General features: G+C 68.1%; 55 protein-coding genes (2 of these 55 cut by a window edge). 39 read left to right on the plus strand and 16 right to left on the minus strand.

Annotation, left to right across the window (positions count from 1 at the left end; genetic code table 11):
• From rplS to GOPIP_RS18625, 9 genes are all read left to right on the plus strand, one after another.
• On the plus strand, positions 1–53 hold the 3' end of the coding sequence (rplS, locus tag GOPIP_RS18585; protein WP_006371308.1) for a 50S ribosomal protein L19. It extends 289 nt beyond the left edge of the window; 53 of the gene's 342 nt are visible here — the last part of the coding sequence; its start codon lies off the left edge, out of view; its stop codon occupies positions 51–53.
• Positions 54–71: 18 nt separating this feature from the next.
• A complete protein-coding gene (gene lepB / locus GOPIP_RS18590; protein ID WP_006371309.1) occupies positions 72–959 on the plus strand; it encodes a signal peptidase I in 888 nt (295 codons plus the stop codon).
• Between the two features lie 75 nt (positions 960–1,034).
• Complete coding sequence (locus tag GOPIP_RS18595; RefSeq protein WP_006371310.1) at positions 1,035–1,763, plus strand: ribonuclease HII; 729 nt, start codon at positions 1,035–1,037, stop codon at positions 1,761–1,763.
• A complete protein-coding gene (locus GOPIP_RS18600; protein ID WP_006371311.1) occupies positions 1,760–2,071 on the plus strand; it encodes a DUF2469 domain-containing protein in 312 nt (103 codons plus the stop codon). Before GOPIP_RS18595 ends, GOPIP_RS18600 begins: the two co-directional genes overlap by 4 nt.
• A gap of 166 nt (positions 2,072–2,237) precedes the next feature.
• Complete coding sequence (locus GOPIP_RS18605; protein ID WP_026920180.1) at positions 2,238–2,645, plus strand: YraN family protein; 408 nt, start codon at positions 2,238–2,240, stop codon at positions 2,643–2,645.
• A gap of 19 nt (positions 2,646–2,664) precedes the next feature.
• Positions 2,665–4,179, plus strand: coding sequence for a YifB family Mg chelatase-like AAA ATPase (locus GOPIP_RS18610; RefSeq protein WP_014359749.1), 1,515 nt, complete (start codon positions 2,665–2,667; stop codon positions 4,177–4,179).
• Positions 4,176–5,303: a DNA-processing protein DprA gene (gene dprA, locus GOPIP_RS18615; RefSeq protein WP_006371314.1), complete on the plus strand. Its 1,128-nt coding sequence runs from the start codon at positions 4,176–4,178 to the stop codon at positions 5,301–5,303. Before GOPIP_RS18610 ends, dprA begins: the two co-directional genes overlap by 4 nt.
• Before the next feature lie 70 nt (positions 5,304–5,373).
• Complete coding sequence (locus GOPIP_RS18620) at positions 5,374–6,267, plus strand: siderophore-interacting protein (RefSeq protein ID WP_006371315.1); 894 nt, start codon at positions 5,374–5,376, stop codon at positions 6,265–6,267.
• Between the two features lie 101 nt (positions 6,268–6,368).
• A complete protein-coding gene (locus GOPIP_RS18625; RefSeq protein WP_006371316.1) occupies positions 6,369–7,358 on the plus strand; it encodes a tyrosine recombinase XerC in 990 nt (329 codons plus the stop codon).
• A 5-nt stretch (positions 7,359–7,363) separates the two neighbouring features.
• On the opposite strand, the gene GOPIP_RS18630 is transcribed toward GOPIP_RS18625, so the two are convergent.
• Positions 7,364–7,942, minus strand: a complete 579-nt coding sequence (locus GOPIP_RS18630) for a M23 family metallopeptidase (RefSeq protein WP_006371317.1) — start codon at positions 7,940–7,942, stop codon at positions 7,364–7,366.
• A 320-nt stretch (positions 7,943–8,262) separates the two neighbouring features.
• Between GOPIP_RS18630 and rpsB the strand changes: the two genes are divergently transcribed.
• Positions 8,263–9,072 carry a 30S ribosomal protein S2 gene (gene rpsB, locus GOPIP_RS18635; RefSeq protein WP_006371318.1) on the plus strand — a complete coding sequence of 270 codons (810 nt, stop codon included), beginning with the start codon at positions 8,263–8,265 and terminating at the stop codon, positions 9,070–9,072.
• A gap of 64 nt (positions 9,073–9,136) precedes the next feature.
• Positions 9,137–9,961, plus strand: coding sequence for a translation elongation factor Ts (gene tsf, locus GOPIP_RS18640; RefSeq protein ID WP_006371319.1), 825 nt, complete (start codon positions 9,137–9,139; stop codon positions 9,959–9,961).
• 133 nt (positions 9,962–10,094) lie between these two features.
• On the opposite strand, the gene GOPIP_RS18645 is transcribed toward tsf, so the two are convergent.
• Together GOPIP_RS18645 and GOPIP_RS18650 are read right to left on the minus strand one after the other, a co-directional pair.
• Positions 10,095–11,810, minus strand: coding sequence for an MFS transporter (locus GOPIP_RS18645; RefSeq protein WP_006371320.1), 1,716 nt, complete (start codon positions 11,808–11,810; stop codon positions 10,095–10,097).
• An 8-nt stretch (positions 11,811–11,818) separates the two neighbouring features.
• Positions 11,819–13,240 (minus strand): condensation domain-containing protein, encoded by a 1,422-nt coding sequence (locus GOPIP_RS18650; protein WP_006371321.1) that lies wholly within the window; start codon positions 13,238–13,240, stop codon positions 11,819–11,821.
• A gap of 356 nt (positions 13,241–13,596) precedes the next feature.
• On the opposite strand from GOPIP_RS18650, the gene GOPIP_RS18655 reads away from it, so the two are divergent.
• The 5 genes from GOPIP_RS18655 (at position 13,597) to GOPIP_RS18675 (ending at position 18,186) form a co-directional block, all read left to right on the plus strand.
• On the plus strand, positions 13,597–14,625 hold the full coding sequence (locus tag GOPIP_RS18655; protein WP_020171542.1) for an alpha/beta hydrolase: 1,029 nt from the start codon (positions 13,597–13,599) through the stop codon (positions 14,623–14,625).
• Positions 14,592–15,596: a glycosyltransferase family protein gene (locus tag GOPIP_RS18660; protein ID WP_020171541.1), complete on the plus strand. Its 1,005-nt coding sequence runs from the start codon at positions 14,592–14,594 to the stop codon at positions 15,594–15,596. Before GOPIP_RS18655 ends, GOPIP_RS18660 begins: the two co-directional genes overlap by 34 nt.
• Positions 15,597–15,768: 172 nt before the next feature.
• Positions 15,769–16,509: a UMP kinase gene (gene pyrH / locus GOPIP_RS18665; protein WP_006371324.1), complete on the plus strand. Its 741-nt coding sequence runs from the start codon at positions 15,769–15,771 to the stop codon at positions 16,507–16,509.
• Between the two features lie 86 nt (positions 16,510–16,595).
• Positions 16,596–17,153, plus strand: a complete 558-nt coding sequence (gene frr / locus GOPIP_RS18670) for a ribosome recycling factor (protein ID WP_006371325.1) — start codon at positions 16,596–16,598, stop codon at positions 17,151–17,153.
• A gap of 88 nt (positions 17,154–17,241) precedes the next feature.
• The gene (locus tag GOPIP_RS18675; protein ID WP_006371326.1) at positions 17,242–18,186 is read left to right on the plus strand and encodes a phosphatidate cytidylyltransferase; all 945 of its coding nucleotides are present in this window, start codon (positions 17,242–17,244) and stop codon (positions 18,184–18,186) included.
• Between the two features lie 42 nt (positions 18,187–18,228).
• On the opposite strand, the gene GOPIP_RS18680 is transcribed toward GOPIP_RS18675, so the two are convergent.
• Entirely contained in the window at positions 18,229–18,597 is a 369-nt protein-coding gene (locus tag GOPIP_RS18680; protein ID WP_006371327.1) for a LapA family protein, read from the minus strand.
• A 30-nt stretch (positions 18,598–18,627) separates the two neighbouring features.
• On the opposite strand from GOPIP_RS18680, the gene rlmN reads away from it, so the two are divergent.
• Positions 18,628–19,740: a dual-specificity RNA methyltransferase RlmN gene (rlmN, locus tag GOPIP_RS18685; protein WP_020171537.1), complete on the plus strand. Its 1,113-nt coding sequence runs from the start codon at positions 18,628–18,630 to the stop codon at positions 19,738–19,740.
• A gap of 99 nt (positions 19,741–19,839) precedes the next feature.
• Here rlmN and GOPIP_RS18690 read toward each other — a convergent pair whose 3' ends face one another.
• Positions 19,840–20,130 (minus strand): DUF2631 domain-containing protein, encoded by a 291-nt coding sequence (locus GOPIP_RS18690; protein WP_006371329.1) that lies wholly within the window; start codon positions 20,128–20,130, stop codon positions 19,840–19,842.
• A gap of 179 nt (positions 20,131–20,309) precedes the next feature.
• Here GOPIP_RS18690 and puuE point away from each other — a divergent pair, with 179 nt between their 5' ends.
• From puuE to GOPIP_RS18720, 6 genes are all read left to right on the plus strand, one after another.
• Positions 20,310–21,281 carry an allantoinase PuuE gene (gene puuE / locus GOPIP_RS18695; protein ID WP_006371330.1) on the plus strand — a complete coding sequence of 324 codons (972 nt, stop codon included), beginning with the start codon at positions 20,310–20,312 and terminating at the stop codon, positions 21,279–21,281.
• Positions 21,282–21,540: 259 nt separating this feature from the next.
• Positions 21,541–22,713, plus strand: coding sequence for a 1-deoxy-D-xylulose-5-phosphate reductoisomerase (gene dxr / locus GOPIP_RS18700; protein WP_006371331.1), 1,173 nt, complete (start codon positions 21,541–21,543; stop codon positions 22,711–22,713).
• Positions 22,714–22,784: 71 nt separating this feature from the next.
• On the plus strand, positions 22,785–24,017 hold the full coding sequence (locus tag GOPIP_RS18705; RefSeq protein WP_006371332.1) for a M50 family metallopeptidase: 1,233 nt from the start codon (positions 22,785–22,787) through the stop codon (positions 24,015–24,017).
• A gap of 87 nt (positions 24,018–24,104) precedes the next feature.
• Positions 24,105–25,313 carry a flavodoxin-dependent (E)-4-hydroxy-3-methylbut-2-enyl-diphosphate synthase gene (gene ispG / locus GOPIP_RS18710; RefSeq protein WP_006371333.1) on the plus strand — a complete coding sequence of 403 codons (1,209 nt, stop codon included), beginning with the start codon at positions 24,105–24,107 and terminating at the stop codon, positions 25,311–25,313.
• 74 nt (positions 25,314–25,387) lie between these two features.
• Positions 25,388–26,224: a GNAT family N-acetyltransferase gene (locus GOPIP_RS18715; RefSeq protein ID WP_006371334.1), complete on the plus strand. Its 837-nt coding sequence runs from the start codon at positions 25,388–25,390 to the stop codon at positions 26,222–26,224.
• A 144-nt stretch (positions 26,225–26,368) separates the two neighbouring features.
• On the plus strand, positions 26,369–28,201 hold the full coding sequence (locus GOPIP_RS18720; protein WP_006371335.1) for a penicillin-binding transpeptidase domain-containing protein: 1,833 nt from the start codon (positions 26,369–26,371) through the stop codon (positions 28,199–28,201).
• Positions 28,202–28,258: 57 nt separating this feature from the next.
• Here the strand turns inward: GOPIP_RS18720 and GOPIP_RS18725 are convergent, their stop codons facing one another.
• From GOPIP_RS18725 to GOPIP_RS18735, 3 genes are read right to left on the minus strand one after another with little or no spacing between them, the layout of a single operon-like run.
• Positions 28,259–29,053, minus strand: coding sequence for a heme ABC transporter ATP-binding protein (locus GOPIP_RS18725; protein ID WP_006371336.1), 795 nt, complete (start codon positions 29,051–29,053; stop codon positions 28,259–28,261).
• Between the two features lie 2 nt (positions 29,054–29,055).
• Entirely contained in the window at positions 29,056–30,129 is a 1,074-nt protein-coding gene (locus tag GOPIP_RS18730; RefSeq protein ID WP_006371337.1) for a FecCD family ABC transporter permease, read from the minus strand.
• Positions 30,126–31,196, minus strand: a complete 1,071-nt coding sequence (locus GOPIP_RS18735) for a heme/hemin ABC transporter substrate-binding protein (protein WP_006371338.1) — start codon at positions 31,194–31,196, stop codon at positions 30,126–30,128. Before GOPIP_RS18735 ends, GOPIP_RS18730 begins: the two co-directional genes overlap by 4 nt.
• A 143-nt stretch (positions 31,197–31,339) precedes the next feature.
• Here GOPIP_RS18735 and map point away from each other — a divergent pair, with 143 nt between their 5' ends.
• Positions 31,340–32,203, plus strand: a complete 864-nt coding sequence (gene map, locus GOPIP_RS18740; RefSeq protein WP_006371339.1) for a type I methionyl aminopeptidase — start codon at positions 31,340–31,342, stop codon at positions 32,201–32,203.
• Positions 32,204–32,237: 34 nt separating this feature from the next.
• Here map and GOPIP_RS18745 read toward each other — a convergent pair whose 3' ends face one another.
• Positions 32,238–32,957 carry an SDR family oxidoreductase gene (locus GOPIP_RS18745; RefSeq protein ID WP_006371340.1) on the minus strand — a complete coding sequence of 240 codons (720 nt, stop codon included), beginning with the start codon at positions 32,955–32,957 and terminating at the stop codon, positions 32,238–32,240.
• Between the two features lie 147 nt (positions 32,958–33,104).
• On the opposite strand from GOPIP_RS18745, the gene GOPIP_RS18750 reads away from it, so the two are divergent.
• From GOPIP_RS18750 to GOPIP_RS18760, 3 genes are read left to right on the plus strand one after another with little or no spacing between them, the layout of a single operon-like run.
• Positions 33,105–33,455: a winged helix-turn-helix transcriptional regulator gene (locus GOPIP_RS18750; RefSeq protein ID WP_210739354.1), complete on the plus strand. Its 351-nt coding sequence runs from the start codon at positions 33,105–33,107 to the stop codon at positions 33,453–33,455.
• Positions 33,452–35,038 carry a cobyric acid synthase gene (locus GOPIP_RS18755; RefSeq protein ID WP_006371342.1) on the plus strand — a complete coding sequence of 529 codons (1,587 nt, stop codon included), beginning with the start codon at positions 33,452–33,454 and terminating at the stop codon, positions 35,036–35,038. Before GOPIP_RS18750 ends, GOPIP_RS18755 begins: the two co-directional genes overlap by 4 nt.
• Before the next feature lie 37 nt (positions 35,039–35,075).
• A complete protein-coding gene (locus GOPIP_RS18760) occupies positions 35,076–35,900 on the plus strand; it encodes an alpha/beta fold hydrolase (RefSeq protein ID WP_006371343.1) in 825 nt (274 codons plus the stop codon).
• 67 nt (positions 35,901–35,967) lie between these two features.
• Here GOPIP_RS18760 and GOPIP_RS18765 read toward each other — a convergent pair whose 3' ends face one another.
• Together GOPIP_RS18765 and GOPIP_RS18770 are read right to left on the minus strand one after the other, a co-directional pair.
• Positions 35,968–37,389, minus strand: a complete 1,422-nt coding sequence (locus GOPIP_RS18765) for a mycothione reductase (protein WP_006371344.1) — start codon at positions 37,387–37,389, stop codon at positions 35,968–35,970.
• Between the two features lie 7 nt (positions 37,390–37,396).
• Positions 37,397–38,521, minus strand: coding sequence for an alpha/beta hydrolase (locus GOPIP_RS18770; RefSeq protein ID WP_006371345.1), 1,125 nt, complete (start codon positions 38,519–38,521; stop codon positions 37,397–37,399).
• A 152-nt stretch (positions 38,522–38,673) separates the two neighbouring features.
• On the opposite strand from GOPIP_RS18770, the gene mqo reads away from it, so the two are divergent.
• From mqo to GOPIP_RS18800, 6 genes are all read left to right on the plus strand, one after another.
• Positions 38,674–40,197: a malate dehydrogenase (quinone) gene (mqo, locus tag GOPIP_RS18775; RefSeq protein ID WP_006371346.1), complete on the plus strand. Its 1,524-nt coding sequence runs from the start codon at positions 38,674–38,676 to the stop codon at positions 40,195–40,197.
• 36 nt (positions 40,198–40,233) lie between these two features.
• Positions 40,234–40,731, plus strand: a complete 498-nt coding sequence (locus GOPIP_RS18780) for a GNAT family N-acetyltransferase (protein ID WP_006371347.1) — start codon at positions 40,234–40,236, stop codon at positions 40,729–40,731.
• Positions 40,732–40,739: 8 nt separating this feature from the next.
• Positions 40,740–42,806 (plus strand): VWA domain-containing protein, encoded by a 2,067-nt coding sequence (locus GOPIP_RS18785; RefSeq protein ID WP_050955295.1) that lies wholly within the window; start codon positions 40,740–40,742, stop codon positions 42,804–42,806.
• A gap of 108 nt (positions 42,807–42,914) precedes the next feature.
• Positions 42,915–43,532 carry a cob(I)yrinic acid a,c-diamide adenosyltransferase gene (gene cobO / locus GOPIP_RS18790; RefSeq protein WP_006371349.1) on the plus strand — a complete coding sequence of 206 codons (618 nt, stop codon included), beginning with the start codon at positions 42,915–42,917 and terminating at the stop codon, positions 43,530–43,532.
• Positions 43,526–45,082: a cobyrinic acid a,c-diamide synthase CobB gene (locus GOPIP_RS18795; RefSeq protein ID WP_006371350.1), complete on the plus strand. Its 1,557-nt coding sequence runs from the start codon at positions 43,526–43,528 to the stop codon at positions 45,080–45,082. Before cobO ends, GOPIP_RS18795 begins: the two co-directional genes overlap by 7 nt.
• Positions 45,069–46,718 (plus strand): GAF domain-containing sensor histidine kinase, encoded by a 1,650-nt coding sequence (locus tag GOPIP_RS18800; RefSeq protein ID WP_006371351.1) that lies wholly within the window; start codon positions 45,069–45,071, stop codon positions 46,716–46,718. Before GOPIP_RS18795 ends, GOPIP_RS18800 begins: the two co-directional genes overlap by 14 nt.
• Positions 46,719–46,735: 17 nt before the next feature.
• On the opposite strand, the gene GOPIP_RS18805 is transcribed toward GOPIP_RS18800, so the two are convergent.
• Complete coding sequence (locus tag GOPIP_RS18805; RefSeq protein WP_006371352.1) at positions 46,736–47,503, minus strand: response regulator; 768 nt, start codon at positions 47,501–47,503, stop codon at positions 46,736–46,738.
• 141 nt (positions 47,504–47,644) lie between these two features.
• Between GOPIP_RS18805 and GOPIP_RS18810 the strand changes: the two genes are divergently transcribed.
• The 4 genes from GOPIP_RS18810 (at position 47,645) to GOPIP_RS18825 (ending at position 51,939) form a co-directional block, all read left to right on the plus strand.
• Complete coding sequence (locus GOPIP_RS18810; protein WP_006371353.1) at positions 47,645–48,640, plus strand: acyl-ACP desaturase; 996 nt, start codon at positions 47,645–47,647, stop codon at positions 48,638–48,640.
• Positions 48,637–48,960 (plus strand): hypothetical protein, encoded by a 324-nt coding sequence (locus GOPIP_RS18815; protein WP_006371354.1) that lies wholly within the window; start codon positions 48,637–48,639, stop codon positions 48,958–48,960. The genes GOPIP_RS18810 and GOPIP_RS18815 overlap by 4 nt, the downstream gene beginning before the upstream one ends.
• 108 nt (positions 48,961–49,068) lie before the next feature.
• A complete protein-coding gene (gene cobA / locus GOPIP_RS18820; RefSeq protein ID WP_006371355.1) occupies positions 49,069–50,310 on the plus strand; it encodes a uroporphyrinogen-III C-methyltransferase in 1,242 nt (413 codons plus the stop codon).
• 99 nt (positions 50,311–50,409) lie between these two features.
• Positions 50,410–51,939, plus strand: coding sequence for a DHA2 family efflux MFS transporter permease subunit (locus GOPIP_RS18825; protein ID WP_006371356.1), 1,530 nt, complete (start codon positions 50,410–50,412; stop codon positions 51,937–51,939).
• A gap of 9 nt (positions 51,940–51,948) precedes the next feature.
• Here GOPIP_RS18825 and GOPIP_RS18830 read toward each other — a convergent pair whose 3' ends face one another.
• Together GOPIP_RS18830 and yaaA are read right to left on the minus strand one after the other, a co-directional pair.
• Complete coding sequence (locus tag GOPIP_RS18830) at positions 51,949–52,662, minus strand: hypothetical protein (RefSeq protein WP_006371357.1); 714 nt, start codon at positions 52,660–52,662, stop codon at positions 51,949–51,951.
• A 29-nt stretch (positions 52,663–52,691) separates the two neighbouring features.
• Positions 52,692–53,450, minus strand: a complete 759-nt coding sequence (yaaA, locus tag GOPIP_RS18835) for a peroxide stress protein YaaA (protein ID WP_006371358.1) — start codon at positions 53,448–53,450, stop codon at positions 52,692–52,694.
• A gap of 83 nt (positions 53,451–53,533) precedes the next feature.
• Between yaaA and GOPIP_RS18840 the strand changes: the two genes are divergently transcribed.
• Positions 53,534–55,264, plus strand: coding sequence for a proline--tRNA ligase (locus GOPIP_RS18840; protein ID WP_006371359.1), 1,731 nt, complete (start codon positions 53,534–53,536; stop codon positions 55,262–55,264).
• 53 nt (positions 55,265–55,317) lie between these two features.
• Here the strand turns inward: GOPIP_RS18840 and GOPIP_RS18845 are convergent, their stop codons facing one another.
• Together GOPIP_RS18845 and GOPIP_RS18850 are read right to left on the minus strand one after the other, a co-directional pair.
• Positions 55,318–55,749: a ferritin-like domain-containing protein gene (locus GOPIP_RS18845; protein WP_006371360.1), complete on the minus strand. Its 432-nt coding sequence runs from the start codon at positions 55,747–55,749 to the stop codon at positions 55,318–55,320.
• Complete coding sequence (locus GOPIP_RS18850; protein ID WP_210739316.1) at positions 55,746–56,297, minus strand: hypothetical protein; 552 nt, start codon at positions 56,295–56,297, stop codon at positions 55,746–55,748. The genes GOPIP_RS18845 and GOPIP_RS18850 overlap by 4 nt, the downstream gene beginning before the upstream one ends.
• Before the next feature lie 158 nt (positions 56,298–56,455).
• On the opposite strand from GOPIP_RS18850, the gene rimP reads away from it, so the two are divergent.
• Positions 56,456–56,819: the 5' portion of a ribosome maturation factor RimP gene (rimP, locus tag GOPIP_RS18855; RefSeq protein ID WP_006371362.1), read on the plus strand. The gene runs 182 nt beyond the window's last position; the window shows 364 of its 546 coding nt (coding positions 1–364); the start codon lies at positions 56,456–56,458; its stop codon lies off the right edge, out of view.

A 56,819-nucleotide genomic window follows, 5' to 3' on the forward strand; every position in this document is an offset into this window, starting at 1 on the left:
ACTACCTGCGCGATCTGCGCGGCAAGGCGGCCAAGATCAAGGAAAAGCGCTGACGCGTCTACCCTGACGACGTGGCTGACACCTATCGCGACGGCGACGGCGCCGGGGACGACCGCGCCTACGCCGCCGGCGGCACCGATCCCTCCGGCAGCACCGATCCCGCCGACGACGGTCCGCGAGCATCGCGGCCGTGGCGGACCAAGAGCGACAAGCCCGAGAAGAAGAAGGGTTCGCTGCTGCGGGAGACGATCATCATCGTCGCCTGTGTCCTGCTGATCAGCTGGATTCTGCAGACCTTCATCGGTCGTCAGTACGTCATTCCCTCCGAGTCGATGGAGCCCACCCTCATCGGGTGCACCGGGTGCTCCAACGACCGGATCTTCGTGGACAAACTCTCCTACACGTTCGGGGACCCCAAACCCGGCGACGTCGTCGTGTTCAAGGTTCCCGATTCGTGGGGTGAGGACGGCTGGGTGTCACCGCGATCCTCGAACCCGGTGGTACACCATCTGCAGGATGCGTTGTCCTGGTTCGGATTCGCTCCTCCCGACGAGAACGACTACGTCAAACGCATCATTGCTGTCGGGGGGCAGACAGTCGAATGCCGCAACAGCGAGGGCGTCGGTGTGAAGGTCAACGGCAAGGCGCTCAAGGAGCCCTACGTCAACATGGCGCTGCAGCAGCAGAACCTCGCCAACGGCACCGCCACGCCAAGTGCGATCGGTGACGACGGCAAGCTCAACAGCTGCCTGGGCAAGGATTTCGGTCCGATCACCGTGCCCAAGAACAGCGTGTTCGTCATGGGCGACAACCGCACCCGATCCTCGGACTCGCGCTACCACATCACCGCGAGCAGCGACGGCACCGTTCCGGTCGACGACATCCGCGGCAAAACGCAATTCATCATCTACCCGTTCTCCCGGATGGGCGGTGTGGGCTCGGTCGACCCGCAGCAGTGAGCGGCACGCCATGACCATCGATGTACTCGCCTGCGCGGTGTCACCCGCTCCGGCGTCGGCCGGCGAGGTGGCGTGATGAGCCGGTGGCCACCACGATTCCCGGTTCGCCGTGCCGCGGCTCTGCGGACCTACGAGTTCACCCTGCACCGCAGCGGGCTCGGGCCGGTCGCCGGTGTCGACGAGGCCGGGCGCGGCGCATGTGCCGGTCCGCTGGTCGTCGCCGCATGCGTGTTGCGGCCCACCCAACTCGCCTCACTGGCCGAGCTCGACGACTCCAAGAAGCTGACCGAGGCGGCGCGCGAGAAGCTCTATCGTGCGGTCACCCGCTACGCCGAATCGTGGTCGGTGGTGGTCATCGAGGCCGAGGAGATCGACCGCATCGGCATTCACGTCGCGAACATCGAGGGCATGCGCCGCGCGGTCGCCGGGCTCGACGTCGTGCCGGGATATGTACTCTCCGACGGCTTCCCGGTGCCCGGTTTGACGGTACCGTCGCTGCCGGTCATCGGCGGCGACGGTGCGGCCGCATGTATCGCTGCGGCCAGCATCCTGGCGAAGGTGACGCGTGACCGCATCATGGTCGCGATGGACGGCGAGGTGCCCGGCTACTCGTTCGCCGTCCACAAGGGCTACAGCACCGCGTTGCACATGTCCTGTCTGGACCGACTCGGACCTTCTGCGCAACACCGGATGTCCTACCGCAACGTCGCGTCGCGGCGGCTGCTCGCCACCGCGGAGCCCGGTGTCGGCGCGGCCGCGCCCGACGCCGGCGACCACGGTTCCCGCGATAGGCTTACAGGATGAGCGCTGAGGATCTCGAGAAGTATGAAACCGAGATGGAGTTGTCCCTGTATCGCGAGTACAAGGACATCGTCGGCCAGTTCACCTACGTGGTCGAGACCGAGCGCCGTTTCTATCTCGCGAACGCCGTCGAGTTGGTGCCCCGCAACGCCGAGGGCGAGGTCTACTTCGAACTCCGCATGAGCGATGCCTGGGTATGGGACATGTACCGCCCGGCCCGGTTCGTCAAACAGGTGCGTGTGCTCACCTTCAAGGACGTCAACATCGAGGAGCTCGAGAAGCCCGAGTTGCGGCTGCCCGACGAGCCCTGAGCCCGGCTGTGACCACAGTCTGGGAGTCGACGCTTCTCCTGACGTCGCTTCGTGGTGGGTTTTTTCGTACCTGATTTCTCCACAGTTTTCACCGTGTGCACGATGGTGGGGGTGTTGTGGGTCGTGGGGGTCGGTGGTGTGGGTGTGAGGGGCGATCGTTGTCGTCATGACAGCGGAACCTGTGAGAGCCCGGGGTGGTCGTCTGGGGCGGGCGGAGGTGGCCCGGCTCGGTGAGGATCGGGCGGCCGAGTTCGTGACCGAGCTGGGTTGGTCGATCCTGGAACGCAATTGGCGTAATCGTTACGGCGAGTTGGATTTGATCGCCTTTGACGGACGTCGGTTGGTGGTGGTGGAGGTCAAGACGCGGGCGTCGCGGGTCTTCGCCGACCCGGTGGCGGCGGTGACGGCCGACAAGTTGGCGCGGATGCGCAAGTTGACGCGGATGTGGTTGGCGCAGCAGAAGATCTGGTGGCCGGGCATTCGGTTTGATGTCATCTCGGTGCAGTTGGATCGGTCGAATCCGTCGGCGATGGAGCGGGCGGAGGTGCGCCATCATGTCGGTATCACCGAGTGAGGATCTGGTGCCGGCGCGTATGTCGTTGGGGCGCACGCATTCGGTGGGTTTGAATGCGTTCGAGGCCAAGCCGGTCGAGGTGCAGGCCAATGTGGGCCAGGGGCTTCCGTCGTTTGCGATCGGCGGAAACGTCGATGCGTCGTTGCGGGAGGGCCGGGATCGGATTCGGGCGGCGATCAGCAACTCGGGGTTCACGTTTCCTGATCTGAAGGTGACGGTCAATCTGTCGCCGGCGACGATGCCCAAGCGTGGTTCGGCGCATGATCTGGCGATCGCGGTGGCGATTCTGGCTGCGCGTGACCAGGTTTCGCCGGTGAAGTTGTCCTCGACGGTGATGTTGGGGGAGTTGGCGCTCGACGGTGGTATTAGGCCGGTGGCCGGGGTGTTGCCTGCGGTGATCGAGGCGCGGAATGCGGGATTTGCGCGGGCGGTGGTGCCGTTGGCGACGGTGGCCGAGGCGTCGTTGGTGTCGGGGATCGAGGTCGGTGGGGCGCGCACGTTGGGGGAGGTGGTGCGGTGGCTGGCGGGGTCGTTCGTGCTCGACACGGTCGATGAGAATGCGGTGCCGCCGCCGGCGGCCGCGGTTGCCGACATGGTCGACGTGGTGGGCCAGGCGCAGGCGCGGCATGCGCTCGAGATCGCTGCTGCCGGAAGCCATCACGTGTTGATGACGGGGCCGCCCGGGATCGGGAAGACGATGCTGGCGCGGCGGTTGCCGGGAATTCTGCCGCCACTGGACGACGAGGAGTCGCTGGAGGTGACGGCGATCCATTCGATCGCGGGGGTGCTCTCACCGGGGTCGCCGTTGGTCAGTGCGCCTCCGTTCATCGATCCGCATCACACGACGACGACCACCGCGCTGCTCGGTGGCGGTACCGGGATGGCACGGCCGGGGGCGGTGTCGTTGGCCCACCGCGGAGTGCTGTTCCTCGACGAGTGCGCCGAGATGGGCCCGAAAGTCCTCGACTCCCTGCGCCAACCGGTCGAGGAGGGGGTGGTCAAGGTGCCGCGGCGCGACGGGGTGGCCGTCTATCCCGCGCGTTTCCAATTGATCCTGGCCGCCAATCCGTGTCCGTGCGCACCGACCCGGGATGTGCAGTGCATTTGTAGTGCGGTGGTCCGGCGGCGCTATCTCGGCAAACTGTCGGGACCGCTGATGGATCGCGTCGACATCCGGGTGCGGATGGATCCGCCCGGCAACGTCGCGCTGGCCACCGAGACCGGCGAGTCGAGCGCCGACATCCGCGCGCGGGTCACCGCGGCGCGCAGCGCTGCTGCCGAGCGATGGCGCGAATTCGGTTGGCGCACCAATGCCGAGGTACCCGGCCCGGCGTTGCGCAGGCGTTTCCGGCTGCCGCCCAAGGTCGTTCGGCCGGTGGACCTGAGCCTGCGCGAGGGGCGCCTCACCGCGCGCGGCGCAGATCGCGCGCTGCGGCTGGCCTGGACGCTGACCGACCTGGCCGGGGGCACGGTGCCCACCGAAACCGAAGTGGCCCAAGCACTTCTCTACCGCGATCGGGGGAGCTATCGATGACGACGACCGAATCCGAACGACGCGCGTGGGCCTATCTGGCCCGCGTCGCCGAACCGCCGTGTGTGCCGTTGACAGCACTGGTCTCCGAGATCGGCGTCCTCGAGGCCGCGGCGGCCATCGCGCGCGGGCAGGTGCCGCGCGGGCACGAGGCCGTGCTCAAGGCGACGCAGGCGCGTGCCGGCGACGACCGCTCGGAGTCGGACCTGGCGGTCGCCGAGAAATGTGGTGCGCGGCTGGTGACCCCCGACGACGACGAATGGCCGGGGTTTTCGCTGCTGGCACTGGCGAACGCCGACACCGGTGAGCGCGGTGGGATGCCGCTGGCGCTGTGGGCGCGCGGCCCGGCCCGGCTGGACGATCTGGCGGCGGCCTCGATCGCCCTCGTGGGATCGCGTGCCGCCTCGTCGTACGGCGAGCACGTCACCGGCCTGCTCGCGGAGGAACTCGTCGACCACGGGTGGGGCATCGTCTCCGGTGCCGCGTTCGGGATCGACGGGGTCGCCCATCGCACGGCGCTCGCCAGTGGCGGAGCGACGATGGCGGTCCTGGCATGCGGTATCGACCGCGACTATCCCGCTGCGCACTCCCGTCTGCTCGCCGAGATCGCCGAGCGCGGTGTCATCGTCTCCGAGTACCCGCCGCACACCACCGCGGCGCGCCACCGATTCCTCACCCGCAACCGTCTCGTCGCCGCCCTGTCGAACGCCGTGGTGGTGGTCGAGGCGGGCGCCCGCTCCGGTGCGGTGAGCACCGCCGCGTGGGCGGTGAAACTCGGGCGACCGCTCGGTGCGGTGCCGGGGCCGGTCACCTCGGCGACGTCGGTCGGCTGTCACGAGCTGATTGCCGACGGACGCGCCGCACTCGTGGCCGATGGCGCCGCCGTGCGGACGATGGCGGCCCCCGACGGCGGGGGAGTCGCCGACCGGGGAACGCCCCGCAGCACCGATGGACTCACGCCGATTCAACAGCGCGTCCACGATGCGCTGCCGGGTCGCGGCGCAGTCACGGTCGAGGAGGTGGTGTTCTCGGCCGGCGTCGAGATCGGCGAGGTCCGGGCGGCACTTGCCGTGTTGGAACTCGGTGGTCTGGTGGCCATGGAGGGCAGCGGATGGCGCCTGGCCTGACGCCTTCACCCGGACCCGCAGGTTAGGTTGACCTAACCCGGCGTACTGTGGTTCGGGTGAAGGAGGTCCCATGGCCAAGCGAGTGAACACGATGACGGTCCTGCGGCGTGAACAGATCACCCCGCACATGGTGCGACTGTTTCTCGGGGGCGACGGATTCGACGACTTCGTGCCCGCCGTCGGCAGGGACGGACGTGCCGAAACGGACATGTACGTCAAGCTGATCTTCATGCCCGAGGGGGTGGAGTTCCCCGACGACTTCGACCCACGGGCATCGAGATCGCTTCCGCCCGAACAACAACCGACGCTGCGCACCTATACGGTGCGTAAGGTCGACGCCGAGCGTCGAGAACTGCTCATCGACTTCGTCGTGCATGGCGACGAGGGGCTCGCCGGGCCCTGGGCGGCGAGTGTCGAACCTGGTACCACCGTGCACTTCCTCGGCCCGGGTAGCGGATATCACCCCGATCCGGCCGCACCGTGGCACCTGCTCGCCTGCGACGAGGCAGGTCTGCCCGCCGTCGCCGCGGCCCTCGAGGCACTGCCCCCCGATGCCGTGGCCAAGGTCTTCATCGAGGTTGCCGGCCCCGACGACGAACTCGAGTTGAGCGCACCCGCCGGCGCCGAGATCACCTGGCTGCATCGCGGTGGCGGGGCAGGCGAGGTCGGCGAGGACAAGGCCGGCGACAACGCACCGCTCGTCGCTGCGGTCCGGGAGGCAGCCTGGCTCGAGGGAGAGCCGCAGGTGTTCATCCACGGTGAGGCGCAGGCCGTCATGCACAACCTGCGCGCCTACGTCCGCAAGGAGCGCGGGGTGGGTGCGGCCAACGCATCGATCTCCGGGTACTGGCGCCGCGGCCGTACCGAGGAGGGATTCCGGCAGTGGAAGGCCGAACTCCGCGAGACCGAGGAAGGCGCCGAGAAGCCAGGGCTCGGACAACGGGTGCGCAACCTCGTTCGTTGAGGCCACCTCGACCCGTCACGATCGGGTCCGGGCTGTACCGATCCGGCAACGACACGGCGTGTGTGGTTGCCGGATCGGCGGTCGAGCGATGTGCTCACCGCATGACCGATGCAGACCGGGCCGACCGGGCCGACCGGCCGGGCTCCGTCGACGGCGTGGGCGCCGACGTCGGACGCGGATCCACGGTGCTGGCCGACTTCGCCGAGTATCTGCGATTCGAGAAGGGACACAGCGAGCACACGATCCGCGCCTACTCCGGTGACGTTCGCGGACTCATCAGTTTCGCCGGAGCACGTGGCGCGGCGATCTCGGCGATCGATCTCGGCCTGCTGCGCGCGTGGCTGGCCGAACACACGCGCCGCGGCGCCGCCCGCACCACCGTTGCCCGCCAGGTGTCCTCGGCGAAGACCTTCTGCGCGTGGGCCGTTCGCGAAGGTCTACTCGCGAGTGATCCGTCGACGCGGCTGCAGGCGCCCCGGGCGCATCGCACCCTGCCTGCAGTGCTGACCGCCGAGCAAGCCGCTGCCGCGGTGTCCGCCGTGTCGCCGGCACACACGGGCGATTCCACCGCCGAGGACGACGTCGGCCCGATCGCCCTCCGCGACCGGGTCATCCTGGAGTTGTTGTACGGCAGTGGGATCCGCGTCGGCGAGCTGTGCGGACTCGATCTCGACGACGTCGACACCGGTCGCCGGGTCCTGCGGGTGATCGGCAAGGGCGACAAGCAGCGGACCGTTCCGTTCGGGGCACCCGCCGACCACGCCCTACAGGCCTGGCTGTCCCACGGTCGCCCCCGCCTGGCCACCGACGGCTCCGGCGCTGCGCTGTTGCTCGGGGCGAGGGGTGGACGCCTGAACCAGCGCACGGCCCGGACGGTGGTGGCCACGGCTGTGGCCGCGATCGACGGACCGCGCATGGGACCGCACGGACTGCGCCACAGCGCCGCAACGCATCTGCTCGAGGGTGGCGCCGACCTGCGGGTGGTGCAGGAGCTGCTGGGCCACTCCTCGCTCGCCACCACCCAGCTCTACACCCATGTCAGCGTCGAACGCCTGCGCGCAGCTCATCAGCAGGCCCACCCCCGCGCGTGAATCACTCACGGTGACACCGGACCGTCGACCGGTTTCAGTCGCACCCGCACCGCGCCGAGGAGGGCCAGCGGGTTGAGATAGTCCGCCGCGCGGCCGCTCCCACGCCGTGCTCCCCAATGCAGGCACGCCGCCGCCGTGCATCCGGGGTGGCCCGCCTCGATCGTCCCGATCGCCTGTCCACGACGCACCCGGACACCCCGACCCACGCCGGCGCGCACCGGCTCGTAAGTGGTGATCACCCCGTCGTCGTGCTCGATCGACACCGTCGGTTTGCCCGCCACGATCCCGGCGAAGCGGACGATCCCGTCACCCGCGGCCAGGACCGCGGTGCCGGAGGTGGTGGCGAGGTCGATTCCACGGTGCCCCGGCTGCCAGCGCCGGGTCGGTTCGTCGAACCCGCGGACCACCGTCGGCCGGGGCGACAGCGGCACCGAGTATCGCGAACCCGGTGGCGCGCTGACATTCGCCGCGGAGGACGGCTGCGCGCCGACGAATGCGGGTACCGCCAGCAGCAACGACACCACGACGACGAGTTCTGCCACGCCGATGACAAGGGCGCGCCGAAGGCGCAGGGGAATGGTCATGACAGATCAGACGCAGCGCACCGACGATCGGCTCCCTTTGTGTCGAACGAATTCCGCGGCCGCAGGTCGTCGGCCGCGATCCACCGAGCTGTGCAGGGCAGATTTTGGAGCTGTGCAGGGCATACGCGTAGACTGATCGGGCACCTCGCCGACGGCGGGGTGACTTCGCGCGCTCGTCACCAGATCGCCTCCCGTCGTGGAGGAGGTCGACAACCCTCCGCGTGGGCGGTCCCGGTACCTCCGGGTTCCGCGCGGACACGGGCGCCAGGGTTCGGACCACCCGGTACCGAACATCAACCGACACAAAGGAATGAGACCTCATGGCTGTCGTGACCATGAAGCAGCTGCTGGACAGCGGCGCACACTTCGGGCATCAGACCCGCCGTTGGAACCCGAAGATGAAGCGATTCATCTTCACCGACCGCAACGGCATCTACATCATCGACCTGCAGCAGACGCTGACCTACATCGACAAGGCCTACGAATTCGTCAAGGAGACCGTCGCCCACGGTGGCACCATCCTGTTCGTCGGCACCAAGAAGCAGGCGCAGGAGTCGATCGCCGGAGAGGCGACCCGCGTCGGCATGCCGTACGTGAACCAGCGCTGGCTCGGTGGCATGCTCACCAACTTCCAGACCGTCCACAAGCGTCTGCAGCGTCTCAAGGAACTCGAGACCATGGAGCAGACCGGTGGCTTCGAGGGTCGCACCAAGAAAGAAATCCTGATGCTGACCCGCGAGAAGAACAAGCTCGAGCGGACCCTCGGTGGTATCCGCGATATGGCCAAGGTGCCATCCGCCATTTGGGTGGTGGACACCAACAAGGAGCACATTGCTGTCGGTGAGGCACGCAAGCTCAACATCCCGGTCATCGCGATCCTCGACACCAACTGCGACCCCGACGTCGTCGACTACCCGATCCCGGGCAACGACGACGCCATCCGCAGCGCCGCGCTGCTCACCCGCGTCATCGCCTCGGCGGTTGCCGAGGGCGTGCAGGCCCGCGCCGGTGCGGCGTCGGACGACTCCAAGCCGGAGGCCGGCAGCGGCGAACCCCTCGCCGAGTGGGAGCAGGAACTGCTCACCCAGGCCACCGCGCCCGCCGAGGGCGACGCCACCCCGGCGTCCTGACCCCCGGCGTACCCACGGGACGCGCCGAGTAACCGATCACTCTCTCTAAGGAGGCTCGCCAACGATGGCGAACTACACCGCAGCCGATGTGAAGCGTCTCCGCGAGCTCACCGGCTCTGGAATGCTGGACTGCAAGAAGGCGCTCGAGAACAACGACGGCGACTTCGACAAGGCCGTCGAGGAACTGCGCATCAAGGGCGCCAAGGACGTCGGCAAGCGCGCCGAGCGGTCCACCGCCGAGGGTCTCGTCGCCGCCAAGGACGGCGCGATGATCGAGCTCAACTCCGAGACCGACTTCGTCGCCAAGAACGCCGAGTTCCAGCAACTCGCCGACCAGGTGCTCGATGCCGCGCTGGCCGCCAAGACCAGTGACGTCGAGGAGCTCAAGGCAGCCAAGCTCGGTGACGGAACCGTCGCCGACGCCGTGCAGGCACTCTCGGCCAAGATCGGCGAGAAGCTCGAACTGCGTCGCGTCGTGTTCTACGACGGTCCCGTCGCGATCTACCTGCACAAGCGTGCGTCGGATCTGCCGCCGGCCGTCGGCGTGCTGGTGTCGTACACCGGTGAGGGCGACGCCGCAGCCGAGGCCGCGCGCAACGCCGCGCAGCAGGTTGCCGCGCTCAAGGCCCGTTACGCCAGCGAGGACGAGGTCCCCGAGGACGTCAAGGCCGACGAGCGTCGTATCGCCGAGGAGACCGCCAAGGCCGAGGGCAAGCCCGAACAGGCTCTGCCGAAGATCGTCGAGGGTCGGCTCAAGGGCTTCCTCAAGGACGCGGTCCTGGTGAACCAGCCGTTCGTCAAGGACTCGAAGAAGACCGTCAAGGACGTTCTCGACGAGGCCGGCGCGACCGTCAAGGGCTTCACCCGCTTCGAGGTCGGCCAGGCCTGACCGACCCGTCACGAGGCCATCCGAGAGGGCCCCGATCCACCACGGTGGGTCGGGGCCCTCTCGCGTGTCGCGCCGCTCAGTAGTGCCGGTGGTTCATAACGGCCTGTGGTTTTCGGTCACCGCGGGACCGTGGTCATCGTGTGGTCCGGCTCCGGTGCAGTCCGAGGCACAACCCGGCCACGACGACGGCAGCGGCGGCCAACACCCACAGCGTGGAGCGGAACGCGCCGACGAAGGTCCGTGCGGCCACCTCGCGGCTCGCGGCATGGATCTGCGGGCCGGTCTGGGCGGCGAGCCGGCCGGCGAGCCCGGGCCGGTCGCCGTGCGTCGCGCACCCGGGAGCGGGGCGATCGGGATGCGGCGAGGTCAGCTGGGCGGAGGCGCACCGCGTGAAGCGGTCGACGACGAGGCCGCGGAACACCGGGTCGATCGAGGTCGTCTCGAGTGAGGCGGCGAGGTTCGAGCCGGCGGCCGGGACGGCCGTTGCCGACTGGCTCGCGACCTGGCCGAAGAAGAAGATCGTGACCACCGCCAGGCCGATGGACGCGCCGATCTGCTGGACGGTCGGTACGCATCCCGATGCCGAGCCGACCGTCTCGGGTGCGGTGTCGGCCAGGATGGTGGTCTGCAGCGGAGCGACGAACAAGCCGGTGCCCGCGCCCCCGATCAGCAGCGGGGCGATCACCGCCGGTACGGACAGGGTTGCGCTGTCCGGCGCGAGCATCACCGCGAGCCAGCCGAAGCCGATGGCCACCACCATCGCACCACAGCTCAACACCGTTGGTGCGCCCAGATGTTCGGCGAGCGCACCCGAGGACACCGAGCCCACGATTGCGCCGATCGCGAACGGCAGAGCCAGCATCCCGGTGCGCAGCGGCGAGTACCCCAAACCGAATTGGGTCGACACCGACACGGTGAAGAAGAATCCCGCGAACACGCTGAAGAACAGCAACGACAGCAGGAGGCCGACGGTGAATCGGCGCGCCGCGAACAGATCGGTGCGCAGCAGCGGGCGGCCACCCGTACGGGTCAGTCGCCGCTCGTGAAAGGCGAAGGCGATCAACAGGACTGCCGAGCCGGCCAGCATTGCCCACAGCTGCGGTGGCCACCCCTGCTCGCGTCCGACGGCGAGCGGGTAGAGCAGACCGAACAGTCCAGTACTCGACAGGACAACCCCGACGACGTCGGGTCGGCCGCGCACACCGTCGCGCATCTGGGGGAGGCGTCCGGCAGCCAGCAGACATCCGACGATGCCGATCGGTACGTTGACGAAGAAGATCGTGCGCCAGCCCCACCCGGCGATGTCGGCACTGATCAGCACGCCGCCGATGACCGGGCCCAGCATCGCGGCCACCCCCGCGACCGCGCCATAGATGCCGAAGATCCGCGGATGCAGCGGCTTGGCGAACAATGCGGTGATCAACGCCAGGGTCTGTGCCGACATCAGCGCCGCGCTGACCCCCTGTACGCCGCGGAACACGATGAGCTCGGTCGGGGTACGGGCGACGCCGCACAGTACCGATGTCACGGTGAAGGCGATCAGTGCCGACACGAACAACCGTCGCCGCCCGTACCGACCGCCCAGCGTCGCCGCGGTCAACAACGTGCACGCGAACGCGAGCGTGTACACGCTCAGGACGAACAACTGCTGGGCCGTCGAGGCGCCGAGCTCGACGGTCAGATCCGGCAGGGCGATGTTGACGATCGTGGTGTCGAGCATCTGCATGAACACCCCGAGCAGGGCACCGGCGAGGGCCAACCACGAGCTGCGCGGCGGCACCGGGGCGGGCGCGTCACACGCGGAACTGTTCTGTGAAGCTGGGTGATTCGCGTGCTCGGTACCGGTCATCGGTCGGATCAGGTGAGCGCGAGCACCGTCGGACGGTAGTCACCGGAGCGGGCGATGGTGGCCATGATCGTGCGCAGCGCGTCGGTGTATCGCGGGAGCGCCGCATGCGCCTCGTCGGTGTCGGGGAACAGCAAGGTCATCGACGTCTGGTCGCGGAATCGGTTGATCCACATGAACACCTCCTCGCTGCTGCCCCGATTGCCGTACAGACAACCGTTGATGGCGTCGAAAACGTCCACGCCGGGGAGTTTGCGCACGTCGACGTAGGACACCATCGGTACCGACCATCCGGGTGCCACGTCGATCCCGTCGTCGGGCTCGACCAACTCGAGTACCCGATGCAACGACACATCGGTGAGTTCCTTACCCGCGGCATAACTCTCGGCTGCCGGGCCGACGATCGAGGTGAACGTCGCGTCGGCACCGACGGTGATCGGCACCGGGATCAGGCTGGTGAACCAGCCGACCGAATTCAGTGCCGGACCCGGCGCACGGGTGCTCTTCGGTGTCATACCGAGATACTCTGTGCACCCGCTGAATTCGTAGCTCGCCAGGGCGGCCACCGCCATCAGCCCCGCGGTCATGTTGGAATCATGTGCGCGACAGACGTCCTCGAAACGCTGCGCGTCGTCCTCGGAAAAGACCGACATCGTCAGGAGTGCGCTGCGCGTGTGATCCTCGCTCTCGCCACCGAGCGGTAACGGGAATCCGGGCAGCACACCGCCATTGGCCTGGAGGAGTTCCACCCAACGACATACCTGTGGTGCCTGCCGCGTCAGGGCGGCCGAGACGGTGCGCTCATGGTCGCAGTACTCGATGTAGCTGCCCACCTCGGGTAGTCCGGTGTCGAGTCCGAACGCCTCGTTCATGTACAGGGTGATCAGTTCGGTGCACGTGAGTGCCTGCGAGATGCCATCGGTATCAAGGTGATCGATGGCACCGTACAGGGTGAAGCCACCTTCCCATTCGATGGCTCCGAAGGTGAAGCAGTCCCACGAGAACGGCCCCGGTGTCTCGTTCTGGATGTGTTCACGAATCGCTGAGGCCGAGTCCATGTCCCCGTGTGTCGTGGGGGTCATCGAGATGATCGCCGGGTCGACGACGTGGCGTGCGATGGAGCCGTCGGGCTCCTCGGAGAACCAACAACGAAAGGTGTCATGACGACGCAAGAAGGCGTCGATGGTACGGGTCAGTGCATCGGCATCGAGTGGTGAGTGGAAGTCGAAGGCCTGTAGGCACAATCGGGAGAAGCGGAAGCCTGCGGACTGATTACGTTGTGCGGCACGAAGGTAGGCCTCCTGCTGATGCGACGGCGGGACCGGATGGATGGGGGCGCCGGCGGCGGCGGTCACCGCGGTCTGCGACATCGTCCAGCTCGTCAGCCGACCGATGCGGGGCTCCCATTCGTCGATGAGGCCGAAACTGACCACGACAACCTCGATTCTCGAGAAGTAGATTTCGTGCGGCGCACGCAATAGCCCGTATCGGGCGGCTTGTCGAAAAGTGCTGCAGGACACACACGTTGTGGGGTGACAGTACAGCCGTCCCACGACGTTGGCAACCAGTGACAGTTGAGTAATCCGACCAAACCGACTGTAGAACAGTGCATTTGATCGCAGTTGGTCAGATGACTCAGTTGGTTTTCGGGCAAGCTGTGGACAAGTGTTCACACCATCGGGCAGACTTCCGAGCGTCGACTCACCAGGTCGGCACCAGTCTTCGACGCCCGCGTTCTCTGGTTCCGTGTTCTCCGGTTCAGCGGGACCCCGTCACCGGAGGAATCACCATGCCGTCGCCCTTGCCCCGCACCCGCGCACTCGATCGGCCTCGGGTGAAATCGACTGTGGTCGTGCTGTTCTTGGTTCTCGCAGCTGTCATCGTGTCGACCGTCGGAACCGCACGTGCGGATCCGGGCGGCGCGAGCATCGTCTACCGCCGCGACATCGCGCCCCGAGAGATTGCGGTGGGTGTGTACTCGCCGGCCATGCGACGCACCATCGACGTCCGGATGATCCCCGCGCGCAGTGCACACGCGCCGACGCTGTACCTGCTCAATGGTGCCGCCGGAGGCGACGGCGGCAGCAGTTGGTTCGATCAAACCGACATCCGCAGCTTCTTCGCCGACGACGACGTCAACGTGGTGGTGCCGATGGGAGGTGCGGCGAGCTACTTCACCGATTGGCGTCGCGACGATCCGGTCCTCGGCCGCCAGAAATGGGCCACCTTCCTGACATCCGAACTGCCCACCGTCATCGACCGCGACCTCGGCGGCGACGGACGCAACGCCATCGCAGGGATCTCGATGGCCGGGACGTCGGTGTTCCAGCTGGCTCTGCGCGCCCCGAACCTGTATCGGGCGCTGGGCTCGTTCAGTGGGTGCGCGCAGACGAGCGATCCTGCGGGGCAGGCCGCGGTGCGCATGGTCGTCGAGGGCAGGGGCCACGGCGACACCGTCAACATGTGGGGCCCTCCCACCGACCCCGAATGGCGGGCCAACGACCCCTACGTCCACGCCGACCGATTCCGCGGCAAGTCGATCTACATCTCCAACGGATCGGGTACACCCGGCCGCTACGACACGCTCAACGGGCCGGGTATCGACGGCGATGCGACCAAGCTGTCCGAGCAATTGGCCGTCGGCGCGGTCATCGAGACGGCCACCGATGCCTGCACCCACAACCTGCAGCGGCGGATGACGCAGCTGGGTGTCGCGGCGACGTTCCACTTCTATCAGGGCGGCACGCACGCCTGGCCCTACTGGCAGGACGAATTGCACCGCGCATGGCCGCAATTCGCGCAGGCGCTCGCGAGGTGACGATCGCGACCGGTCAGAACGCCGCGACCTGGTGGGAATCGAACACCTGGCATCTCGCTCGGCCCGACGGGACCCAACCTCTCGGGGATCGCCGCCTTGACGAACTCGTCGCAGCCAAGGCCGGCCGATCCATCTCCGTGGTGGTGCCCGTGGTCGCCGATGGGGCGGCGGCGGTGGACGTGGTGCTCGGCGCATTCGCGTCGGCCTGCCGGTCCCTGGTCGATGAGGTGGTGGTGACCACCGACGGCGCCGGCGACGCACAGGCGTGCGAGGCACGCGGCGTCCGCGTGGTCCCCACGACGTCGGCGCTGCCGGGGCTCGCGACTCTGCCGGGCCGGGGCGAGGTGCTGTGGCGCTCGGTGGCCGCGTCCACCGGTGACTTCGTCGTGGTCCTTGACGGCGCGCGACCGGAGCCCGCCGACGTGGCGCGACTCATCGAACCCCTGCTGACCGTCGACGAGTTGCGACTGGTCAAGGGCTACCGCCACAGTCATGTCGCCGATGACGCCGACCTGGTCGGCGGCGGTCGGGTCACCGAGTTGATGGTCCGTCAGCTGATCGCAGCGCTGCGACCCGAGTTGTCCGGGGTGATCGAGCCCCTCGCCGGTGGGTTCGCCGCCGGCCGGGACTTGCTGACGTCGATTCCGTTCGCACCCGGCGACGGCGTCGACATCGGGATTCTGCTCGACACACTCCATCGCGACGGGATCGACGCCATCGGTCAGGTGGAGCTCGCGTCACGACCTCCCCATGAGCCACGATCTCCCCATGAGCATGGACTGCATGAGGTCGGCGTCATGTCACGACAGATCGTCGCGACATTTCTCCGGCGTGTCGGGATCGACGATTCAGCGGCTCCGTTGACGCAGTTCGTTCCCGACGGGCAGGGTGGTTTCGATCCGGTCCGCAACTATCCGGTGATGCAGGATCGGCCGCCGCTGTGCGGGATCGACGTCACCGAGCGCTGCTGAGGTGTCCGCCCGGACCGTCATCGTGCCTGTTCGGCGGCGGTGTGACGGGGGTTCTGCTCGGCCGATCGAGGCGCTCGGGCGCACCTTCTCGTTGCCCGTCGGTGGCGCCGCGCTCCGATTCGGACGGACGGGACCATAAGATGGTGAGTCGAACCGACGAGTGAGGATGTTGATGAGCGAAACCCCCGACACCCGACAGTCCGAACGCACCGGCTTCGGCCGCGTGCTCCTCAAGCTCGGTGGCGAAATGTTCGGCGGGGGAGAGGTCGGTCTCGATCCCGACGTCGTAGCCACGGTCGCCGACCAGATCGCCGAGGTCGTCGAGTCCGGTGCACAGGTGGCCGTGGTCATCGGTGGCGGCAACTTCTTCCGCGGCGCCGAACTCCAACAACGCGGCCTCGACCGGGCGCGCTCGGACTACATGGGCATGCTCGGAACTGTCATGAATTGTCTTGCGTTGCAGGACTTCCTGGAAAAGCGGGGAATCACGACGCGGGTGCAGACCGCCATCACGATGGGGCAGGTGGCCGAGCCGTACCTCCCGTTGCGTGCGCAGCGGCATCTCGAGAAGGGCCGGGTGGTCATCTTCGGCGCCGGCATGGGTATGCCCTACTTCTCCACCGACACCACCGCCGCGCAGCGTGCGCTGGAGATCAAGGCCGAGGTCGTGTTGATGGCCAAAGCCGTCGACGGCGTCTACAGTGCCGATCCCCGCATCGATCCCGATGCCACGCTGTTCCGCGAGATCACCCACCGCGAGGTCCTCGACCGGGAACTGAAGGTGGCCGACGCGACCGCCTTCAGCCTCTGCATGGACAACAAGATGCCGATGTTGGTGTTCAATCTGCTGGAACGCGGGAACATCGCGCGTGCCATCGCCGGAGAACGCATCGGCACGCTGGTGAGGACCTGACCGGCGGCGAGGCGACTCACCACCGATCCCGACGAACCGGCGAGCCGAATCCAGCCCGACCCGCCACGACGAAACAGGAACACACAATGATCGACGACACGCTGCTCGACGCCGAGGAAAAGATGGAGAAGGCGGTGAACGTCGCGCGTGAGGACATGGGTTCGATCCGTACCGGTCGGGCCAACCCGGCGATGTTCAACAAGGTGGTCATCGAGTACTACGGCGCCATGACACCGATCACCCAGGTCGCCAGTATCAACACCCCGGAACCCCGGCTGGTGGTGATCAAGCCCTACGAGGCGTCGACCCTGCGCGACATCGAGACCGCCATCCGCAACTCCGATCTCGGAGTGAACCCGACCAACGACGGGACCCTGATCCGCGTGGCCGTGCCGCAGCTGACCGAGGAGCGTCGCAAGGACCTCGTCAAGCAGGCCAAGGGCAAGGGAGAGGACGCGAAGGTCTCCATCCGCAACGTCCGCCGTAAGGCGGTCGAAGAACTCAAACGCATCCAGAAGGACGGCGAGGCCGGTGAGGACGACGTGGTCCGCGCCGAGAAGGATCTCGACAAGACCACCGCCGGTTACGTGGCACAGGTCGACGAACTCGTCAAACACAAGGAATCCGAGCTTCTCGAGGTGTGAGTGACGCCCGCGGTGTGAGTATCACCGAGGACGACGACCGAGATGAGGCAAGACGGACGAGTCGAGACGACAGGCGGAAACGACAACGATGTCACACGAATCGTCGGGGACCGGCGGCACACCCGGCGACCCCGAGTCGCCCGACTCCGCCACGTCCGGCCCCGCCACACCTGATACCGCACCCCCCGGCGAGCCCGACGCTGCCGCGCCGCGGAAGTCGCGCGCCGGCCGTGACCTCCCGGCCGCGATCGGGGTCGGGTTGACCCTCGGCGTCAGCATCATCCTGATTCTGCTGTTCGCGCCGTGGGTCTGGTACATCGTCGTGTCGGTGGCGTTCGCGATCGCCACCTGGGAGGTCACCAAACGACTGCGCAGCGGCGGCCACGATGTGGCGTTCTGGCCGCTGCTCGTCGGCGGTCAGGCGATCATCTGGTGTAGCTGGCCGTGGGGGACAACCGGGGTCCTGGTGGCGTTCGTGGCCACGGTACTCGTCATCATGGTGTGGAAGCTGTTGGCGCAGGGCATCACTCGTGCGCCCGAGAACTATCTGCGCAACCTGTCCGCGTCGGTGTTCGTGCTCGCCTGGCTTCCGCTGCTGGCTTCGTTCGGTGTGCTGATGGTGCATCAGGATCACGGGGCCGCGCGCGTGGCGACCCTGATGATCGTCGTCGTGTGTTCCGACGTCGGCGGCTACGCGGCCGGTGTGCTGTTCGGCAAACACCCGATGGCGCCGGCCATCAGCCCCAAGAAATCATGGGAAGGTCTGGCGGGCTCGCTGGTGGTGGGTACCGCGGGTGCGGTGTGCACCACGATGTTCCTGCTCGACACCCAGTGGTGGGTCGGCGTGATCCTCGGACCGGTCCTCGTGGTGTGCGCGACGCTGGGTGATCTCGTCGAATCACAGGTCAAGCGGGACCTCGATATCAAGGACATGGGGACCCTGCTGCCCGGTCACGGCGGCATCATGGACCGACTCGACTCGCTGTTGCCGTCGGCGTTCATCGTCTGGGCGGTGCTGACCGCGCTGCTGTGAATGGGCTACCGCCGCCTCGACGGCGCGCCCGCCACAACCCCGTCAGTTGGCCTTTCGGGCCTTCTTCAGGGCGCGGTTCAGCTGGAAGGTGCGGGCACCGCCGATCATCGCGGTGATCAGGGCGCCGGCGATCGCGGCGATCAGCAGACTGACGCCGACCGGCAGGTTGACCTTCGCGAACAAGAAGTTGATCTGCTGGGAACCCAGATTCGCGAGGATGAAGATCAACAGCAGGATGGTGATGATCGCGCCGACGACCCAGCCGATGAAGGTGGCGCGGGTGCGTGTGTGTTTGACGTCGTCGATCGCGGTTTGGGCGGCGACGTGGGAGTCATCGAGCGGCGCCGGATTGCGGGCGCGGGTCGACGAGTCGGTGGCCGGGCGCTCGGAGGACGAATCCGGTGTGCTCATGCACCCATCATGACATGCGACAATGGGAACATGACGTCTTTGCCGCTCGTGTTCGACGCGCCCAAACGCGGACGTCCGCCGACACACTTCGCCGACCTCGATCAGGCGGCCAGGGTCGCCGCGGTCGGCGATCTCGGGCTTCCGAGGTTCCGCGCCGACCAGCTCGCACGCCAGTACTACGGGCGGCTCACCGCCGACGTCGAGGAGATGACCGATCTTCCGGCCGGGGCACGTGACAAGGTCGGTGCCGCGTTGTTCCCGCAGTTGCTCACCCCGGTGCGCCACATCTCCTGCGACGACGGCAGCACCCGCAAGACGCTGTGGCGTCTGCACGACGGGACGCTGCTGGAGAGCGTCCTGATGCGCTACACCGACCGCAATACGCTGTGCATCTCCAGCCAGGCCGGGTGCGGGATGGCGTGCCCGTTCTGTGCGACCGGGCAGGGTGGCCTCGACCGCAACCTGTCGACCGGGGAGATCGTCGACCAGGTGCGCGCGGCCGCGCGGGCATTGCGTGACGGCGAATTCGGCGATGCCGGGCGCCTGTCGAACGTCGTGTTCATGGGAATGGGCGAGCCACTCGCCAACTACAAGCGGGTGGTCTCGGCAGTCCGGCAGATCACCTCGCCGGCGCCCGAGGGTCTGGGGATCTCGGCGCGTTCGGTGACGGTCTCCACCGTCGGTCTGGCGCCGTCGATCCGGAGACTGGCCGACGAAAATCTCTCGGTCACGCTCGCGGTCTCCCTGCACACCCCCGACGACGAATTGCGCGACACGCTGGTCCCGGTGAACAACCGCTGGTCGGTTGCCGAGGTGCTCGACGCGGCGCGGTACTACGCCGGTTCCACCGGGCGGCGTGTCTCCATCGAGTACGCACTGATCCGCGACGTCAACGACCAGCCGTGGCGCGCGGACATGCTCGGCCAGAAGCTGCATCGGGCACTCGGGTCCCTGGTCCATGTGAATCTCATCCCGCTCAATCCCACGCCGGGTTCCGAGTGGGATGCGAGCCCGAAAGACGTTGAGCGGGAGTTCGTCCGGCGTGTCCGGGCCCAGGGTGTGTCGTGCACGGTCCGCGACACCCGTGGCCAGGAGATCGCCGCGGCGTGCGGGCAACTCGCCGCCGAGGAGACCGACGGCTGAGCCGCCGACCACCGGACCCCACACGACAGCGCCCACACAACAGCGCACCCCGGCGAAAAGTAATCGCCGGGGTGCGTGTGGGTTTCACAGATCGTGCGGTCAACTCCACTTTTTCTTCGTGAGCATGCCGCGCAGCAGGAAGGCGGCGACGATGACGCCGAACGCGGCCAGCCAGATGTCCTCGACGTGCCCGACGTGGTTTCCGTAGAACATCGCGAACAGCAACACGACCACCACCCAGCCCGCAATGTAGAACGTGCGGGTCGCCACGCCGTGCCAGCCGAAACGCGCCGATGGCGCGTCGGCGGGCTCGCGCACCCACCCGGTGTCGATCTCGTCGCTGTGCTCCACGTCGGTGCTTGCCGCGTGCTCCACGTCGGTGCCTGCCACGTTGACTCCTCGCTGCGCACGTCAGAAGTGGTCTCTGACGATCGGTAGTAGTACTTCCAGAAGAGCATAGCGGGCACGGTGGCGCCGTGTCTCACTCCCCATGCCGCGTCTCGCGTGGCGTCGAAAGGCGGGGTATCGCCCGACGGGACGACGTCGGAGATCGGTGCAAGAATGCGCCCATGCATCCGCCGACCCGATCCCTTGCCGACTATCGCTCCGAGGACTACCCCCGCGACATGGTGGGTTACGGTGCCACACCGCCGGATCCGCAGTGGCCCTCGAACGCGAAGATCGCGGTGCAGTTCGTGCTGAACTACGAGGAGGGCAGCGAGAACAACGTCCTCGAAAACGACCGCGGGAGCGAGACATTCCTGTCGGAGATGATCGGCGCGCAGTCATTCCCGAACCGCCACATGAGCATGGAATCGCTCTACGAGTACGGCTCCCGTGCCGGGGTGTGGCGAGTGCTGCGGGCCTTCGAGCGTCGCGGTTGGCCGTTGACGATCTTCGCGGTGGCGCAGGCGATGGCGCGTAACCCGGAGGTGGTGGCGGCCTTCCTCGAACGCGGTGACGAGATCGCCTGCCACGGGTACCGGTGGCTGAGCTATCAGATGGTCGACGAGCACGTCGAACGCGAACACATGCGCGCTGCCGTGGAGCTGCTTACCGAGATCACCGGGTCCCGTCCGCTGGGTTGGTACACCGGCCGCGATTCGCCGAACACGCGGTCGCTCGTCGTGGAGCAGGGCGGTTTCGTCTACGACTCGGACAGTTACGCCGATGATCTGCCCTATTGGGTCAAGGTCGGCCGGACCACCGACGGAATTCGCACCGAGGTCGATCACCTCGTGGTGCCCTACACGCTCGACACCAATGACATGCGCTTCGCGTCGCCGGGTGGATTCCCTTCCGGTGAACAGTTTTTTGCGCATCTGCGAGATGCGTTCGACGTGCTCTACCGCGAGGGTGAACAGGGTTCGCCGAAGATGCTCTCGGTGGGATTGCACTGTCGTCTGGTGGGCCGGCCGGCGCGGGTGGCGGCGCTCGAGCGCTTTCTCGATCACGTCGCGGCCCACGATGACGTGTGGGTCGCACGGCGGATCGACATCGCCGAGCACTGGCGCGCTGTGAACCCGGCGCCGGGAGCGTAGCGAGCGGGCCGAGTGGGACCGGCGCCGGGAGCGTAGCGAGCGGGCCGAAGTGAACCCGGCGCCGGGAGCGTAGCGAGCGGGCCGAGTGGGACCGGCGCCGGGAGCGTAGCGAGCGGGCCGAAGTGAACCCGGCGCCGGGAGCGTAGCGAGCGGGCCGAATTTGAACCGGCGCCGGGAGCGTAGCGAGCGGGCCGAATTTGAACAGGCGCCGGGAGCGTAGCGAGCGGTGGCGGTTTGCCGTGGTGCGCGGTGGGCGACAATGGTCGTCGTGACGACACGTGTGCTGATTCTCGGTTCGACCGGTTCGATCGGGGTGCAGGCCCTCGAGGTGATCTCCGAGCATCCGGAGTTGTTCTCGGTGGTCGGCGTCGGTGCCGGGGGCGGCAACCCGGACTTGTTGGGCCGGCAGGCCCGCGAGTTCGGTGTGCCTGCGCACCGGGTGGCCGTCGCGGATGCGGCGGTGGCCGAGAAACTCGTGGCCGAGTTGGGCGATGGGGTCCTGGGCGGTCCGGACGCGATGTGTCGGCTGATCGAGTCGGTCGAGGCCGACGTGGTGCTGAATGCCGTCGTCGGTTCGATCGGTTTGCGGCCGAGTCTGGCGGCGTTGCGGTCGGGTGCGCGACTGGCCTTGGCGAACAAGGAGTCGTTGGTGGCCGGGGGAGCGCTGGTGCTGGCGGCTGCGGCACCGGGGCAGATCGTGCCGGTCGATTCGGAGCATTCGGCGATCGCGCAGTGTTTGCGTGGCGGTAGCGCCGACGAGGTCGACCGGCTCGTGCTGACGGCGTCGGGCGGTCCGTTCCGGGGGTTCACCGCCGATCAGCTCGAGAATGTGACGCCCGAACAGGCGGGACGTCATCCGACGTGGTCGATGGGCCCGATGATCACGCTGAATTCGGCGACCCTGGTGAACAAGGCGCTCGAGGTGATCGAGGCGCATCTGCTCTTCGACGTGCCCTACGACCGCATCGATGTCACGGTGCACCCGCAGTCGATCGTGCACTCGATGGTCACCTTCGTCGACGGTGCGACGATCGCCAAGGCGTCACCGCCGTCGATGAAGCTGCCGATCGCACTGGCGTTGGGCTGGCCGCATCGGGTGCCCGGATCGTCGACGGCATGTGATTTCTCGACGGCGTCGTCGTGGACGTTCGAGCCGGTCGACAACGTGGTGTTCCCGGCGATCGACCTGGCCCGCCGGGCGGGGACCGCAGGCGGCAGCCTGACCGCGGTGTACAACGCCGCGAACGAGGCTGCCGCGGAGGGATTCTTCGACGGCCGCATCGCCTTTCCGCGGATCGTGGAGATCATCGGTCGTGTGCTCGACGATGCAGATCAGTGGCGTAAAACCCCGGGTACTGTGGAGGAGATCTTCAGCGCTGATGGGTGGGCACGGGCCCGCGCCGCAGAGTTGGTGGCCACGATGCAGCGGTGAGGACGCGCCGTGGGGTTAAGTGCCGTGGGGTGAAGTAGCGGTAGGCGTGAGGAAACGGAGAGTCGAGAGAAGTGGTATTCGCGATCGGCGTCGTGCTGTTCGCCTTGTCGTTGTTGGCCTCGATCGCCTGGCACGAGTGCGGGCACATGTGGGCGGCACAGGCGACGGGGATGAAGGTTCGGCGCTACTTCGTCGGCTTCGGTCCGACGCTGTGGTCGACGCGACGGGGTGAGACCGAGTACGGCGTGAAGGCGTTGCCGTTCGGTGGCTTCTGCGACATCGCCGGCATGACCCCGCATGAGGAGCTGACCGCCGATGAGCTGGGTCGGGCGATGTACCGGCAGAAGGCATGGAAGCGTCTGGTGGTGCTGTTCGCAGGCCCGGCTCAGAACTTCATCCTCGGCTTCGTGCTGATCATCGTGGCCGGTCTGATCTGGGGACTGCCCGACCTGTCGCCGCCCGCGGTCGGCACCACGGTGGACAAGGTGAGTTGTCTCACCTCGACGGTCACCGTCGACGCCGACGGCAACGTGGCGGAGCCGCGCTGCACCGGTTCGGGGCCGGCCGGTGCGGCCGGAATCCGCCCCGGCGACAAGATCATCGCGGTCGACGGGGTCGCCGGAACCACCGCGAGTGCGATCACCCCGCTCATCCAGAAGAGCAACGGTCCGGTGCAGTTGCTCGTCGAGCGCGACGGCAGCCGGGTGACCCTGACGATGACCCCGCAGCCGGTGACCACCACCGTCACCGACAAGTCGGGCAAGGTGACCTCGCAGACGGTCAACAAGGTCGGAATCCAGTTCCAGCAGCCGCCGCTGTGGAAGCACTACAACCCGGTGACGATCCTGCCCGGTGCGGCGGTCTTCACCGCCGAACTCGCGCATCAGACCTGGGATGCGCTGCTGTCGATGCCGACCAAGGTCCACAATCTGTGGATCGCGGTGACCGGTGGTGTGCGCTCGGCGGACACCCCGGTGAGCGTGTACGGCGCCACCGTCCTGGGCGGGCAGGCGGCCGAACGCGGACTGTGGGACACCTTCCTTCTGCTGCTGATCAGCATCAACTTCTTCCTGGGCCTGTTCAATCTCGTACCGCTACTACCCTTGGATGGTGGACACATGGCCATCGTCTGGTACGAGAAGGGACGTGACACGGTGCGTCGATGGTTCGGCCGGGCTCCCGGCGGACCGATCGACTACTACAAGTTGCTTCCCCTGACCTACGCCGTGGTGGTGGTCATGGCCGCGTTCATGGTGCTGACCCTCACCGCCGACATCGTGAACCCGATCACGATCCCGAATTGATGGCCGCCACCAGCCCCGGCTCGACCGGCCCGCGCCCAGCCCTCGCGAGTTCCCGCTCGCGCACACCGAACTCCTCAGGAGAACGAGATGTCCGCATCTGACCCGACTCCGGCCGGCTCGACGGTCACCGACCCGATCTCGATCGGGCTCGGCATGCCCGCCGCACCGCCACCGGTGCTCGCACCGCGACGCAAGACCCGCCAGATCCAGGTCGGATCGGTCGGCGTCGGCAGCGATCACCCCATCTCGGTGCAGTCGATGACCACCACCAAGACCCACGACATCAATGCGACCCTGCAGCAGATCGCGCAGTTGACCGCGTCGGGCTGCGACATCGTGCGCGTGGCGTGCCCGCGCAACGAGGACGCCGAGGCGCTGCCGATCATCGCGAAGAAGTCGAAGATCCCGGTGATCGCCGACATCCACTTCCAACCGAAGTACATCTTCGCCGCGATCGACGCCGGCTGTGCGGCGGTCCGGGTCAATCCGGGCAACATCAAGGAGTTCGACGGCCGGGTCAAGGAGGTCGCGAAGGCCGCCGGTGACGCCGGCATCCCGATCCGGATCGGCGTCAACGCGGGATCGCTCGACAAGCGGATCATGAGCAAGTACGGCAAGGCCACCCCGGAGGCGCTGGTCGAGTCGGCGTTGTGGGAGGCGGGCCTGTTCGAGGAACACGGCTTCGGCGACATCAAGATCTCGGTGAAGCACAACGATCCGGTGGTCATGGTCGAGGCCTACCGGCAGCTCGCCGCCCAGTGCGACTACCCGTTGCATCTCGGGGTGACCGAGGCCGGGCCGGCGTTCCAGGGCACCATCAAGTCGTCGGTCGCGTTCGGTGCGCTGCTCTCCCAGGGCATCGGTGACACGATCCGCGTGTCGCTCTCGGCGCCGCCGGCCGAGGAGGTCAAGGTCGGCGACCAGATCCTGCAGTCACTGAACCTGCGGCCCCGCAAGCTCGAGATCGTCTCGTGTCCGTCGTGCGGACGCGCCCAGGTCGACGTGTACAAGCTCGCCGACGCGGTGACCGCCGGGCTCGAGGGCATGGAGGTACCGCTGCGGGTGGCGGTGATGGGATGTGTCGTCAACGGTCCCGGCGAGGCGCGTGAGGCCGATCTCGGTGTCGCCTCGGGCAACGGCAAGGGACAGATCTTCGTCAAGGGTGAGGTCATCAAGACCGTGCCGGAGGCCGAGATCGTCGAGACCTTGATCGAGGAAGCGCTGCGAATTGCGGGCGAATCGGGAGAAACTGGAGAAGGCGCGCCCGCGGGGCCGCCTGTCGTGACCGTGTCCTGAGTTCCTCACGCGTGGTGAACTGATATCGGGCTACGCTCACACCGCAGGATCACATGGGACGAAGGAGCAGCGCGGTGCTGAAGCTGCTGGGCGACAAGCCGCTCGGGGCGCGGGATGCACCCGCGGTGGGTCGTGTCCTCAACTCGGACCCGGTCCCGATGTGCATGGTCGCCGCACGGTTCGAGTCCCACGGAATCGAGCCGCGGATGCTGGGCGGGGAGATGTGGACCGCGGGCCGGCCCGAGACCTCCTTGTGTTTCTCGGGCGCCAACCTGATCCCGTTGCGTGGCACGGCCGCCGACATGGAGTACTTCGCCGACCGCGCGGCGGCGGGCGCCCGGGTGTGCTCCTCCATCGTCGGTGACGCCGACCTGGCCCTGACCCTGTGGGACCGTATCGGGGCCACCTGGGGCCCGGCGCGCGAGGTCCGACCGGTACAACCGCTGATGGCGCTGCACGGCGCGCCCCACGTCGAACCCGACCCGCACGTGCGATTGGTCACCCACGACGATCTCGAGGCGTACCTGCCCGCGGCCGTCGACATGTTCATCGGTGAGGTCGGTGTCGATCCATGTGCCGGGGACGGCGGCCGGTCGTATCGGCGCAGGCTGGCGTCGCTGATCGCCGCACGTCGGGTGTTCGCCCGATTCGAGCACGGCGAGGTCGTGTTCAAGGCCGAGATCGGGTCGATGTCGCGGGCGGTCGGGCAGATCCAGGGAGTGTGGGTCGACCCACGCATGCGGGGGCGCGGCTACGGCGGCGCCGGAACGGCGGCCGTGGCCACCGCGATCACCGCACTCGGACGCATTCCCAGCCTGTACGTCAACAGCTTCAATCTGCCGGCCCAGGCCGCCTACCGCCGAATCGGTTTCACCCAGGTCGGGACCTTCGCGACGATTCTCATCGACTGACGTCGTACCCCCGGGTCTCGCCATCCGACAACCGGCCGGCGTCGGCGGGTAGCGCCGCTTGCCGCCACCGTGGTGGAACACCACGGCGATCATGCCGCGTGGCAACCGTATTCGATGTCGTGCGGGTCCTAGTATCGGCACTCGATGGACTTTCCGACGCGTCGCGCCGCCGGTGTGGTGGCTGTGCTGATCAGTGCCGTGCTCGCGCTGTGCGCGGTGAGCGCATGCTCGTCCGACGACGACGGTCCCCGACAGGCCGTCCAGGCGTTTCTCGATGCCTACGCGCACGGTGACGCCGCGAAAGCGGCGGCGCTGACCGACAATCCGCAGGCGGCGCAGACCGCACTGCAGTCGGCGTGGACCGGGTTGTCGGCCGAATCGATGTCGGGCACCACCGGCAAGGCCTCGATCGACCAGGACACCGCCGACATCGACGTGAACTATTCCTGGCAGCTCGGGCGCGGCCGGCAGTGGGGCTACCCGGGCACCGTCAAGGCGATCCGCTCCGATGCCAGCGGATGGCAGGTGCGCTGGACGACCACCGACATCCACCCCAATCTCGGTGGCGATCAACGTCTCTCGTTGCGCATCACCGAGGCGCCGCGGGCAACGGTCAACGAGGCCGACGGGTCGGAGGTGATGGACAACGGCACCGTGATCGGCATCAACTTCGATGCCAAGGCGGCCACCGCCGCCGGGACCTCGGTCGGTGATGCCGTCACCCAATTGGTGAGTGTCCTCGCGCCGTTCGCGCCGAATCTCGATCCACAACGGATCGCCGAGGAGTCGACGTCGTCGGGACAGCAGTATCCGATCACCCGGCTCTCCGAGGCCGACTTCAACCGGCTGCGCGATCAACTCGCGATCCCGGGTGTGGTGTACAACGAGCAGTCCGAACTCGTCCCCACCGATCCGACCTTCGCGCCGGTACTGCTCAATGGTGTGCGCGGCGTGGTCGACGACGAGGTCGTCGGCCGGGCCGGCTGGCGCGTGGTCACCGTGAACCCCAATGGTCTCGACGCCGACGTCCTCGCCGACCATGCGCCCGAGCCGGCGGCGGCGGTGCCGCTGAGCCTGTCGCGGCAGGTGCAGAACGCCGCGCAGCGAGCGGTGAACGCCACCAACACCTTTCAGATCGCGATGGTGGTCATCCAACCCTCCACCGGGCGGATCCTCGCGGTCGCGCAGAACCCGGCCGCCGACACCCAGGGCCCGATCGCAACCACCGGCCTCTACCCGCCGGGGTCGACGTTCAAGATGGTGACGTCGTCGGCGGCGTTCAATGCGTCGATGGTGCATCCGGATTCGATCGTCGGGTGCCCGGGCGAGATCACCATCGGTCCACGCACCATCCCCAACTACGATCAGTTCGCGCTCGGTTCGGTCACCCTGCAGCGCGCGTTCGCGCAGTCCTGCAACACCACCTTCGCGAAACTGGCCAGTGAGATGGGGCCCTCGGATCTGGCGCACGCCGCGGCGGCCATGGGGATCGGCCGCACCTTCGACATCCCCGGTCTGGCGACCTCGACCGGATCGGTGCCGATCGAGAACGATCTGGTCGCCCGCACAGAGGATGGCTTCGGGCAGGGCAAGGACCTGGTCAGTCCGTTCAGCATGGCGCTCGTCGCCGCGACCGTGGCCAACAACGGGAAGATGCCCGTGCCGCAACTCATCCTGGATCGCCCGACGACGGTCGGCGGCCCGTCGGCGACGCTGAACCCCGACGTCGTCGGACAGCTGCGGCCGATGATGCGCGAGGTGGTGCTCACCGGTACCGGCACCGCCATCGCCGGGCAGGGCGAGGTCTACGGCAAGACCGGTGAGGCCGAGTTCGACGGCGGCTCGCACGCCTGGTTCGCCGGTTATCGCGGAGATCTGGCCTTCGCGACGCTCGTTGTGCGAGGCGGGGATTCGAACAACGCGGTCGGTGTCACCCGTGACTTCTTCTCTTTCCTGCCGCCCGGCTTCGGGGTGTGATCCTCGGTCGTTGGTGGCCGGCGATCCGGAGTGCCCGACGATCGGGCCTGTCGGCTGCTACCGCCGCAACGGCATCACGATGAGCCTGCCGTCCCGCTCGAAGATGTCGACCGGGTGATCGTAGGTCTCCGAGAGCAATTCGCTCGTCATCACCTCTCGGGTCGGGCCGAATGCGAGGAGTCGGCCGTCCTTCATCAACGCGACACGGTCGGCGTAGGCCGCGGCCAGGGTGAGATCGTGTACCACCAGCAGGATCGCGGCCCCGGAATCGCGGTGCTCGCACAGGATCTGCAGGACCTGCTCCTGGTGGCGGATGTCGAGGGCGGCGGTCGGCTCGTCGAGCATCATCACCGGCGTGTTCTGCGCCAACGCCCGCGCCAGTGACACCCGGGCCTGTTGGCCGCCGGAGAGCTGCGGAAAGGGTTGGTGGACAAGTGAATCGAGGTCACAGCGGGTGATCGCGTCGGCGATGAGCTCCGGTGAGCGGGCAGCGTGCGGGGTTCGTAACCACGGGTACCGTCCCATCTCCACGACCTCGCCGACGGTGAACGGGGTGTCGACACGATTGTGTTGGGTGACCATCGACCGGCGTCGCGCCAGATCACGGTGGGAAGTGTGTGCGACATCGTGTCCGTCGATGATCGCCGTGCCGTGCTGTGGGGTCCGCACCCCGGACAACGCCGACAGCAGAGTCGATTTGCCGCAACCGTTGGGACCGACGAGAGCCACCAACTCACCGGCAGTCACCTCCAGGGACACGTGGTCGACGACGTCGCGACCGCCGAGCGTCACCACGATGTTCTCGGCCCGGATGCCCGAATGGCGTTGCGATCCCTCACGTGGCTGCGGCACCGTCACCACCCCGCTCCGGCGTGGCGACTGCGACGCAGCAGGATGAAGAACGCCGGTCCGCCGACCAGCGAGGTGAACACCCCGAGGGGGAGATCGGCACCGCCGAGAACGGTTCGTGAGGCGAGGTCGGCCGCGGCCAGGACGAGCGCACCACCGATGACGCTGGCCGGCAACAGGATCGCGTGCCGCGGGCCGACGATGAGACGCATCACGTGCGGCACGACGAGCCCGACGAACATCACGATGCCGGTGAAGGCGACGGCCGCCGCGGTGAGGATCGCGACCAGCACGACCACCTGCCGGCGGACGGTCTCGACGTTGACGCCCAGTGAGGCCGCCTGGATCTCACCGAGGGCCAGCAGGTCGAGCTTGTGCACCAGCAGCATGGCCGCGGCGACACCGGCGACCACCAGCGGCAGCGTCACCCACACGGCGTTCCAGTTCGCGCCCGCGAGCGAGCCCAACTGCCAGAACACGATCTGTTCGCGGGCCGCCGTGGTCGCGATGAACGTCAGATACGAGATGATCCCGAGGGCGAAGGCGTTGATCGCGATGCCGGTGAGCACCAGCATGATCGCCGACGAGGAGCCATCCCGCAGCGAGAGCACGTAGACCGCGGCGGTGGTGATCAGCGCCGCGACGAACGCCGCACCGGCCAGCGCCCACCCGTTGATGCCGACCCCGCCGATGACGATCATCAGGCACGCACCCACGGCGGCACCCGAGGAGACGCCGATGACACCGGGCTCGGCGAGCGGGTTCGCGAGCACCCCCTGCAGCAGGCAGCCGCCGGCGCCGAGGGCGGCGCCGACGATCAGCCCCAATACGATTCGCGGGAACCGCACCACCCACAGCGCGTGCTCACCCTGCGGATGGGTGGGCATCGTGCCGATGTCGAGGCCGAAATGGTGTGCGAGACTGCCGAGTACCTGGGCGGGCGGCACCGGGATCTGGCCGATGGCCGCCGAGGTGATCGCTACGGCGATCGTCGCGACCACCAGGACGACGAGCACGAGCGGGGCCGAGACCCGCCCGGACGTACCGGGGGGCGAGCGTCGGGTGGTCGGGGCCCTCATGTGTAGATCGCGTGACCGAGCGCGCCGATGACCTTGCCGACGTCCGGTCCGAACGACAGAACCTCGGTTTCGTCCATCTGCACCACTCGTCGGGCACGTCCGGCGTTCGTGTCGGAGACACCGGGCAGCGCGAGCACCCCGTCGAGACCGCCGACGGAATCGGCGCCCTGCGTCATCACCAGGATCACGTCGGGATTCGCGCGCAGCAGCGCCTCGGCGGTCACGGCGGTGAACTCGGCGGTGAGGCCTGCGGCGGTACCCGCATCGGTGCCGCCGAGAGCGGCGACGAGATCGTCGGCACCGGAGTTCGGTCCGGCCAACAGCACCAGGTGCGGTCCGCGGATGTAGAGGAAGGCGATCTTCGGGTCGCCGGTTGGGTGCGGGAGCGTGGCCTTGGCCGCGGTGATCTCCGATTCCGTGCGCTTGACGAGCTGTTCGCCGGCCGGCTTCACGCCGAGGGCGGCCGCCACCGACCGGATGAGATCGGCGGTGGTGGCGATGGTGCGGGTCGAGCTGAACGTCACCACCGGGATCTGCGACGCACGGATCGCGTCGACCGCCTGCGGTGGTGTGGTGGCGGCGTCGACGAGGACGACGGTCGGGTTCAGCGCCAGCACCGATTCGGAGTTGAGCTGGTGACCATTGCCGGTGACCACCGGGAGCTTGGCCGCCGACGGGAAGGTCGTCGACTGATCACGCCCCACCACGCGGCTGCCCAGGCCGAGGGCGAACACGATGTTGCCGAGTGTGCCATTGCGGTCGACGGCGATGATGCGACTGGTGTCGGTGACCGTCACCTTGCCGCCGCCGTCGGAATCGACGGTCACCGGCAGGGTGGTCGTGGGAGAGGTGGTCACCGGCGTCACATCCGAGCCCGGCAGCGTCGCGGTCTGCGGGCCACTGCGCAGATGCGAGTCGGCGGTTTGGGAGGACGAGGACTGGTCCATCGGCGCGGTACTGCACGCCCCGACAAGCAGTCCGACGACCGCGAACACCGCGAGCACCAGGATCACTGTCGTGTTCGTCCGGTCCTGGTGCCGGTGGGGAATGAGATGCTGCTGCCGCACCGATGTCTCCGTTCTCCGGTGGTCGCGCCGCTCGTCACTCGAGCCCGCGCCATTGCCCAGGCTCACCTTAGTCGCGGGCGCGCGGGTGCCGGCGGACCCCGTGGTCAGGGGGTGCTCGGGGTCGGCGTCCTATGGTGGAAGCCATGACTGTGCGTGCCCCACTGCGTCCCGGCAAGCTCTCGCCGATCCGGACCGTTCCCGACTCCATCGAACGTCCGGAGTACGTGTGGAAGCCGAAGGTCAACGAGGGGCACGAACCCTGGGTGCAGACCCCAGAGGTCATCGAGAAGGTGCGCGTGGCGAGCAAGATCGCGGCCAACGCGCTCGCCGAGGCCGGTAAGGCCGTCGCGCCGGGCGTCACCACCGACGAACTCGACCGCATCGCCCACGAGTACATGATCGATCACGGCGCCTATCCATCGACCTTGGGCTACAAGGACTTTCCCAAGTCGTGCTGCACCTCGTTGAACGAGGTGATCTGCCACGGCATCCCCGACTCCACCGTCATCGCCGACGGCGACATCGTCAACATCGACGTCACCGCCTACATCGACGGCGCGCACGGCGACACCAACGCCACCTTCCTCGCCGGAGACGTCTCACAGGAGGCACGCGACCTCGTCGAACGCACCCGCATCGCCACCGAACGCGCCATCAAGGCGGTCAAACCCGGACGCGAACTCAACGTCATCGGTCGCGTCATCGAGGCGTACGCGAATCGCTTCGGCTACACCGTCGTTCGCGATTTCACCGGTCACGGCATCGGCGAGACCTTCCACAACGGGCTCGTCGTGCTGCACTACGACCAGCCGAACGTCGACACCATCCTCGAACCCGGCATGGTGTTCACGATCGAGCCGATGATCAACCTCGGCGGGCTGCCGTGGGAGATGTGGGACGACGGCTGGACGGTGGTCACCGTCGACAAGAAGTGGACCGCCCAGTTCGAGCACACCCTCGTCGTCACCGAGGATGGCGCGGAGATCCTCACCATCCCCGACAACTGATCCACCCGCTCTCCGCCCGAGGCACGGGGACGCGTCACACGCTGCGGGCACCGCCCTCGACGTGGATGGTCTCGCCCGAGACGAAACCCGCGGTGAGCAGCCATTGTGCGGCGTCGACGATGTCGTCCACGGTTCCCACCCGCCGCGCCGGGATGCCTTCGGCGACACCGGAGAAGAACGCGTCACGATCGGCCTCGGGCATGCCGTCCCAGGTGCCGGAGTCGACGATGCCCGGCGAGATCGCGTTGACCCGCACCGGTGCGAGTTCGGCAGCGAGATGACTGACGGCGAATGCGACAGCGCCGTTGGTGATCCCCATCACCGTGTATTCCGGTGCCGGCTTCCACGCCGCGACACCGGAGAACAGCGTGATCGAGCCGGTCGCGGGCATTCTCGGCCCGAAGTGTTTGGCCACCAGCAGCGGGCCGATCACCTTGGCCTCGAAGGCGGTCACCGTCGCGTCGTGGTCGAGATCGCGGACCGCCACGTTGTGATGAGCGGCGGCGGTCGACACGATGTGATCGACGGCGCCCAGTTCTGCCGCGGCAGCAGCGATGGACGCCTCGTCGGTGACATCGATCGCCACTGCCCGGCCGTTGTCGAGGTCGGTGGCCGCCGACTGCGCCGCGGTGAGATCGCGGGCCCCGATGACCACCGAGGCCCCTGCGGCGTCGGCTCGCCGGGCGATCGCGAGTCCGAGGTGCTTGGCACCGCCGATGACGAGAACAGTGGTACCGGACAGGGATTGGTTCATCACATACTCCTTGGACGTGGGTAGGCTGGACGGGATTCACGGTATGGATTTGATACCGGTATCTTCAACGAAACCGCCGACGACCAGCGCGATCCCCGGCGGTGTCCCGAGGAGAAGGGGGCGTGGGTGTCCAAGGCCTACAACGTGATGGCCCCGACCTGCCCGAGCCGGGTGGTCTTGCACCGGATCGGCGCGCGCTGGACGGTCTTCGTGGTCACCGCACTCGCCGACGGTCCGATGCGATTCAGTGCGCTCAAGGCGCATATCGCGGGGATCACTCCCAAGGTGCTCACCGAAACCCTGCGTGCGCTGGAGTTCGACGGACTCGTCGCACGCACCGATCACGGCGGTCAGCCGCCGCGCGTGGAGTACTCGCTGACCGAGCTCGGCCGCTCGCTGCTGGTCCCGTTGGCCGCGGTGCGTGCGTGGGCCGAAGAACACGTCCCCGAGGTCGAGGCGGCCAACGCCCGGGCGGCGGCGCCGGAAGGACCGCGATGACCGGGGTGCCGGGGATGAGTGGGCTGGCAGGGGCCGTGCTGATCGGCGGCACCAGCTCGGATGCGGGTAAGAGCCTGCTCGTGGCGGGTCTGTGTCGGGCGCTGGCACGCCAGGGTGTGCGGGTCGCGCCGTTCAAGGCCCAGAACATGTCGAACAACTCGGTGGTCACCCTCGACGGGGGCGAGATCGGTCGGGCGCAGGCACTGCAGGCCTACGCCTGCGGGTTGGAGCCGTCGACGCGGTTCAACCCGGTCCTGCTCAAACCCGGGGGGGATCGCCGGTCGCACGTCATCGTGCGTGGCCGGCCCGCCGGTGACGTCGGCGCCGCCGACTACTTCACCCGGCGTACCCGGCTACTCGAAGTGGTGACCGACGAATTGCGGTCCCTCCGCGAAGAATTCGACGTCGTCATCTGCGAGGGGGCGGGGTCGGTCGCCGAGATCAACCTGCGCGACACCGACATCGCGAACATGGGCTTGGCGCAGGCCGCCGACCTCCCGGTGTTGCTGGTCACCGACATCGACCGCGGCGGATCGCTGGCGCACCTGTTCGGCACGACCGCGATCCTCGGCGCCGACGACCAGTCGCGGATCGCCGGGTATGTGATCAACAAGTTCCGTGGGGATCCGGCGATCCTCGCGCCCGGCGTCGAGCAGGTGAAACAGATCACCGGACGCCCGACGCTGGGTGTGCTGCCCTTCGATCCGGACCTGTGGATCGACGCCGAGGACTCGCTGGCGAGCCCGGTCGGCCGACGGGTCGGTCCGCCCGGGACAGCCCCGGTGAGCGCCGTCGAGGGCGCTCTCGGGTCGCGCCTGCGGGTCGCGGCGATCCGCTTGCCGCGCATCTCCAATTCCACCGACGTCGAGGCGCTGGCCTGTGAACCGGGCGTCGAGGTGACCTGGGTCGACGACGCGGCATCGGTCGCCGACGCCGATTTGGCCGTCCTCCCGGGAACCCGGGCGACGCTCGCCGACCTGGCCTGGCTGCGCTCGCGGGGCATCGATGCCGCGCTGATCGCCCGGGCCGCCGCCGACCGCCCGACGCTCGCCATCTGCGGTGGATTCCAGATGCTCGCGCATCGCATCGTCGATGGGATCGAATCCACCTCGGATCCTTCGGCGGTCGACGGTCTGCAGATCTTCGACATCGACGTCACCTTCGGTACCGAGAAGGTGGTGCGGCGGGTGTCCGGATCGGTGGCCGGGCACCGAATCGAGGGCTATGAGATTCATCACGGGCGGGTGGTGCGCTCGGCAGAGACAGGGTGGCTCGTCGACGACGTCGACGGTCCGGAGGGAGCGCGACGCGGCGCGACGTACGGCACTCACTGGCACGGACTGCTGGCCTCCGACGGGTTCCGCCGGGATTTCCTCCGCGAGGTGGCGGCGAGGTCGGGGGTACCCGATTTCACACCCGCCGCCGATATCAGCGTCGATGCGATACGCAGGGCCCAGGTCGACCGGATCGCCGATCTGGTGTCGGCTCATCTGGACCTCGACGAGCTCGTCGAGATCGTGCGGTGCGGCGCCGACCCGGGACTGCCGACGATCAGACACTCCCTCCAACAGAGGACGCGTTGAGCCACGCGCGACGTGGGCGATCACCTAGGCTGAGCCGGTGGAGACTGAACAGCGCACGGTGGACGTCGGCGAGTTGACCTTCGACGTCACCGTGGGAGGACCCGACCGGGGGCCGTGGGTGCTGCTGCTGCACGGATTCCCGGTGAACGGACAGTGTTACGACGCTGTCGTGCCCCGCCTGCACGAGGCGGGTTTGCGGACGATCGTGCCGAATCAGCGCGGCTACAGCCCCGGGGCGCGTCCGAGCGAGGTCGCCGCCTACCGCATCGATCACCTCGTCGCCGACGCCATCGGAATCCTCGACGCGATGAACGTGCACTACGCACTGCTCGTCGGCCACGACTGGGGCGGGCTGGTCGCCTGGCATCTGGCATCGCGCTATCCCGACCGCTTCACCGGTTTCGTCGCGGTCTCCACCGGTCATCCCTCGGCCACCCGGGACTCCCTGGCAAGCAGTGACCAGCGTGAGAGATCCTCCTACATCAAGGATTTCATCGCCGACGGTGCCGAGGAGAAACTCCTGGCCCGTGGCGGCGTGCTGCTGCGTCGCGCCGGGGTGACCGCCGAGGAACTCGAACCGCTCAAGGAACCGGGAGCGCTGACCGCCGGACTCAATTGGTACCGCGCGAACTTCACCGGCGACATCGCCAAGACCATGTCGTGCGGGCCGGTCGAGATCCCGACGACCATGGTCTGGAGCGACGGCGATCCGGTTCTGGGTCGTGAGCAGGCCGAGCGCAGCGGACGATATGCCTACTCCGACTTCAGATTCTGCGTCCTGCCGGGCATCGACCACTGGATTCCGCAGAAGGCGCCGGCCGAACTCGCCAGCGAGATCAGCCTGCGCTCGGCGGTGTTCTGAGGTCCGGGCACCGGTCGGTGCCCGGCCGCCGGTTGGTCACGAGCGCCGGTTGGTCACGAGCGCCGCTTCACCAGTCGAGGTCGAGGCCGAGCAGTGCGTTCTCCAGGACCTCGGGCATCGCCGGATGAATCCAGTACTGGCCGCGCGCCATCTCGGCTGCACCCAGCCCGAAGGACATCGCCTGGATCACCGGCTGGATCACCGTGGGGGCCTGCGGGCCGATGATGTGGGCGCCCAACAGTTTTCCGGTACCCCGTTCGGCGATCAGTTTGCAGAACCCGGTGGTGTCCTCCATCGCCCAGCCGTAGGCCACGTCGCCGTAGGCCTGGACCTTGACGGTCACGTCCCAGCCGGCCTCGCGGGCCTGTGCCTCGGTGAGTCCGACCGCGGCGATCTGCGGGTGGGTGAATACCGCGGCGGGCACGTAGCGGTGATCGAAGGACACCAGATCACTTGCCTGCCAACCCTTCAGGAGATTGGCCTGCACGACGCGTTCTTCGTGGTTGGCGACGTGCTTGAGTTGATAGGGCGAGCTCACGTCGCCCAACGCCCAGACCTTCGCCGCGTCGGTGCGGCCGTGCTCGTCGACGACGACGCGGCCGTCGTCGGACAACTCGAGTCCGATCGTCGCAAGTCCCAACCGATCTCCGTTGGGCTCGCGGCCCACGGCCACCAGCAACACGTCGGCGTCCAGGGACGGGCCGTCGGCGGTGTGCACCCGCACGCCGCCGTCGGGTAGGTTCTCCGCGCCGGTGATGGCGGTGTCGAGGTGCACATCCCAACGGTCCCCGGCGATTTCGGTGAATCGCTCGGAGACCGAAGCGTCGAGTTTGCGCAGCAGCCGTGGTCCACGCGCAACGATCGTCACGTCGGTGCCCAATGCCCCGAAGACATGGGCGAACTCGGCGGCGATATAGCCGCTGCCCAGGATGATCATGCGCCGAGGCAACTCTTCGAGGCGCATGACGTCGTTGTTGGTGAAGTAGCGCACCCCGGAGGCGGCGATGACGTCGGGAATCGTCGCTCGCGACCCGGCGGCGATGACCACCTCGTCGGCGAGTACCACCGCGTCGTCGGTCACCAGACGGTAGCGGCCGGCGTCGTCGCGGCCGTCGAACTCGACGTGCGCGTCGTGGACCGTGATGTTGTCGCAGTCCTCCACGCGATAACGCTTGCCGCCCTGGGAGATCGGATCGATCCGCCCGAACACCCGCGAGACGATCGCGGGCCAGTCGACCCCGGCGACGCGCGAGTCGACGCCGTACTTGCCGCCATGCGCGGCGATCTCGGCGACCTCGGAGGAGTAGACGAACATCTTGGTCGGGATGCATCCGACGTTCAGGCAAGTGCCCCCGTAGACGCCCTCCTCGAAAATGGCGATGCTCCGGTCGGCGAATCGCTCGTCGGGCAACGAGTTCCCGCTGCCCGACCCGATGATCGCGAGATCGACATGCGCGGTGGTGATGGAGTCGGTGGTGGTGTCGGGCACGCGCCGGTCACCGTCCTTTCGTGGTCGTGGCAACGTTGAGTGTCCTCGCGAGCCAGGTGTCGACCTCCCGGTAGGCCTGCTCGCGCGAGTGGGCGACCGACAGGAAGACGTCGTGTCGGGCGTCGGTGATGGGGATGGTCGTCACCCGGTTGCCCAGTGATCCGCTCCATGCGGCGATCTGGGTGACGTCGAGGACGGCGTCGGCGGCATCGATCGCCGTCGAGTAGCTACGACTGAAATGCGTTTTGTCCGAACGTAGGACGAGCGCCGGTACGCCGACGTCGATGCCGTGGTGCAGCCGGCGCTGCGCGGTGCGTACCGCGTTGAGGAAACCGAAGGTGACCGGGAAGCCGCCCATGGGCTTGCGCTCGAGGTCGTAACTCCACTCACCGTTGGCACTGTCGTGCAGGCTCTCGCCGTACGCGGCCGAGAGTTCTTGCGGAATCACGGTTTTCGGCCGGACGGCGGCGACGGCCTTGATCAGCATGCTCACCGGATATGTGCGCAGTAGTGCCTCGCCCTGCAGATCCAGCCACGGGCTGTTCAACATCAGTCCGGCGATGCGACGGTGGCGCGCTGAGTCGTTGCGCCGCAATCGATCCAGCCACATCGCGGCGATCAGTCCGCCGGTGGAATGCGCGCCGACGATGATCGGTGTGTCGGCGCCGAGCTCGGCGACGATGAGGTCGATCGCCGCATTGAGTTCCTCGTCGTAGACCCGCAGATCGGTGGCGTAGTGCGGTGTGTGGTGCGACTCGAGCGACCGGCCGCACTTGCGCAGATCGATCGCATGGAACGCATAACCGAGGTTGGCGAAGTGGTCGGCGAGCGGCTCGTGGAAGAAGTAGTCGGTGAACCCGTGGATGTAGAGCACCGCGCCGTGCTCGGCGTGGCGCTCGGCAGCAGGGCGTCGCACGAGCGTCGCGGTGATCGGATCCTCGTCGTCGGGATCGGGCCTCAGCGCGATGGTCGCCACCTCGTACCGGTCGAGGAACCGGTCGGGCTGCCACTCGGGGGCTTCGGTGGTGGTGGACTTCGGCGGGGTGGACCTGGGTGGGGCCGACTTCTGGGGAGTGGACTGCGGTGCGGTGAGCTGATCGGCGCTGTCGGTGCGGGCGCGGGAAGACGTCACGAATCCACTCTAGGCCGCTGGTGGGAGGTGCTCGTCGATGTCGCCCAGCCCACAGTTGCGCGGAGTGCTTGTGGCGGGGCGTCACCGATGGGGGACAATGGCTGTCACGAGAGAGGGCGAGGGTCGTCCCGGCTGCGTGAATTGGGGTCCAGGTGTCTCAAACGGTGATCAAGACGGATGTGGCGTTGGTGGGCGCGGGCATCATGAGTGCGACGCTCGGCGCACTGTTGCGCCAGCTCGAACCCAGTTGGTCGATCAGTCTGTTCGAGCGGCTCGACGCCGCTGCCGCGGAGAGCAGCGACCCGTGGAACAACGCGGGCACCGGCCACTCGGCGCTGTGCGAGTTGAACTACACCCCCAAGACCGCCGACGGCGATGTCAACATCGACAAGGCGCTCAACATCAACGAGCAGTTCCAGGTCTCCCGCCAGTTCTGGTCGCACGCCGTCGACAATGGCATCCTCACCTCGCCCGACGAGTTCATCAATCCCATCCCGCATGTGAGCTTCGCCCATGGCCAGGCCGGTGTGGACTACCTGCGCAAGCGTCACGAGCGGCTCTCGAGCCAGGTGCTGTTCGAGGGAATGGAGTTCATCGACGACCCCAGCGAATTCACCAAACGGCTGCCGCTGATGTCCATCGGGCGCGATTTCTCCGATCCGGTCGCACTCAACTGGTTCACCGACGGCACCGACGTCGACTTCGGCGCGCTGACCCAGCAGTTGCTGAACTTCGTGAGTCAGGGCGGGGACATCCACTTCGGGCACGCGGTGACCAACCTCGACAAGCAGTCCGACGGCAGCTGGATCGTCAAGCTCAAGAACCGCCGCACCGGCGAGAAGTGGTCGGTGCATGCGAAGTTCGTGTTCGTCGGGGCCGGCGGCGGGGCGCTGCACCTGCTGCAGAAGTCGGGGATCGCCGAGGCCAAGGGATTCGGCGGCTTCCCGGTCTCGGGTGAGTTCTTCCGGTGCACCAACCCGGATCTCATCGACCAGCACCAGGCCAAGGTGTACGGCCAGGCGGCGGTCGGTGCACCCCCGATGTCGGTGCCGCACCTCGACACCCGCGTCATCAACCACAAGAAGGGGCTGTTGTTCGGCCCGTACGCGGGATGGTCGCCCAAGTTCCTCAAGAGCGGCAAGATCACCGATCTGCCCGCGTCGGTCAAGCCGGGCAACCTGATCCCGATGATGTCCATCGCGCCCAAGGAGTTCGGGCTGCTCAAGTACCTGATCAGCGAACTGGCTGCGAGCCCGGCCGATCGGGTCAAGACGCTGCAGGAGTTCGTCCCGCGCGCGCTCGGATCGGACTGGGAGCTGATCACCGCCGGTCAGCGCGTCCAGGTGATCCGCAAGACGGGTGCGGGAGGCTCGCTGGAGTTCGGCACGGCCGTTGTCGCCGCCGGTGACGGCACGATCGCGGGTCTGCTCGGTGCGTCGCCCGGTGCGTCGACCGCGGTGCCCGCGATGCTCAACGTCCTCGAGCAGTGCTTCCCGACCGAGTACCGGTCGTGGACACCGAAGCTCACCGAGATGATCCCGTCGTTCGGCCAGAAGCTCTCCGACAACCGTGACCTGTTCCGGCAGGTGTGGGACTGGACCAGCGCGAGCCTGCAACTGTCCGGCAACGCACCGCTGATCACCGGCGACGACCCGGTGGCCACCACTGCGGGGTGACCGACCCCACGGCGGTCTGAGATAGTTGGCGACATCATGACGTCATCGAGCCCGCGTACCTACCGCCTGCAGTCCCGATCGGCCGCCGACCTCGACGCCGCCACGCTCTACCGCATCCTGAGATTGCGGGTCGACGTGTTCGTGGTCGAGCAGGCATGCCCGTATCCGGAACTCGACGGCCGTGACCTCGAGCCGTCGACACGCCACTTCTGGTGTGTCCCCGATGATGAGGCGAGCGCCGACACGGTGGCCGCGACGCTGCGGCTGATGCAGGACGGGTCCGACGCCGACGGTCGGCCCGAGTTCCGGATCGGCCGGGTGTGCACCGAGCGATCCCATCGGGGGGAAGGACTGGCCGCACGCCTGTTGTCGGTGGCCCTCGAGGAGGTCGGCGATCACGTGTGCCGCATCGAGGCCCAGACCTATCTGGCGCAGATGTACGCGGCGTTCGGCTTCCGCGCCGACAGCGACGAGTACCTCGAGGACGGCATCCCGCACGTGTCGATGATCCGGGTCACCGGGAGCAATCGGTGAGTGCGGAGATGGTGAGCCCGGAGTCCCTCGTCGCCGCCGATCCGTCGTCCGGTCCGGTGATCCGCTACCCCTTCACCGCGGTGGTGGGGCAGGAGCGGCTCAAACTGGCACTCATCCTCAGTGCCGTCTCGCCGGGCATCGGGGGTGTGCTGATCCGCGGGGAGAAGGGCACCGCGAAATCCACCATCGTGCGCGGACTCGGACCCCTGATCGGCGAGGGACGGGCCGATTCGGCGGTTCGGGTCGTCGAGTTGCCGATCGGGGCCACCGAGGACAGGGTGATCGGGTCGCTGGATCTGACGCGGGTGCTGCGCGACGGCCAGGCCGAGTTCACGCCAGGGCTGCTCGCACGTGCCGACGGCGGTGTGCTCTACATCGACGAGGTCAACCTGCTTGCCGATCATCTCGTCGACGTGTTGCTCGACGCGGCTGCGAGTGGTCGGGTCACGATCGAGCGCGACGGCGTCTCGCACACCCAGTCCGCCGACTTCGTCCTCGTGGGCACGATGAACCCCGAGGAGGGCGAACTCCGTCCGCAGTTGCTGGACCGGTTCGGACTTGCGGTCGACGTGAGCGCGGGTCGTGATGTGGACGAGCGGGTCGAGATCGTTCGTCGGCGGATGGCGTTCGACGCCGACCCCACTGCATTCGCGGCCGCCTATTCCGATGCCGAAGGCGAACTGGCACAACAGATCTCCCACGCCCGACGCCTGGTCGACGACGTGGAGCTGCCGACCGCACAGCTGCGGCGGATCGCCGGCATCTGTGCGCACCTGCAGGTCGACGGACTACGCGGCGACATCGTGGTTGCGCGCACGGCAACGGCCCACGCCGCGTTGCGCGGCGCATCCGAGGTCGACGCCGAGGATGTCCGTGTGGCGGTCGAACTCGCACTCCCGCACCGGCGTCGGCGTAACCCGTTCGACGAGTCGGGCCTGGGCGATCAGGAGCTCGCCGACGCACTCGCGGCCGGTGACGAAGCGGCAGGCCCCGACGAGCCCCCGGAACCCCCGGATGGGGGTGGGTTGGACGGGGCCGGGCCGAATGCCGATGGACCGGACGGGTCGACACCCGACCCCGGCGAATCATCTGCGCCGAGTGACGATTCGGCACCCGGTGATTCGGGGCCCGACGCTTCGGCGGCCGGTGATTCGGGGCCCGACGGTTCCGCCCCCGGCGAGCCTGAATCCGACGCCTCGGGTCCGCCCGCCCCGGGGCCGCGGCCGGGCGGTGTCTTCGGAGCGCCGACCGACTCGACGACCACGCCGCGCATGCGCAGACTCACCGTCGACGGGATCGGCGACGGCGAGCCGGGCCGGCGCTCGGCGGCCCGTAGCCGCCGCGGATACACCGTCGCCGCAACGGAATTCGGTGCCGAGACGCCGGTCCACCTGTTCGGCACGGTCCTGAGTGCCGCCGGGCGGGGGGCCGAGGAGGACGGACGTGTGCGAGTGCGTCGAGAGGACCTGCGCGGTGCCCATCGGATCGGGCAGGAGAGCAACCTCGTCGTCTTCGTCGTCGACCTCAGTGGGTCGATGACCGCTCGCCGCAGGCTCGGCGTGGTCAGCGAGTTGTGTGTGGATCTGCTGCGCGACTCCTACACCCGACGGGATCGGGTGGCGGTGATCGTCGCCCGCGGTGCCCGCGCCGAACTGGTCGTCCCACCGACCAAGTCGGTCGACATCGCCGTGCGCCGTTTGTCGTCGGTCCGGACCGGAGGACGCACCCCGCTGGCCGAGGGTTTGCTGGCCGCCGAGGACCTGATCGCCCGAGGCCGTCACATCGAACCCCAGCGCCGTCCGCTGCTCGTGGTCCTGACCGACGGGCGTGCCACCGCCGGGCCGGACGCCGCGGCACGCGCGCGTGCCGCGGCCGCGTCGATCGGACGGCGGGGGATCGACGGTGTCGTCGTCGACTGCGAGCAGGGAATGGTGCGACTGGGCCTGGCCGCCGATCTCGCCGCCCACCTGCGCGCCGATCTGATCCCGATGGACGAGCTGGGTGTGGCGGCCCTCGGCCGATCGGTGCGCCCGAACACGGCATCGGCGGCGCGGATCGGTCCGCCCGCCGCCTGACGCCCGCCGCCTGACCGCCCGCCGCCTGACCGCACGGCCACATCGCCGCGCCGGACGTGACACCCTGGACGGACAACCGGATTCGATCGGCGAACAAGGAGAAAGCACGTGCCGCAAGGCGTCCCCACCGCGATACCCGACGACGGGCTCACCACCCGGCAGCGACGGAACATGCCGGTCCTGGCCGTGCACACCGGCGATGGCAAGGGCAAGTCGACGGCGGCATTCGGGATGGCGATGCGCGCATGGAATGCCGGCATGCGGGTGGCGGTGTTCCAGTTCGTCAAGAGTGCCAAATGGAGGGTCGGCGAGGAGTCGGCGCTGACCGCGCTCGGCGACATCCATGAGTCCACCGGGCAGGGCGGGCCCGTCGAGTGGCATAAGATGGGCCAGGGGTGGTCGTGGCTGCGCGCCAACACCGACGCCGCCGACGATCACGCCGAGGCCGCCCGCGCGGGGTGGGCGGAGATCGCACGCCGACTCGCCGCCGCCGAACACGACTTCTACGTCCTCGACGAGTTCACCTACCCGTTGCACTGGGGGTGGATCGACACCGACGACGTCGTGACGGCGCTGAGGGAGCGGCCCGGCCGCCAGCACGTCGTGATCACCGGCCGCCGCGCGCCACAAGCGCTCATCGACTCCGCCGACCTGGTCACCGAGATGCACAAGATCGCCCACCCCATGGATGCCGGACGCAAGGGGCAGAAGGGCATCGAATGGTGACCGGTCCATCCTCGATCCCCACCGTGGTGATCGCCGCGCCCGCCTCGGGTAGCGGCAAGACCACGGTGACCACCGGCCTGATCGGGGCGCTGCGGGCCGCCGGGCACCGCGTCGCGCCGTTCAAGGTCGGCCCCGACTACATCGACCCCGGCTACCATGCCGTGGCCGCCGGCCGAACCGGACGCAACCTCGACCCAAACCTCGTCGGCGCCGACCTCATCGCACCGCTGTTCTCCTGGGGTACCCGGGGTGCCGACATCGCCGTCGTCGAGGGGGTGATGGGCCTGTTCGACGGCCGCATCACCGGCATCGGTGCCGACGGAACCCACGACCCCGACGGTGGTGACCGTGTCGGGGGTGATCCCGATGGCGCCGACCCGAACGGCATCGGCTCCACCGCGCATGTCGCCGCACTGATCGGCGCCCCGATCATCCTGGTGGTCGACGCCGCCGGACACAGCCAGTCGCTGGCCGCACTGTTACACGGCTTCCTCGGCTTCTCGCCGACAGCCCGGATTGCCGGGGTCATCCTCAATCGGGTCGGCTCTCCCCGGCACGAGGCGGTGCTCCGCCAGGCGTGTCGTCGCGTGGGACTTCCGGTCTTCGGTGTGCTGCACCGTGATCCGAGCCTCACGGTGCCCTCACGGCATCTCGGCCTCATCCCGGCCGCCGAACGCAGCGCCGACGCGGTCGCCGCGGTGGCGGCGATGACCGCGACCGTGTCGGCGGGTCTGGACGTTCCCGCGATCGTCGCCGCCGCACGTACCCGCACCGCACAGTCGGCGCCGGCGTGGTCACCCGACGACACGCTCGCCGAGGTCCGCGGCCCCACCGATCCGCCCGCGGCCAAGCCGATCATCGCGGTCGCCGCCGGTGCGGCATTCACCTTCGGCTACGCCGAACACGCGGAGATGCTGCGGGCCGCAGGCGCCGAGACCATCGACATCGACCCACTGATCGACCGGCTCCCCGACGGAACCGCCGGCGTCGTCCTCGGCGGTGGATTCCCCGAGGAACACGCCGCAGAGTTGTCGTCGAACGCACCTCTGCGCGAGGACATCAATGAGCTCGCCCGGTCCGGTGCGCCGATCCACGCCGAATGCGCCGGACTGCTCTATCTGTGTCGCGAACTCGATGGACATCCGATGGCCGGGGTGATCGACGGTGTCGGGCGGTTCGGTCCGCGCCTGACCCTCGGCTACCGTGACGCTGTCGCCGTCGCCGACTCGGTGTTGTACCCGGCGGGCAGTCGGGTGACCGGCCACGAGTTCCATCGATCGACTGTCGAACTCGTTGCGGCACAACCTGCCTGGGCGTGGCGTGACGGCACGGCGCGGCCGGCCACCGACGGCATCGGGGCGGGTTCGGTCCACGCGTCGTATCTACACGTGCATCCGGTGGCGGTGCCGCGCGCGATCCTCCGGTTCGTTCGGGCCGCCGAACGTCGCGCAACACAGCGGGTCTCGCCGAACACACCTGCGGGAATCCGGCCCCGTGAGCCGCACATCGCGACCCGACGACGAGAGGAGAGCAGCCATGCCGGCCCATGAGGTGACCAAGGCCCTCGACGCACTCGCGTCGCACGGCGTCGACAACCCCGACATCCTGCGGGATCTGCTCGAGGCGGTGCTCCTCGTCGGGCAGGGGCTCGAACTCGACCATGCGCTGCAACGGATCGTCGAGGTCGCCGTGGGCGTGGTCGACGCCCAATACGGTGCCCTCGGTGTCCGGGGCCCCGACGGCGGCCTCAGCGAGTTCGTCTGGACCGGGATCACGCCGCAACAACGGGCGCTGATGGGGGCGTTGCCGGTCGGCCGCGGCGTGCTCGGGGTGCTGATGGACGATCCGCACGTGCTGCGAGTCCCCGACCTCGCCAAACACCCTGCGTCGGTGGGATTCCCGCCGCACCATCCGCCGATGACCACCTTCCTCGGCGCCCCGGTGATCATCCGCGGGTCCATCTACGGTCGGATCTATCTGACCGAGAAACGAGGCGGCGCAGGGTTCTCCGAACTCGACGAGACACTCGTCGCGGTCCTCGCGGTGGCAGCCGGGATCGCCGTCGACAACGCGCAACTGTTCGAGCGCGCCCGCACCCGACACCGGTGGATGCAGATCCTGGTGCGACGCGGATCCGAGCCGCTCGCCGGAATCGCGTTGTCGGACACCCTGTCCCGGATGTGCTCGGATGTGCGTGAACTCGTCGGTGCCGTCGACGTGTACCTGATCACCGACGAGGAAGGCGAACTGGCGGTGGAGGGCGCCACCCGCACCGGACTCGATCCGAGCGTGCTGAAGGTGCCGTCCTCGTCGGAGATGACGGTGCTACCCGCCGACGAGGTGGGCCCGGACCTGGCCGCCCGGGGTGCTCGATGGGTGACGCTGCAGCCGTTGCACCGGGCCTCGGGGACCTTCGGGTGGGTGGTCATCACCTCCGAACGCAAGCCGTTCTGGGAGGAAGAGGAGATCTCGGGTCTCGCCGGTGTCGCCGAGATCGTCTCCCTGGCCGTCGTGTACGCCGAACAGCAGCAGATGGCACGCGACCTCGAGGTTCTCGAAGACCGCCACCGGATCGCACGCGACCTCCACGATCACGTCATCCAGCGGCTCTTCGCCATCGGCATGTCCGTGCAGACCCTGCAGGCAGCCCGGGAGAACGGGGCCTGCTCCGTCGACGACTCGGTCAGCAACCGCCTCGAGCAGGTGATGACCGACCTCGACCGGACCATCGCGCAGATCCGCACGTCGATCTTCGACCTGCAGACCGTCTCCGGTCACCACGACACCTCGACGCTGCGCCGGCGCGTACTCGACATCGTCTCCGAGTTGTCGGCCCATGCGCCGATCGCCCCGAGTGTGCAATTCGTCGGACCGGTCGACACCGTCGTGCCCGACACGCTTGGTCCGCACATCGACGCGGTGCTACGTGAGGGATTGTCGAATGCGTTGCGGCACTCCGGCGCCGAACACATCTCGGTGTCGGTCAGCGCCGACGACGTCCTGCGCGTGGAGATCAGCGACGACGGTGTGGGCATCGACAAGTCGGTCACCTATCGCGGACTGGCCAATCTCACCCGTCGCGCCGAGGAATGTGACGGGACCTTCGACATCGACACCCGGGGCGGAACCTCCCACGGCCACGGTGGCACGACACTGACCTGGTCGGTGCCGCTGACCCCGGCCTGAGGCGGCTGCGGGCCGCCTCAGGCCTTGCCGTCGCGGATCTTGGTGGCCATCACCGCGACCTGGGTGCGGCGCTGCATGTCGAGCTTGGCCAGGATGCGCGAGACGTAGTTCTTGATCGTCTTCTCCGCGAGGAACATCTTCTGCGCGATCTGCCGGTTGGTCAGGCCGTCGCCGATCAGATTGAAGACCTCGCGTTCCTGATGGGTCAACTCCGCGAGCGGGTCGGCCTGCGACTTGCCGTCCCGGAGCTTGGCCAGCAGGGCGGCGGTGCTGCGGTCGTCGAGCAGCGACCCGCCGCGACCGACGGTGCGAACCGCGGCCACCAGGTTGCGGCCGAGGATCTGTTTGAGAACGAAACCCGATGCGCCGGCGAGCACTGCCGCGAGCAACGCGTCGTCGTCGGCGTAGCTCGTCAGCATCAGACAGCGCACCGACGGATCGACTGCGCGCACATCACGACAGAGCTCCACCCCGTTGCCGTCGGGCAGCCGGACGTCGAGGACGGCGACGTCGGGTCGGGCGGCGAGGATGCCGACCCGCGCCTCGGCGACCGTCGCCGCCTCACCGACCACCTCGATGTCCTCGGCGGTGCCGAGGAGATCGCGCAGTCCGCGCCGGACGAGCTCGTGGTCGTCGACGAGGAACACCCGCACGGGGTGTTCGGGACCGGCCTCGGATGGCTCCGCGGCGGTCGGGGTCTGGGGTGTCGGCGTCGGTGTCGGTGTCGGTGGCGCGGCCGGCGGTGCGGCGGGGGTGGCCTGGGATGGGCGCGGGTCTGTGGCCATGACTCGAAATTACCGCACCCGACGCCGCAGAACGCGACGTCGGTCCCCACTCATCCGGGACCTTCGGCTCACGTGGGACTGGTGAGGTTTCGCAAGAGTGGAACCCACGGGTACGCAAATCGCCAACTTAGGAGCTGCGAAGTGACAACCCTGATCGGATCCGCGAGCGACACCGGGATGACCGGGTCGGACCTGCTGCGCGAACTGCTGCCGGTCTGTGAGGCAGAGGTCGAGCGTCATATGAAGATGACCAAGGACTGGCATCCGCACGACTACGTGCCGTGGGACGACGGTCGCAACTTCGCCGCCCTCGGCGGCCTCGACTGGGACCCCGAACAGTCCAAGCTGTCCGAGGTGGCCAAGGCCGCGATGATCACCAACCTGCTCACCGAGGACAACCTGCCGTCCTATCACCGGGTGATCGCCGAGAACTTCACCCTCGACGATGCGTGGGGTTTCTGGGTGGGGCGTTGGACCGCCGAGGAGATGCGGCATTCAACGGTGATGCGTGACTATCTCGTCGTCACGCGCGGCGTGGATCCCGTGGAACTCGAAGAGACCCGCATGCAGCACATGACGCACGGATTCAATCCGCTGCCCGAGGACGACGGTCAGCGCGACCACAGCTTCGACATGCTCTTCGCGGTCAGCTACGTCAGCTTCCAGGAACTCGCGACCCGGGTGAGCCATCGCAACACCGGCAAGGCCTGCGGTGACCCGATCGCCGATCGCATGCTGGCGCGCGTGGCCGCCGACGAGAACCTGCACATGCTCTTCTACCGCAACATCGTCGCCGGCGCGCTCGACCTCGTCCCCGATCAGGCGATGTGTGCGATCTACGGCATCGTGTCGAACTTCCAGATGCCCGGCGCCACCATGCCGAACTTCCGACGCAACGCCGTCCTGATCGCCAAGGGCGGTATCTACGATCTCCCGCAACACCTTTCGGAGGTGGTGATGCCGGTGCTGCGCAAGTGGCGCATCTTTGAGCGCGACGACTTCGGCCCACTCGGCCAGATGTATCGCGACAAGCTCGCCGACTATCTCCAGGAGATGAACGTCAAGGTCGAGAAGTTCGAGCGCGCCCGCGAACGAGCGCTCGAACGCGAGGAGCGCAAGGCCAGGGCCGGCGCATGACGGTGATCGACAACCCGCGGAACCTGTTGGCCGACACCGGCGATGGCTGCGGACAGTGTTGCGGCTCGTGCGACTCGGCGCCGTCGGCGCCCGACGTACCCGACGGCTTCGAGGCGGCCATCGCGATGGCCGAGGCCGCCGCGAGCCACAATCCGACGTGGTGGAACGAGATCCGGGCCCATGCCGCCGATCCGGCGGCGGGGGAGTACTGCAGTTCGGTGTTGCTCGGAGCGCTGCTCGAGGCGTCGGCGCACCGACTCGGTGTGCCGGCCGCCGATGTGTGGGCACACATTCGTCGAACCGGCGAACTTCCCCTGTGACCGATCCCACCGGGTGATCGGCGAGTCCGACGGCGCCGGGCGAGTACTTCTCGCGCACGGAGCGGTCTGAGCGCTGCCGATCGCCGCGCAGTCGGTACGGTTCTTCTCATGTCAGCCGCCGCGCACCCCGGATCGGGCCATCCGCACTATCTGTCGGGCCTGGACCTGATGGGCCGCAAGGTCGTCGTGGTCGGCGGGGGATCGGTCGCCCAGCGACGCCTACCGAATCTGGTGGCGGCGGGCGCGCAGGTGCACGTGGTGGCTCTCGAGCCGACACCCGCCGTCGAATCCTTCGGTGGCATCACCCTGCACCATCGCGCCTATGCCGACGGTGACCTCGACGGCGCCTGGTATGCGATGGCCTGCACCGATGACCCCGACGTGAACGCCGCAGTGGTCGCCGAGGCGGAGCGTCGGCACACGTTCTGCGTGCGCGCCGACGACGCCCGGTTCGGCACCGCGGTGACCCCGGCTTCCGGGCGGCACCGGGACATCCAGTTCGGGGTTCTCGCCGGCGGCGACCACAAGTTGTCGGCGGCACTGCGAGCGGCGATCAGTACGGCGCTGGCCGACGGTGATCTCCGGGTCGAGGAGCCACCGCACCCGCCCGGTGTGGCACTGGTCGGTGGCGGGCCCGGCGACCCCGACCTCATCACGGTCCGCGGACTGCGGTTGTTGATGGCCGCCGACGTCGTGGTCGCCGATCGACTCGCACCGCCGGAACTGCTTGCGGCACTGGGGCCGCAGGTCGAGATCATCGACGCCGCGAAGGTCCCGTACGGACGGGCGATGAAGCAGGAAGCCATCAACGACGTCCTCATCGCCAAGGCCAAGGAGGGCAAGTTCGTCGTCCGGTTCAAAGGTGGCGATCCCTACGTCTACGGTCGCGGCTTCGAGGAATTGCAGGCGTGTGTGGCCGCAGGTGTCCCGGTGACGGTGGTCCCGGGCATCGCGAGTCCCATCTCGGTGCCGTCGGCCGCGGGTATCCCGGTCACCCATCGCGGTGTGACGCACGAGGTGGTCATCGTGTCGGGGCATGTGGCACCCGATCACCCCGACTCGCTGACCGATTGGTCGGCGCTGGCACGACTGCGCGGCACGCTCGTGCTGATGATGGCGGTGGAGCGGGTGGAGAAATTCGCGCAGGCGCTGCTGTCCGGTGGACGTCCCGCCGACACCCCGGTTGCGATGATCGAGAACGGTTCGCTGCCCACCCAACGCGTGCTCCGCACCGATCTCGCGCACGCCGCGCAGACCGCGCAGAGTGAGGGTCTACGCCCGCCGGCGATCGTCGTCATCGGCGACGTCGCGGGCTTCACCGACGCCGATGATGTGCTCGGGTTCGCCTGACATACCGCCGACCGGGTACGTCCCTGTACCACCCGGCAGACACCGATACGTCAACGGGGATTGGCATAGTCGAGCCCGTCAGCGGTAGCGTCGACCGGTATGTCGACATTCTCGGCGTCGAGCGATGCCACCACGGCGCCGTCGGATCAGTACCGGCCGGTGTTCGGTCTGGCGATCCTGGTGCTGTCGGGGATGCAGCTGTTGATGGTGCTCGACGGCACCGTCGCCGCGCTTGCCCTGCCGCGCATCCGCGACAGCCTCTCCCTGAGCGAGTCGTCGGCGAACTGGGTCATCACCAGCTACGTGCTGGCCTTCGGCGGGCTGATGCTGCTCGGTGGCCGCCTCGGCGACGCCTTCGGCCGCAAACGGATGTTCATCCTGGGCGTGGCCGCGTTCACCGCGACCTCCCTGCTGTGCGGGTTGGCCTGGAACGAGGAGAGTCTGGTCATCGGCCGCGCGCTGCAGGGGGCCTCGGCGGCCATCGCCGCACCGACCGCCATGGCGTTGGTCGCCACGACCTTCGCACCCGGGAAGCCGCGGAGCCAGGCCTTTGCCATCTACGCCGCGATGACCGGCGTGGGGTCGGTCGCCGGACTCATCCTGGGCGGTGTACTGACCCAGATCTCCTGGCGCCTGGTGTTCCTGATCAATGTGCCGATCGGACTCGCGGTGGTGGTGGGCGCGCTGTTCGCCCTGCGTGAGTCGCAGGGGGAGCGGATGCCCCTCGACGTTCCCGGTGCGGTGATGGCCACGCTGGGCTGCACCTTGCTGGTGCTCGCGGTCAGCGACGGCCCGAACGGGTGGGACAGGCCCATCGTGGTCGGGTCGTTCATCCTGGGTGGGCTGGCGTTGGTCGCCTTCATCGTCTGGGAGCGCCGCGCGGCGAATCCGATTCTGCCGCTGCGACTGTTCGACAACCGCAGTCGGGTCGCGGCGCTCGGTGCGATCCTGCTGGCCAGCATGATCATGATGTGCATGGCGGTGTTCATCTCGCTGTACCTGCAGGGAATCCTCAAGTACACGCCCATCCAGAGCGGTCTGGCAGTGGTGCCGTTCGCGGTGGGCCTCGGGGTGGCCGCGGCGATCGCCTCCAAACTCGCCCTGATGGTCCAGCCGCGCTGGCTGGTGCTCGTCGGTGGCGCCATCATCCTCGCCGGTTGCCTGTACGCGTCGTCGATCGCCACCGAGATGCCCGGCTACTTCCCGAGCATCGCGATTCCGGTCGTGGTGATCGGCTTCGGTGTCGGCCTCGCCGTCATCCCGCTGACCCTATCGGTGATCGCCGGGGTCGAGCCGACCGAGATCGGCCCGCTCACCGCACTCGCGCAGGTCGCCCAGAATCTCGGCGGTGCCGTCGGGCTCGTGGTGGTCGGTGCGATGGTCACCTCGCGCGCGCTCTCGCAGGGCGGCACCACCGCACCGGTGGAAACGATGAACGCCACCCAACTCGCCGCTCAGGCCGACGGCTACGGGCTGGGATTCGCGTGCTGCGCGGGGATAGCGGTCATTGCGGCCGTCGTCGTGCTGTTCATGCGGTTCACCCCCGAGGAGGTCGCCGAGGGGCAGGCGGCGCAGGAAGCCGCCAACGCCACCCTCGACGTCAACGACGTGAGTTCGAGGCAGTCGTAGCGGTGTTCGTCAGTGCGCCGGGCGCACCGAGATCTTTTGCGGTCCGGTGACGATCAGTTCGACCCCGTGACCGACCAGGCGCAATCGCGACAGTTCGGGGTGCATCACCCACCCGTCGGCGGCATAGGTCAGGCCGGCCCGCAACTCGGTCGGCGACGCACCCTGGCGTGCGGTCCTCGTGCGCACACCATCGACGTCGTGCAGCGCGCCTCCGGTGAAGATCTGTGGCGTCGTCTCGAACCATCGGCCCGAGACGTGAACGTGCTCCCCGTCGATCCTGAGGAAGACATTGCCGCCCAGCGCGGTCGCGACGTGCTCGTCGGACCATCGACGCACCATCCGCAGGCTCGAGCGCGGGCCGTCGTAGATGCCCGGATGCACCGCGTCCATCGTCAACGCGTCGCGGATCTCGTCGGCATCGCGGACCAGGACGAGGGTGGTCATGGGCGGATGATCGGCACCCAGCCACGCGCGATCGCAACTGATCGCCGTGGGCAGATGTGCGCCGAGAGCGGTCCCACCCACGGTGGTCAACACGTCGAGGACGGTCTCTGCGCATTCCGGACCCGGGGTCGGGTCGAAGGTGACGGTATCGGGGGACACGGCGACGTCGATACCCGGCCACCGCTGCACGAAGGCGTCGAGGTTCTCGTGCGCGAACGGTTCGTCGCGCATGTCGCGGGTGCGCGGATCGATATTGCACACGAACATCGGCTCGGACATGACCGCCACTATAGTTAACACGGCAAACGTTAACGCAAATGTGGGCCCTGGTCCGTGATCACCACGATCTCGTCGGCTCGCGCGATCTCCACACGCTGCCCCGCGTCGGCGAGAACCGCGGCGAGCGCATTGACGTCACGCACCGTGCGACGCGTGCGCACCAACTCGCGGGCGATCAGGCCTTTGTAGTGTTTGTTGAAGTGGCTCACCACTTTTCGGCTGCCATCGGCGGCCTCGGTCATCACCGTCGCGGTGATCGCCCCGGACACCGGGCCGAGTTGCTGATAAATCCCCGATCGTAGGTCGACGACGAGGTCGTCGACGGTGTCGAGGGCGCGGGAGAGCTCCGGCTTCCACACCGACGCCAACGTCGGGAGTCCGGGGAGCTTCGAGCCCCCGGAGAGTCGGTAGGCCGGGATCGGATCGGTCGAGCGCACGACGCCGAACAGTGCCGAACCGATCGCGAGCCGGTCGGCGGCCTTGGCCTTGCCCGCGCGCGTCAGCCCACGGTGATCGAGTGCGTCGTAGAGGACGCCGGTGTAGCGCTCGATGGCCGGGCGCGTCGGCGAGTGCCACAGATCGGCGTTGCGGTCGACCTCGGAGAGCTGGGTCTTACCCAGGCCGAGGGCGTCGCGGCTCGCGTCGAGGTCGGCGGACAGCTCGACGAGAATGTCCGCGAGGCGCTTGCGGATGGGGGTGAGCTCGGTGAACCACAGGGCGTCGAGGTTCAGCGGTGGACCGTCGCCACCATCGGATTTCGTCTCGGAGGGCGGCAGGAGGACAAGCACCGCAACACTGTATCGACCGTGCCGGACGGGCCGGGGAAACCGGGTCGCGGGCCCGACTAGACTTTTCCCCCGTGATCACTCGCATGTCGAATCTGTTCCTGCGGACGCTGCGCGACGACCCGGCCGACGCCGAGGTCCCCAGCCACAAGCTGCTGGTCCGCGCCGGCTACGTGCGGCGCGCAGCACCCGGCGTCTACAGCTGGCTGCCGCTGGGACTCCGGGTGCTCAAGGCCGTCGAGCAGGTGGTGCGCGACGAGATGAACAACATCGGTGCCCAGGAGATCCTGCTACCCGCGCTGCTGCCGCGTGACCCCTACGAGGAGACCGGCCGCTGGACCGAGTACGGCGACGCGCTGTTCCGCCTCAAGGACCGCAAGGGCGCCGACATGCTGCTCGGGCCGACCCACGAGGAACTCTTCACCCAGCTGGTCAAGGGGGAGTACTCCTCCTACAAGGATCTGCCGGTCATCCTCTATCAGATCCAGACCAAATACCGCGACGAGGAGCGGCCGCGTGCGGGGATTCTCCGCGGCCGCGAGTTCGTGATGAAGGACTCCTACTCGTTCGACCTCGACGACGACGGGCTCAAGACCAGCTATCACGCCCACCGTGAGGCCTATCAGAAGATCTTCGCGCGTCTCGGGGTGCGCTATGTGATCGTCGCCGCCACCTCCGGCGCGATGGGCGGCAGCGCGTCCGAGGAGTTCCTCGCCGAGAGCGAGGTCGGTGAGGACACCTTCGTCCGATGCCTGGAATCGGGCTACGCCGCCAATGTCGAGGCAGTCATCACGCCTGCGGCGCAACCCATCCCGTTCGACGGGCTGCCACCGGCAAAGGTGTACCGCACGCCCGACACCCCGACCATCGACACCCTGGTGGCGTGGGCCAACGCCAACCTCGAGGGCGCCTTCACCGCCGCGGACACCCTCAAGAACGTGATGGTCAAGGTCCGCGAACCCGGGGGCGACTGGGAGCTTCTCGGTGTGGGGGTTCCCGGGGATCGGGAGGTCGACTTCAAGCGCCTCGAGGCCTCGCTGGAGCCCGCCGAGGTCGAGTTGCTCACCGATGCCGACTTCGCCGCCAACCCGTTCCTCACCAAGGGGTACATCGGGCCGAAGGGATTGGCGGCCAACGGGGTTCGCTTCCTCGTCGATCCGCGCATCGGCGACGGATCGTCGTGGATCACCGGAGCCGACGAACCGAACCATCACGTGGTGGGCTTGGTGGCCGGTCGAGATTTCACGCCGGACGGAACCATCGAGGCCGCCGAGGTGCGTGACGGTGATCCGTCGCCGGACGGCAAGGGCGAGCTGGTGAGTGCCAAGGGTATCGAGATCGGCCACATCTTCCAGCTCGGCCAGAAGTACACCAATGCCTTCGAGGTCGACGTCCTCGGCGAGAACGGCAAGCCCGTGCGCCTGACGATGGGGTCCTACGGTGTCGGTGTGTCACGGCTCGTCGCGGTGCTCGCCGAGCAATGGCATGACGACAAGGGCTTGCGGTGGCCGCGGGCGGTCACACCGTTCGACGTGCACCTGGTCATCGCGAACAAGGATCAGGCGGCGATCGACGGTGCACAGGCACTGGCCGCCGAACTCGACGCCGCGGGCCTCGAAGTGTTGCTCGACGATCGCAAGGCCTCACCGGGGGTCAAGTTCAAGGACGCCGAATTGTTGGGGATGCCGACGGTCGTCGTCGTCGGACGCGGGTACACCAACGGGGTCGTCGAGGTACGTGACCGCTTCTCCGGGGAGTCCGTCGAGGTGGCCGTGGCCGACGCGGCCGACGCCATCACCGCCACCGTCCGCGGCTGAGAGCGCCGGCCCGCCCGCGTGCGTGCGGTGGGTGAGTCCGCGTCGGACGCGGGTCAGCGCTGCCCGGGGAAGGCCACGGTGGTGGGCTTGTCGCCCAAGGCGATTCGCCAATCGGCGGCGCGTAACGCCGACCCGGTGAGCTGGTCGACACCGAGGGTGCGGGCAGAACCGGAATCGGCCTTCTCGAGCACCGAGCGATAGGCGACGGTGCAGTCGACCTCGGCGGCCAGCGCCGCCTTGGCGGCACTCACCGGATCGTTCACGGTCAGCGGCAGGGTGTAGCCCGCAGCCGGTTCCGGTGGCGTACCACCGGCTTTGGTGATGGCGTCGTTGACGGCGTCGCGGGCGGCGCGGTGTGCGGTGAGATTGTCCTCGACCGTCGAGCGGCGGGTCGCCGAGACGAACGCGGTGAGGACGCCGTAGGTGAAGATCGCCGCGTTCTCGGCGTCTGCGGCGTCGGTCAGGGAGTCGGTGGTGGGACTCATGCCAGTTGGACCTCCACGAGAGTTGTCGTCGAGGCGCCGACGGCCCCGGCGAGGCCGGCCGAATACCCCGACAGCGCGATGGCCGCGGCGCGTGCCGCCTTCGCCGAGGAGTTCAGTGACGAGCGCAGCCCTTCCAGCGAGTTCGCCGCCTGGGTGGGCGTCCCGGGCGGTGCGGCACTCGACGTGGCGGTACCCGACGGTTCGATCTGGCCCGTGAGGGTCTGATCGAGTCGGGTGATCTCCTCGCGTAACGCCTGGGCGTGTTGGGCCCGCTGCTCGGCGATCACGCCGAGGGCCGCCGAATAGTCGGTCACCTGCGGGGCGAGGGCCCGCGCCGCGGCCGCGTCGGCCAGCGCCGAGCGTGCGAGAGGCAGCAGTGCCTGTGCGGTGGTCTCGGCGGGATCCGGTCCGCGATCGCACCCCGCGGCCGCGGTGACCGTGACCATCCCGATGCCGGCGACGGCGCTGCCCCGCAGCAGAGTTCGACGGGATACGCCGGCGGACCGGCCGGCCGGTTCACCGGGGTGCGGGAGACTCACCCGACACATGATGCCAGTCGGGTGCGGTGGGACGGCGATCACGGCACGCCCGTCCGCGCGCACTTCGTCGGGCCCGGAGGCGTCCTCTACGATGGACGGGCGCCGACGCAGCCACACGGGCTGCGTGCCACGGGTGAACCGGACAACTGAAGACGAGGGAGACCACGGTGACCATCGACCGGACGAGGGTCCGCGAACTCGTCGGTGAGTTCGTCACCGATCGCGGACTCGACCTCGAGGACGTGATCGTCTCGACCTCCGCGGGCACCGACGAGATCCGGGTGATCGTGGACTCCGACGCCGGCACCGACCTCGACCTGCTCGGTGAGTTGACCCGTGACATCTCCGACGCGCTCGACACCCATGACGATCTCTCCGACGCCCCGTACACACTCGAGGTCACCTCGCCCGGCGTCGGCCGGCCGCTCACCCTGCCGCGGCACTGGCGGCGCGCGCGTGGCCGCAAGGTCGCGATCAGAGGCGTCGACGGCGCGTCGATCGTCGGCCGCATCGGCGCCGTCGACGACGAGA

Origin of the sequence: Gordonia polyisoprenivorans NBRC 16320 = JCM 10675 (genome assembly GCF_000241325.1) — a bacterium.
Lineage (GTDB): Bacteria > Actinomycetota > Actinomycetes > Mycobacteriales > Mycobacteriaceae > Gordonia > Gordonia polyisoprenivorans.

What these genes read in the sequence shown, in the direction of transcription:
- GOPIP_RS18755 (WP_006371342.1), top strand. Translation starts at nt 33,452, where the DNA reads ATGACCGGGGTGCCGGGGATGAGTGGGCTGGCAGGGGCCGTGCTGATC.
- GOPIP_RS18630 (WP_006371317.1), bottom strand. Translation starts at nt 7,942, where the DNA reads ATGACCATTCCCCTGCGCCTTCGGCGCGCCCTTGTCATCGGCGTGGCA.
- GOPIP_RS18605 (WP_026920180.1), top strand. Translation starts at nt 2,238, where the DNA reads ATGACAGCGGAACCTGTGAGAGCCCGGGGTGGTCGTCTGGGGCGGGCG.
- GOPIP_RS18830 (WP_006371357.1), bottom strand. Translation starts at nt 52,662, where the DNA reads ATGTCCGAGCCGATGTTCGTGTGCAATATCGATCCGCGCACCCGCGAC.
- ispG (WP_006371333.1), top strand. Translation starts at nt 24,105, where the DNA reads ATGTCCGCATCTGACCCGACTCCGGCCGGCTCGACGGTCACCGACCCG.
- GOPIP_RS18800 (WP_006371351.1), top strand. Translation starts at nt 45,069, where the DNA reads ATGCCGGCCCATGAGGTGACCAAGGCCCTCGACGCACTCGCGTCGCAC.
- GOPIP_RS18840 (WP_006371359.1), top strand. Translation starts at nt 53,534, where the DNA reads ATGTCGAATCTGTTCCTGCGGACGCTGCGCGACGACCCGGCCGACGCC.
- GOPIP_RS18805 (WP_006371352.1), bottom strand. Translation starts at nt 47,503, where the DNA reads ATGGCCACAGACCCGCGCCCATCCCAGGCCACCCCCGCCGCACCGCCG.
- GOPIP_RS18645 (WP_006371320.1), bottom strand. Translation starts at nt 11,810, where the DNA reads ATGACCGGTACCGAGCACGCGAATCACCCAGCTTCACAGAACAGTTCC.
- GOPIP_RS18745 (WP_006371340.1), bottom strand. Translation starts at nt 32,957, where the DNA reads ATGAACCAATCCCTGTCCGGTACCACTGTTCTCGTCATCGGCGGTGCC.
- GOPIP_RS18825 (WP_006371356.1), top strand. Translation starts at nt 50,410, where the DNA reads ATGTCGACATTCTCGGCGTCGAGCGATGCCACCACGGCGCCGTCGGAT.
- GOPIP_RS18600 (WP_006371311.1), top strand. Translation starts at nt 1,760, where the DNA reads ATGAGCGCTGAGGATCTCGAGAAGTATGAAACCGAGATGGAGTTGTCC.
- GOPIP_RS18680 (WP_006371327.1), bottom strand. Translation starts at nt 18,597, where the DNA reads ATGAGCACACCGGATTCGTCCTCCGAGCGCCCGGCCACCGACTCGTCG.
- tsf (WP_006371319.1), top strand. Translation starts at nt 9,137, where the DNA reads ATGGCGAACTACACCGCAGCCGATGTGAAGCGTCTCCGCGAGCTCACC.
- GOPIP_RS18780 (WP_006371347.1), top strand. Translation starts at nt 40,234, where the DNA reads ATGACGTCATCGAGCCCGCGTACCTACCGCCTGCAGTCCCGATCGGCC.
- rlmN (WP_020171537.1), top strand. Translation starts at nt 18,628, where the DNA reads ATGACGTCTTTGCCGCTCGTGTTCGACGCGCCCAAACGCGGACGTCCG.
- GOPIP_RS18730 (WP_006371337.1), bottom strand. Translation starts at nt 30,129, where the DNA reads ATGAGGGCCCCGACCACCCGACGCTCGCCCCCCGGTACGTCCGGGCGG.
- GOPIP_RS18785 (WP_050955295.1), top strand. Translation starts at nt 40,740, where the DNA reads ATGGTGAGCCCGGAGTCCCTCGTCGCCGCCGATCCGTCGTCCGGTCCG.
- GOPIP_RS18620 (WP_006371315.1), top strand. Translation starts at nt 5,374, where the DNA reads ATGGCCAAGCGAGTGAACACGATGACGGTCCTGCGGCGTGAACAGATC.
- GOPIP_RS18610 (WP_014359749.1), top strand. Translation starts at nt 2,665, where the DNA reads ATGTCGTTGGGGCGCACGCATTCGGTGGGTTTGAATGCGTTCGAGGCC.
- pyrH (WP_006371324.1), top strand. Translation starts at nt 15,769, where the DNA reads ATGAGCGAAACCCCCGACACCCGACAGTCCGAACGCACCGGCTTCGGC.
- cobA (WP_006371355.1), top strand. Translation starts at nt 49,069, where the DNA reads ATGTCAGCCGCCGCGCACCCCGGATCGGGCCATCCGCACTATCTGTCG.
- GOPIP_RS18675 (WP_006371326.1), top strand. Translation starts at nt 17,242, where the DNA reads ATGTCACACGAATCGTCGGGGACCGGCGGCACACCCGGCGACCCCGAG.
- GOPIP_RS18795 (WP_006371350.1), top strand. Translation starts at nt 43,526, where the DNA reads ATGGTGACCGGTCCATCCTCGATCCCCACCGTGGTGATCGCCGCGCCC.
- map (WP_006371339.1), top strand. Translation starts at nt 31,340, where the DNA reads ATGACTGTGCGTGCCCCACTGCGTCCCGGCAAGCTCTCGCCGATCCGG.
- GOPIP_RS18660 (WP_020171541.1), top strand. Translation starts at nt 14,592, where the DNA reads ATGGCCGCAATTCGCGCAGGCGCTCGCGAGGTGACGATCGCGACCGGT.
- GOPIP_RS18625 (WP_006371316.1), top strand. Translation starts at nt 6,369, where the DNA reads ATGACCGATGCAGACCGGGCCGACCGGGCCGACCGGCCGGGCTCCGTC.
- dxr (WP_006371331.1), top strand. Translation starts at nt 21,541, where the DNA reads ATGGTCGTCGTGACGACACGTGTGCTGATTCTCGGTTCGACCGGTTCG.
- frr (WP_006371325.1), top strand. Translation starts at nt 16,596, where the DNA reads ATGATCGACGACACGCTGCTCGACGCCGAGGAAAAGATGGAGAAGGCG.
- dprA (WP_006371314.1), top strand. Translation starts at nt 4,176, where the DNA reads ATGACGACGACCGAATCCGAACGACGCGCGTGGGCCTATCTGGCCCGC.
- GOPIP_RS18720 (WP_006371335.1), top strand. Translation starts at nt 26,369, where the DNA reads ATGGACTTTCCGACGCGTCGCGCCGCCGGTGTGGTGGCTGTGCTGATC.
- GOPIP_RS18815 (WP_006371354.1), top strand. Translation starts at nt 48,637, where the DNA reads ATGACGGTGATCGACAACCCGCGGAACCTGTTGGCCGACACCGGCGAT.
- GOPIP_RS18655 (WP_020171542.1), top strand. Translation starts at nt 13,597, where the DNA reads ATGCCGTCGCCCTTGCCCCGCACCCGCGCACTCGATCGGCCTCGGGTG.
- GOPIP_RS18850 (WP_210739316.1), bottom strand. Translation starts at nt 56,297, where the DNA reads ATGTGTCGGGTGAGTCTCCCGCACCCCGGTGAACCGGCCGGCCGGTCC.
- GOPIP_RS18595 (WP_006371310.1), top strand. Translation starts at nt 1,035, where the DNA reads ATGAGCCGGTGGCCACCACGATTCCCGGTTCGCCGTGCCGCGGCTCTG.
- GOPIP_RS18845 (WP_006371360.1), bottom strand. Translation starts at nt 55,749, where the DNA reads ATGAGTCCCACCACCGACTCCCTGACCGACGCCGCAGACGCCGAGAAC.
- puuE (WP_006371330.1), top strand. Translation starts at nt 20,310, where the DNA reads ATGCATCCGCCGACCCGATCCCTTGCCGACTATCGCTCCGAGGACTAC.
- rpsB (WP_006371318.1), top strand. Translation starts at nt 8,263, where the DNA reads ATGGCTGTCGTGACCATGAAGCAGCTGCTGGACAGCGGCGCACACTTC.
- GOPIP_RS18750 (WP_210739354.1), top strand. Translation starts at nt 33,105, where the DNA reads ATGGCCCCGACCTGCCCGAGCCGGGTGGTCTTGCACCGGATCGGCGCG.